Origin of the sequence: Oryzibacter oryziterrae (assembly GCF_021864535.1) — a bacterium.
GTDB lineage: Bacteria > Pseudomonadota > Alphaproteobacteria > Rhizobiales > Pleomorphomonadaceae > Pleomorphomonas > Pleomorphomonas oryziterrae.
This window is the reverse complement of sequence record NZ_JAKJIC010000012.1, coordinates 54,786-112,030: the sequence shown is the minus strand read 5'-3', so window position 1 is coordinate 112,030 and position 57,245 is coordinate 54,786. Positions and strand designations below refer to the sequence as shown.

Below are 57,245 nucleotides of genomic sequence, written 5' to 3'. Positions count from 1 at the left end.
CTCGGACTTGCCGCTCACGCCCTCGGCCAGCATCGTCTCGGCCGACACCGCGCCATCGGCGCCCACGTCGCCACCGGTCACAGTCAGCGTGGCAATCTTGGACTCATCCTTGTCCATCTTCAGCACCACGTCCTTGTAGACGATGGCACCGTCCTGCTCAGTCGGCGTGCCCAGGGTGATCGAGCCGCCCTTGGGGGCCGACTGGACCAGCTTGGTCAACGCAGCAGTGAACTCTTCCGGCGTCGCGGCATAGCCCGTCCCGGTCAGCCCGGCGAAGACGACGATTGCGGTGACCGACGTAGTCAAACGATAACGAAAACCCATTTCTTACTCCCAAGTGTAATCGAATCCCGAGCCTGACGGGCAATGGCTGCGCAACTGAAATAAGGCCCGCATTGTGGCCAAAAGTCGCTGCAAGCACAAGGTTTTTCTCGGTCGGTGCTCGTTTACGGGATGAAAACCATAGCCTCTCGCAATTTGCAGATCTTTCTAATTTTCACATTTGCAAACCCTTTCTTCATCGACCGCTAGCAACAGTCTTTGGCGATAGGAAATCAAGTCCCGATTGCCCTTGCGATGTCCAGAATGGAGGTCGTCGGCACGGACCTAGCCCAGAAGGGCGGCGTAGCGTGGGTCACAGGCTGGTCAAATGGATACGATTGATCGGGGTGACGGTTTTCGTGACCGGTGCTCCCATTGCGCTGTCCGAATACGTCCTGTCCCATCACGCCCTGTCCCTGGGGCGGCAAGAGGCGCGCTACATCGCGGCCCAGTATCTTGAGCGCGCCGAAGTCGCCACCGGCGAGGCGCTGTCCCTGCTCAGCGAAATTCGCACGTCCAATCACGAGGACTGCAGCGCGGAGAGCCGCCAGTTCTTCGGCCTGAAGGCCTTCGGCTCGAAATATGTCAGCCAGATCGGCATCGCCGACGAGACGGGTGCGCTGATGTGCAGCGAGCCCATGGGCGCGCTTGCCCAGCCGGCCAGGCTGCCGGCCACGGAGCAGGGCGATCCGACCGTCATGCTCGGCATCCTCTCAGACCGCAAGACGATGCGGCAGGCTATCGTCACCCTGCGCATCAACGATCACAACCGCCTGGTCGCGCGCCTGTCCATGCAGGCCCTCGATATCGAGGCCGGCGCGTCCTATTTCCAGGACAATGCGATTGTCGGCGTCTATCTTGAGGATGGTGCCGAATGGATGAAGCAGGTGGGCAACTGGCAGCCGACCAGCGAGTCCGACACCATCATCGAGAACGCCGTTTCCGAGCGCTATCCCATCAAGGTGATGGTCACGGCATCGACGGCCGCCGCGCTCTCCAACATCAACTCGCTGCGCACCATGACCATCGTCATGGCCACCATCGGCGGTGTGCTGGCCTTCGGCTTTGCTCTGTGGACCACGCTGCGTGCCTCTGAAGGCGATGCCTTCTCCCGTGCTGTCCGCAATCGCGAGTTCATTCCCTATTACCAGCCGGTCTTCGACCTCTTCACCGGTGAGATCCGCGGCTGCGAGGTTCTGGTTCGCTGGCTGCGGCCCGACGGCACCATGGTTCCGCCCGGCCAGTTCCTGCCCTATGCCGAGGCGACCGGCCTCATTCGCGACATCACCCGCCAGCTGATGACCCAGACCGTCAGCGATGTCGGCGAGCTCTACAACCGCAATCCCGGGTTCAAGCTGTCCATCAACCTCACCGCCATGCATTTCAACGACCTTGAGATCATGGAGGATATCAAGCAGATCTACGGCGACAGCCTCATCCGCTACGAGCAGCTCTGCTTCGAGGTCACCGAGCAGCATCCCCTCAAGGACATCGCGCTGTCGCGCGCCATCATCGGTCGCATCCAGGCGCTGGGATCGCAGGTCGCGATCGACGACTTCGGCACCGGCCACGGTGGTCTTGCCTATCTGCAGAAGCTCGGCGTGGACATCATCAAGATCGACAAGATGTTCATCGATCACATCGGCACCGACCATTCCTCGCAGACCATCGTCGATACGCTGGTGGATCTCGGCAATCAGCTCGGTCTCGGCATCATCGCCGAGGGTGTCGAGCGCACCGATCAGGTCGAGCATCTGAAATCCATCGGTGTCGCCACAGCACAGGGCTATATCTATTCGCCGCCGCTATCTGCCAAGGCCTTCCTGGAGTTCGCCCGCAAGGCGCAAGGCGACGTCGCCCCGGCCCGCACCGCGCCCGATGCCGAGGCTGAAGCCGAGGTCGGCGAGAGCTTCGCCGCGTTGACGGTGGACGAGGCCGATCCGGCTGCCGCGTCCGACGCGGACGCGTCACCGGACTTGGCCGAGGAACAGCGCCCCGCCGCCTGATGGCGGCGCAAGGCGGCATCGCAAGCCTCGTGCCCCGAGGCAGATGAGAAATTCGAAATATCCTGATAGCTCCAATGCGTCGGCATCCCGACGCATTGGTCTCACGTCTTGGGTCAGGGCAGGGCGCTTGCCCTTGCCTCAGAAGGACGACGCCGCGGCGTCGTTGGCCAGATCGTCGAACAGGTCGGCGTTGCGGCAGAACTTGGGTGCCTTCACCGCACCTCGGATCGAGGTGATGTCGAGCCAGACCTTGCAGGCATCGAGATCCGTGCAGGCGTGGCAGCGATCGGAGGCCAGCTTGCGTTCGATTCCGGCCAGCAGATGGTCGGTATCCAGCGTCTTTGCCATACGCTGCATCAGTTCGGCTTCCGGGCGTTCGTGCCCGCCGCAGCCGCATTCGGCTTTGCCTTCAGCTTTGGAGGACGGTTCAGTGGACATGTGTGACCCTCCATCAATGCACAATTTTCACGCTGATCAGGTTTGCAGCAAACACCGCCTGCTGCGATGATCTGGGTCAAAGCTTCAGGGAGGTGATCGTGTCCGACAGCAAGCCCCGCGTGTCCATTCAGTTTTGTACCCAATGCCAATGGCTGTTGCGCTCCGCCTGGATGGCTCAGGAGTTGCTGTCCACCTTCGGAACCGACCTCGGCGAAGTCGCCCTGATCCCCGGCACAGGCGGCGTGTTCGAGATCCGCGTCGGCGACGAAATCGTGTGGGAACGCAAGAAGGACGGCGGATTTCCCGGTCCCAAGGATCTCAAGCAGCGCGTGCGCGATGTCATCGCTCCGGAGCGTGATCTCGGCCATGTGGACAAGGATCATCGCGGCGAAAGTTGACCGGAAACTGCCGGATTTCCGGCTCAATCCTCGTCTCTAGGTTCGAATCCGATCGGGAACGTCACCGATCGCTGATTCGACAATCCGGCCAGGCCGGGCCGGCCTCCTGCGGCAAATGCGATCGGCGATCTCCTGCTCCGCTCTGCTTCGCTCCGGCCCTTGCAAGTCTTGCAACGGACTCCCCTGGCCAAACCGTAATCGGTGCTTCGGGCAGGCCGTTTTGCATTGCAATTTTGTGCGCCTGGACTGTGAAATATAACTATTTTATTGTCGCTTGTGCAGGGTGGTACGCTGCGCACCGTTGACGGATCGTCAGGTGCATCAATCCGATTTCCCTTTGAAAATCATCTATTTGCAGACACGCTGCCTGCAAAAGATTGCACTTCCTTAACCATGGCATGCGAAGTTGTTCCTTGATCGTAGCGGGTGATTTCGAGGATCAGATGTCGCTGTCCATTCGTGCACGCCTTTGGGCAATCGTTGCGCTGTTCATTGCGCCCCTGGCGCTGATGTGTGGTCTGTTCATTCAGCAAAGCTTCAAGGACATCAATTTCGCCGATGCCGAGCGCGAGGGCGTTGCCGAAATGGCGCTCCTGCGACCGATGGCTCTCGCCATTGGTGCCGCCACCGATCAGCTGCCCCAGCCCGATGCCGCCACCATCTCCACCTTGTCGACCGATGGAATGCCCTCCGACGTCAAGGCTGCCACCCAAGCCCTCGCGGCGCTGAAGGCGAACGATCCGCTCGACAAGCACACCGGTGCCCTGCGCGATCTCGCCACCGCCATCGGCAACAGTTCCAATCTCATCCTCGATCCCGATCTCGACAGTTACTATGTCATGGACATTTCCGTGATGCGCTTGCCCGACCTTGTCGGCCGTGTGCATCTCGTGAACGCCATGCTGGAGCTGGAAGCTGCCACCGCCGCGCCTGATGACGCGCAGAAGGCCGCGCTGATGGTCGAGCTCGGTCAGGTCACCGGCCTGCGGCTCGCCATCGAGGCCTCTTCAAAGGGCGCCATCGCCGGCAATCTCGACGGTACCGCCGAACCCGGCCTGTCCGGCCCCACCGCCTCGATGCTCGCCGCCGCCGACGCCTTCACCAAGGCCGTCAACGATGCGATCGTCGCCATCCGTGATCCCGCCCGCAAGGCCTCCGCCGATCTCGCCGGCGTCGGTGCCGCCCGCCAGGCCCTGATCAAGACTGCCGAGACCTATTGGACCAGCACCGACAAGCTGCTCGACCAGCTGCTCGTCTCCCGCATCGGGCGGTTCCAGACCCGCCTGTGGAGCATGCTCGGCCTGTCGATGCTGGTGACCGCTGCCGCCATCGCCTTTGCCGTCGTCATGAGCCAGTCGATCGTCCGCGCCATCAACGGCCTCGACACGCGCATCCGCAGCCTCGGCGATGGGGACATCGAGGGGCAGATCGACGGAATCGACGGCAAGGACGAAATCGCCAAGGTCGCCCGTGCCGTTGCCTATTTTCGCGACCGCGTCGTTGCCAAGGTGTCCGGAGCCGGCGCCGCCGAGCACCGCGCTGAAGTCGCCGCCAGCCAGAAGAAGGCGCTCGCAGGCGTCGCCGAGACCCTGAGCACTTCGGTCGGAGTCGTCGTGAAATCCATCCATTCGATGACCACCGAAATCGGCCAGGCCACCGGCGCCATGCAGATGAACGCATCGGAGACCCGCGCCTCTGTCGAGGACTCGCTCTCCCGCCTCAACACCTCCGTGCAGGACGTGGATGGCGTCATCGGGGCTGTCGGCCGGCTCGCCGATGCGATTGTCGCCATCTCCGATCAGACGGCGCGCTCCTCCAAGGACGCCGAGCGCACCCGCGTGCGCGCCGAGGCCGCCAAGGCGCTCGGCACCAAGCTTGCCGAAACCTCCGCCCGCATCGGCGAGATCTCCACTCTGATCTCCACCATCGCCCAGCAGACCAACCTGCTCGCCCTCAACGCCACCATCGAAGCCGCGCGCGCCGGCGAGGCGGGCAGGGGCTTTGCCGTCGTCGCGTCCGAAGTGAAGGCACTGGCCGGTCAGACCGCCAAGGCCACCGAGGAGATCGAGCGCCAGGTCGAGGATATCCGCACGGTCGCCAACGAGGTTGCCGGCGCCGTCTCCGAGATCACCGGTGCCATCGACGGCATGTCCTCGCTCTCGACCAGCATCGCCGGCATGGTGAACGAGCAGAGCCAGGCGATCCACGTCATCAACGACAACCTCGGCCAGTCCATCTCGCTCACCCGCCATGCCGTCGACAGTCTCAACGCGCTGCCGCAGCTGGCGAGCGCCACCGAACTGATGTCCGGCGATCTCTCCTCGCTGAGCGGCGACCTGAACAACCGCGTTGCCACGCTCGAACACGATGTCGGCAAGCTTCTGCACGAGCTGACCGATCGCCGCCTCTACATTCGCAAGGAAACCGACGTCCGCCTGGAAGTGCAACTGGACGATACGCGCTCGCAGGTCGACATCCTCGACTATTCCGCCAGCGGCATCCGTGCCCGCGCTGTCGATGCCAACTTCCGCACTCTGGTCGTGAAGGGCAAGCACATCGGCCTTCGCCTGCCGCTGGGACGGGTGATCGACACCGCCATCGTCTGGGTCCGCGACGACTCCTTCGGCTGCCAGTTCGTCGGCTCGCATCTCACCGACGCCGAGATGAAGGCCCTTGGCGGCGCTGCCGATGTAGCGGCCTGACCTGCGTCTCCGCCGGCCACGGGCAGTCCCAAACGCACGGCTTCGTGCCGCGGCTTGGCCATGCTTGCCCATCGCAATGATGCGCTTTGCCTACAATCAGGCCAGTTTCAGAGGCCTTTGAGCGGCCGTGACGGGGAGAGGGACTATCCTGAGCCGGCTTTCGCAGCAGGCATTTTGCCTAGCGCCTAATACGTAGGCATACTTAGGGCGATTGTATGCAATCGCTCTGACCGCCGGCCGCAACTTCCGGCCAGCCGCACGCGCCAAGTCAACGAGGGGCAGCCTAACACCTTGATCGGAAACAGCATAGGTAAATCTTAACACTCTCTTTCCGATTTGGCATAGGCATTGCGAATGAGTGTCCTGGCAACACCCGCCGCCTAGGGCGGGCCGTATTTCAGCCAGGGGGACTTCTTCGTCATGTTCGATCGCAGGATTGCTCGCCGCTCATTTCTCAAGGGGACCGGCGCCGGCTTCGTCGGCATCTCAACCGGTCTGTTGACCGCGCTTCCCGCCCGCGCCGAGGGCCTCACCGTCGGCATCCTCTATGTCGGCGCCAAGGACGATTTCGGCTGGAACCAGGCCCACGCCGTTGCCGCCGCCGCCCTGAAGCAAGTCCCGGGCGTCACCGTCGTCGAGGAAGAGAACGTCCCCGAGACCGTCGCCGTCGCCCAGTCCATGGAGTCGATGATCAACATCGACGGCGCCTCGCTGATCTTCGCCACCTCCTTCGGCTACTACAATCCCTTCGTTGTCGACACCGCCAAGAAGTACCCCGACGTCCAGTTCCGCCACGCCGCGCCGCTGTGGACCGACAAGGACCCCAAGAACGCCGGTTCCTATTTCGGCCAGCTCGACCAGGCCCATTATGTCGACGGCATCGCCGCCGGCCTGTCGACCAAGACGAACAAGCTCGGCTTCGTCGCTGCCAAGCCCATCGGCACCGTGCTGCGCAACATCAATTCCTTCATGCTCGGCGTGAAGAAGGTGAATCCCAAGGCCACGCTGCAGGTGATCTTCACCGGCGACTGGTCCATGCCCGTGCGTGAAGCCGAAGCCACTAACGCTCTGATCGACGCCGGTGCCGACGTCATCACCTGCCACGTGGACGGCCCCAAGGTGGTGATCGAGACGGCCGAGGGTCGTGGCGTCAAGACCTGCGGTCACAACGCCTCCCAGGCCCCGCTTGCGCCCAAGGGTTTCATCACCGGCGCCGAATACAAGTGGGAGACCATCTACAAGGATTACGCCGCCAAGATCACCGCCGGCACCGAACTGCCCAACTTCATCGGCGGCGGCTTCGATCTCGACTTCGTGCAGAACACGCCCTACGGCGCCGGCGCCACGCCTGAGGCCATCGCCGCCGCCGACGCCGCCCGCGCCGAGGTCAAGGTCGGCAAGCCGATCTTCGTCGGCCCCATCAACAAGCAGGACGGCACCCCGCTCGTCGCCGCCGGCGCCTCGCTCGACAACTACGCCCCGGAACTCAACGCCACCGACTACCTGATCGAAGGCGTCTCCGGCTCGATCACCTGATCCTGAGGGCAGGGCGGTGGGAATGCGCGTTCAGCCCCCGCCCTGCACCCCCCTCTCCAACTCTCCCCCCTTGAGGGGGAGAGTTGGAGAGGGGGGTAAACCCACGGGAAAAGGAAAAAGCTGGAGAGAGGGGTAAAACCCGCTGAATCCAGCAACCCGCGGAACCAAGCCACACCCTCTCTCCCCTTGCGGGAGAGAGTTGGAGAGAGGGGTAAACCCGCGGAACTCACCTTTCTGCGGAACCACACCGCACTCTCTCCCCCCTTGAGGGGGAGAGTTGGAGAGGGGGGTAACCCACTTCCAGGCCAGGACTACTAGACGCCCTCAAGATCACCGGACCGCCCATGACCGATGTGACCCTGACGACCCCGTCCCACCCGCTCGCCGATCTCGGTGACCGCCTCCGTCGCGGCTCTGAATATGTCGTCATTCCGCTCGCCGCCCTGCTGGCTTCGGCTCTCCTGTTCTCGCTCTTCCTGCTCGCCCTCGGCAAATCGCCGGTCACCTTCGTCGAACTGATCTGGAAAGGCGGCTTTGGTTCTGCCTTCGCCTTCCAGCAGACCCTGGTGCGGGCCTCGCCGCTCATCCTCACCGCGCTTTGCGTCGCCATTCCCGCCCGTTTGGGCATGGTGGTCATCGGCGGCGAGGGCGCGCTGGTGCTGGGCGGCTTCGCTGCCGCCGTCATCGCCATTCCCTTCGTCGGCCACGCCCCGGCGGTGCTGATCCTCCCGCTGATGGCGCTCGCCGCCGTGGCAGCCGGCGCCCTCTGGATCGGCGCCGTCGGCGTGCTGCGCCACTATCGCGGCATCAACGAGACCATCTCCTCGCTGCTGCTCTATTACATCGCCCGCTCGATCCTGAACTTCTTCGTCGAGGGCGCCCTGCGCGATCCCTCCGATCCCAACAAGCCCTCCACCATGCCCATCGGCGCCGACAACATGATCGGCGCCATCCCCGGCACCACGGTGCATTGGGGGCTCGCGGCCGGCATCGTCGCCTGCGTCCTCATCTGGATCCTGCTCAACCGCACCACCTTCGGCTTTGCCGCCCGCATCACCGGCGGCAACGTCCGCGCCGCCAAGGCGCAGGGCCTGCCGGTGGGCAAGCTGGTGCTGGTTTCCACCGCCATCGCCGGGGCCTGCGCCGGTCTTGCCGGCTTCTTCGAGGTGGCCGCGATCCAGGGCAAGGCCAATGCCTCGTTGCTGGCCGGTTACGGCTTCACCGGCATCCTGGTCTCCTTCCTCGCCCGCCACAATCCGCTCGCCATTGTGCCGGTCGCCATCTTCCTCGGCGCCATCAACTCCTCCGGCGGGTTGATCCAGCGCCGGCTCGACCTGCCGGATGCCACCGTCCTCGTGCTGCAGGGGCTGATGTTCGTCGTGCTCCTCATCTCCGACACCTTCTACGGCCGCTTTGCCGTCTTCAAGTCGAAGGGAGCCTGATCCATGGAGGATACCGGTCTCGTCACCGTGCTGCTCGCCATGCTGGCCGGCGCCATCCGCGTGTCCACGCCCTTCATGTTCGTGGCGCTCGGCGAATGCCTCACCGAGAAATCCGGCCGCATCAACCTCGGCCTCGAGGGCACCCTGGTCTTTGGCGCCATGGCCGCCTATGCCACCTCCTTCCTCACCGGCAGCCCCTGGCTCGGCGTCATCGTCGCCGGCCTTTCGGGCTCGCTGTTCGGCGCGTTGCACGGCGCCATCTGCCGCCTGAAGGGCGTCAACGACATCGCCATTGGCATCGCCATGATGCTGTTCGGCACCGGTCTCGCCTTCTTCTTCGGCAAGGCCTACATCCAGCCGGTCGCGCCGCATCTGCCGTCCATCGCACTCGGCTTCTGGACCGACAATCCCAATCTCGCCAAGGCGCTGGAGATCAACCCTCTGTTCCTCATCGGCATCGCGCTTGCGGTGTTGCTGTGGTGGGCGCTCGCCAACACGCGCATGGGCCTCATCCTGCGCACCACCGGCGACAGCGCGCCCGCCGCGCTCGCGCTCGGCATCAATGTCGATCTGGTGCGCTTCCTCGCCACGGCCTTCGGCGGCTTCCTCGCCGGCATCGGCGGCGCTTTCCTGTCGCTCTACTATCCCGGCTCCTGGACCGAGGGCCTCTCCTCCGGCCAGGGCCTGATGGCGGTTGCTCTCGTCATCTTCTCGCGCTGGAACCCGTTGGCCTGCGTCGGCGCGGCGCTGCTGTTCGGCGCCGCCGGCGCCCTCGGTCCGGCACTGCAATCCATCGGCATCTCGCGCGGCTATCACTTCTTCAACGCCGCGCCCTATCTGCTCACCCTCATCATCATGATCCTCACCACCTCGCCGACGCGCAGCCTGAAGGGCGCGCCGGGCGAACTGTCGATTACCAAGTGACGCCTTCCATCCACATTCAACGCTGACTGCAGGGAGTGATATCATGCACGGACTTGAAGCACTGATCGGCTGGCTGATCCGCCCGCGGAGCGATGAGGACGAAGCCGGCGCCACGCCGCCTCGGACCGACGCCGATCGTATGCCGAGCGACCCCGACGGCCGCGCCGTCGAGACCGTCATCATCCCGCTCGCCTATCCCCTGTCGCGCTGCCACATCTTCGGGGTCTGTCCATGAGCCTGACCAGTCCGGCGACGCTGGACGAGCGGGTGGGGGCCGTCCGCCTGCCCGCCGGTCGCACCATCGCCTCCACGCCCTACGCCTGGCCCTTCGACGGCGATCTGCGGCCCGACAACACCGCCCTCATCGTCATCGACATGCAGATCGACTTCTGCGGCCCCGGCGGCTATGTCGACTGCATGGGCTACGATATCTCGCTCACCCGCGCGCCCATCGAACCCATCGCCCGCCTGATGGCCGCCATGCGCGCCGGCGGCTACAGCATCATTCACACCCGCGAGGGGCATCGTCCCGATCTCTCCGATCTGCCCGCCAACAAGCGCTGGCGTTCTCAGGCCATCGGCGCCGGCATCGGTGATCAGGGGCCGCAGGGCCGCATCCTCGTGCGCGGCGAGCCGGGCTGGGAGATCATCCCAGAACTCGCCCCGCTGCCGGGCGAAACCATCATCGACAAGCCGGGCAAGGGCTCCTTCTGCGCCACCGATCTTGAAATGATCCTGCGCCTCAAGGGCATCCGCAACATCGTGCTTACCGGCATCACCACCGACGTCTGCGTCCACACCACCATGCGCGAAGCCAACGACCGCGGCTTCGAATGCCTGCTGGTGGAGGACTGCTGCGGCGCCACCAAATACGCCAACCACCTTGCCGCCATCGACATGGTCAAGATGCAGGGCGGCGTCTTCGGCGCCGTCGCCCCGTCGTCTGCACTGATCGAGGTGATCTGATGCAAGTGCGGCAGGCCTTCGTGCACCGTCTGCCCTGTGCGGCGCCCGACGACATGTCGGCGCTGCACCGCGCGCTGACCGATGCCACGATTGACCCTGCCGGCGTCGTCGCCGTCCTCGGCAAGACCGAGGGCAACGGCTGCGTCAACGATTTCACCCGCGCCTTTGCCGTGCGCGCCATTCGCGACACGCTCGCTGCCTTCCTGCCCGCTGGCGCCGTCGATGCCGTCTCCACCGTCATGTCCGGCGGCACCGAGGGCGGCCTGTCGCCCCACCTGCTGGTGCTGGAACGCCGCCCGACCGACAGGGTGCCGGACCAGCCGTCTCTGGCCATCGGTTCGGTTCACACAGCTGATCTGCCGTTCCACGCGCTCGGTAGGCGCGATCAGGTTCGCATGGTCGCCGACGGCGTCCGCGCCGCCATGGCCGACGCCGGCATCGTCGATCCGGCCGACGTGCATTTCGTCCAGATCAAGTGCCCGCTCCTCACCGCCGCGCGCATTGCCGAAGCCGAGGCCGCCAGCCAGTCCACAGCGACGCGCGACACCCTGAAGTCCATGGGCCTTTCCCGCGGCGCTTCCGCCCTCGGCGTTGCCGTTGCCCTCGGCGAGGTGGCCCTGGACGCCATCACCGACGCCGATATCGGCCGGAACTTTGCCCTCAGTTCCAGCCGCGCCAGCACGTCCGGCGGCGTCGAGCTCCTCAACCACGAAATCGTCGTCATCGGCATGAGCGCACTCTGGAGCGGCGATCTCGCCGTCGATCATGCCGTGATGGCTGACTCCATCGACATCCTGCCCGTGCGCGATTGCCTGCGCCGCCTCGGCTTTGCCGCCGATGGCCAGCTGACGGTCGCCGAGCAGACCCGCCTCGTTGCCCTTCTGGCAAAGGCCGAGGCTGGTACTTCCGGCAGCTTGCGCGGTCGTCGCCACACCATGCTGGACGACAGCGACATTTCCTCCACCCGCCACGCTCGCGCTTTCGTGGCCGGCGTCCTGTCGTCCCTGGTCGGACACGCCGAGATCTTCGTCTCCGGCGGCGCCGAACACCAGGGACCGGACGGCGGCGGCCCCGTTGCCATCATCGCCTCGAGATCCGGAGCCTGCCCATGACGGCCCTTGCCAGTCCCGCCCCGCGCGCCATCGGCCTTGAAACCGTCGGCATGACCAAGATCTTCGGCCCGCTCACTGCCCTCGACGATGTGTCGGTCAAGGTCGCGCCGGGTTCGTTCCACGCGCTGCTCGGCGAAAACGGCGCCGGCAAGTCCACGCTGGTCAAGTGCATCATGGGCTTCTACCAGCCCACCCGCGGCGCGGTGATGGTCGACGGGCGCGAGGTGCAGATCCCCAATCCCAAGGCGGCGCGCGATCTCGGCATCGGCATGGTCTACCAGCACTTCACCCTGGTACCCTCGCTCACCGCCACCGAAAACCTGGTCATCGCCCGCGCCGACGTCCCCTCGGTCATCGACTGGAAGAAGGAACGCGCCCGCCTCGACGAGCTGTTCGACCGCATGCCCTTCCGCGTGCCCCTCGATGTCCCCGTGTCCGCTCTGGCCGCCGGCGAGAAGCAGAAGCTGGAAATCCTCAAGCAGCTCTACCTCGACCAGCGTTTCCTCATCCTCGACGAGCCCACCTCTGTCCTCACCCCGCAGGAGGCCGACGAGATCCTCGGCCTCCTGCGCGGCATGACCGAGCGGGGCGACCTCACCATCCTCATGATCTCGCACAAGTTCCGCGAGGTCACCCAGTTTGCCGACGACGTCACGGTTCTGCGCAAGGGCGCCTTCGTCGGCTCGGCCCCCGCCAAATCGCTCACCGTCGGCGAGATGAGCCGCATGATGATCGGCGACATGAAGCTGCGCGAGCGCGCCGCCCGCCAGTCCTTCGAGGACAAGCCCGTGGTGCTGGAACTGGCCGGCGTCTTCGCCGATGACGACGAAGGCCTGAAGGCCGTCGAGGCGGTCAGCCTGAAGGTGCGCTCCGGCGAGATCGTCGGCATCGCCGGCGTCTCCGGCAACGGCCAGTCCGAGCTGATCGAGACCCTGTCCGGCCAGCGCCCGCTCGCCGACGGCCGCTTCTTCGTCAAGGGTGAGCCCTATGAGCCCGAGCGTGGCAAGATGGCCCGCTTCAAGGTCTTCGGCTTCCAGGAGGAGCCGCTGCGCAACGCCGCCGTCCCCCGCATGTCGGTCGCCGAGAACCTCGCCTTCCGCACCTTCGACCAGCCGCCCATCGCCAAGGGCTGGGGCTGGCTGTCGCCCGGTCCCATGCGGGCGAGGGCGCGCGAACTCATCGCCTCCTACCGCGTCAAGACCCCCGGTCCCGACGAACCGATCCAGAACCTCTCCGGCGGCAATGTCCAGCGCGCCATCCTCGCCCGCGAACTCTCCAGCGAGGTCGACGTGCTCGTCGTCGCCAATCCTTGCTTCGGTCTCGACTTCGCCTCCATCGCCGAGATCCGCGGCCAGATCATGGACCAGCGCAACCGGGGCGCCGCCGTCCTTCTTGTCTCCGAGGACCTCGACGAGATCCTCGAACTCTCCGACCGCATCGCGGTGATGAGCGAGGGCAAGATAACCTACGTCGCCAACGCCGCCGAGACCGACCGCACCACCATCGGCCAGTATATGGCCGGCCATCACTGAGGCTGCGACCGCCATGGCACGCTCTCGGAGCTTTTCACTAGGCCTAAACCGGAAACTCCGCGCTTCTCGCGGTTTCGTCGGCGGAGCCTTCTTCGTCTTGCCGCGCCAGGTGACATATCCGTGTCATGCACCCTGGGAGGATGTGACAATGCCCCCGGCCTTCTGCACGCAACCTGCGACATTTTGGGAATGACCGTGATGTTCACCGTTAAGGCCGCCCCCTTCGACTATTCCTTCCCGCCCGACAAGGTCGCCCTCATCGTCATCGACATGCAGCGCGACTTCGTCGAGCCCGGCGGCTTTGGCGAAACGCTTGGCAACGACGTGTCGCTTCTCACCCCGGTCATTCCCGTTGTAGCTGACCTTATCGCCTTGTTCCGGAAGAACAATTGGCCCGTGATCCACACGCGCGAAAACCACGCGCCTGACCTCTCCGACTGTCCGCCCGCCAAGCGTGACCGTGGCAATCCGGCGCTGCGCATCGGCGACGACGGCCCCATGGGGAGAATACTGATCCGTGGCGAACCGGGTGCCGACATCATCGACGCCCTCAAGCCGCTACCCGGTGAATATGTTGTGGACAAACCGGGGAAAGGCGCCTTCTACGCAACCGACTTATCCAGCATCCTCAAGGACTTGGACGTCACCCACCTCGTTTTTGCCGGCGTCACCACAGAAGTCTGTGTACAAACCACCATGCGGGAAGCCAACGATCGTGGCTTCACCAACTTGCTCATTGCAGATGCCACCGGAAGCTATTTTCCTGCCTTCAAGGAAGCTACCATCGCCATGATCGCCGCCCAGGGCGCCATCGTCGGTTGGGTGGCGCCGCTATCCGCGCTTGCGGAAGCCGTTTCGGGAGGGAAATCAGATGGTTGAGCGGAAGTTCGACGCGGCCGCCCATGTGGATCACATGGCTCCGGTGGTGGGAATCGAGATTGTCCCCGAGTGGCGCAACGGTGTTATTGTCAACCTTGAGACCGCCGCGCGCATGGCCGAACTGGTGCTGAACTTCCCGCTCGACGACCATGTGGAAATCGCCAACGTCTTCGAGGCCGGCAAATGACGCTCGATCCCATCAACGGAACGGCGTCCGAGATTGCCGATCTCGTCAACTCGCGCCAGATCACCGCGCGCGACATCGTCCGCCGCTCGCTCGATCGCATCTCCGCCATCGACGAGGCGGTCAACGCCTTCACCGACGTCACCGCCGATCGTGCCCTGGCCGAGGCCGACAAGGTGGACGCGCGCATTGCCGCCGGCGAGCAGCTGGCCCTGGCCGGCGTGCCCTACGGTGTCAAGAACCTATTTGATATCAATGGATTGTCGACTCGCGCCGGCTCGAAGATCAATCGCGATCATCCCCCCGCCACGGCCGACTCCCCCCTGATCACCCGCCTCTCCGAAGCCGGCGCCGTCTGCCTCGGTGCCCTCAACATGGGCGAATATGCCTATGACTTCACGGGTCGCAACGCCCATGATGGCGACGCCAAGAATCCCCATGATCTCAAGAGGATGACCGGTGGTTCCTCATCCGGTTCGGGAGCTGCCGTCGCCGCCGGTCTGGTCGCCCTGTCGCTTGGTTCGGACACCAACGGCTCGATCCGCGTTCCCTCGTCCTTCTGCGGCATCTTCGGCCTCAAACCCACCTATGGCCGTCTCAGTCGCTCCCATAGCTTCCCCTTCACCTGGAGCCTTGACCACCTCGGGCCTTTCGCCCGTTCCGTCAAGGACTTGAGCCTCGCCTTCGACGTGTTGCAAGGCCCGGACGCCTCAGATCCGCATCTCGCCTCCCGCCCGCCCGTCTATGCCTCCGAGGAGCTCGACTTCCTGCCGCGCGACCTCCGCGTCGCCCGCGCCGGCGGCTACTTCTGCAACCCCGGCTTCCCGCTGGCCAACAAGGCCGTGGATGTGGTTGCCGAAGCGCTGATCGGTTCGGGCGGCATCACCGTCAAGGGCGGCCATCTCATTGACGACATTGAGATTCCTGAGGCCGAACGCGCTCGCGCGGCCGCCTATCTCATCACCAACGCCGAGTCGTCCACGCTGCATCTTCAGCGCCTGCAGACCCGCGCCGCCGATTTCGACCCGGAAACGCGCGACCGCTTCCTCGCCGGTACCCTGCTGCCCGCCGGCTGGGTGATCGCCGCCCAGCGCTTCCGCTCCTGGTATCGTGCCGCCGTCAATCGCCTGTTCGAGGAGGTCGACGTGATCCTCGCGCCGGCGACGCCATTCCCGGCGCTTTACCGCGACCAGCTCACCATGTCCTTGAACGGACAGGAGGTTCCGGCGCGGCCCAACATCGGCCTGTTCACCCAGCCCATCTCCTTTGCCGGCCTGCCGGTCGCCGCCGTTCCCGTCTGGCTGGAGGGCGAGCGCATGCCGATCGCCGTTCAGGTGATCGCCGCGCCCTGGCGCGAGGATATCGCCCTCAAGGTGGCTCGCCGCCTCGAGTTGCTCGGCACCGCCAAGGCGCCCATCGCCATGATCACGGGGGACTGACACCGATGGCCGATAGCCCGCGCTGGACTGGACGCAACAACACCAAGGATGATCTCAGGGCGGAAATCTGGGAAAAACTGGTCGAGACCGGTGTCAATGTCGGCCCGGTCGCCGGTCGCATTCCCAATTTCGCCGGTGCCGATCTCGCCGCCCTGCACCTGTCGAGGGCGCCCGAATGGGCCGCCGCCCACATCGTCAAATGCAATCCGGACGCCGGACAAATCCCCGTCCGCCTCAGGGCGTTGTATGATGGCAAGGTGGTCTATGCGCCGGTTCCCGAGCTGACCAAGGGCTTTCCCTTTGTCCGTCTCGATCCGGCCAGACTGCGGGCTGACGGCATCCAGTTCGAGCTGGCCGCCACCAGTCAGGGCTTCCTCGCCCATGGCGAGCCGCTCGAGTTCTTTGACATGTCGCCCATCGATTTCGTCGTCGTCGGCTCCGTTGCCGTCACGCGCGCCGGCGGACGCACCGGCAAGGGGGGAGGCTTCGCCGATCTCGAACTCGGCATCTTCCGCGAACTTGGCCTCGTCGACGAAAAGACCCCGATCGCCACCACGGTGCATTCCGTGCAGCTGGTCGACGCTGATCGCCTGCCCATGCAAGCCCATGATTCCGCGCTGCATTATGTGGCGACCGAGCAGGGGCTCACTGTCACCGGCACCCGCCACGTCCAGCCCAGGGGCGTCTATTGGGATGCCGTCCAGCCGGACCAATACCGCGACATACCCTTCCTCACGGATCTTCGCTCCCGCATCGAGACGCGCTCATGATTTCTCCTGAAGACATCGATCTGCCCGAGGTGAAGGCCGAGCTCGAAGCCGTGTTCGCCGAATATGAAGCCGCTCTCGTCTCCAACGATGTTGTCGCACTCGATCGCTTGTTCCTTGTGGCACCGTCGACGATCCGCTACGGTATCGGGGAAAATCTCTATGGATACGACGAAGTTGCCGCGTTTCGCGCTGCCCGCTCGCCGGCAGGGCTGGCCCGCACCATCGACCGCACGGTGATCACCACCTACGGCCGGGATTTTGGCGTTGCAGCCACGCTGTTCCGGCGCGACAGCGCCCCTGGACGGGTCGGGCGGCAGATGCAGACGTGGGTGAGAACGTCCGACGGCTGGCGTGTCGCTGCGGCGCATGTGAGCGTGATCGACGAGTCGAAGTAACTTCCGCAGGCCGGAGTGCCGGCGTCCTGGCACGTTGGCCCAAAGATCGAGGGTGTGATGAAGTCGGCGGTGCGCAGCAAGGTAAAGTCCAGGCGGATCAGCATCTCGGCTCCCCGGCCCGACGGCCGGACGCGCACCGAGGGCTTGCGGCATGACCTTGCCGACGCCATCGTCAGCGGCGAGTTTGAGCCGGGCACCGCGCTGGATGAAGTGCGCCTTGCTTCCCGCTTCGGTGTGTCGCGCACCCCCGTTCGCGAAGCCTTGCGCCAGCTCAGCGCCAGCGGCCTCGTCGAGATCCGGCCCCACCGCGGCGCCATCGTCGCCAAGCTCGATGAGCGGCAGTTGCACGACATGTTCGTCACCATGGCCGAGCTTGAGGCCGCCTGCGCGGGTCTTGCGGCCCAGAACATGACGACACCGGAACGGCGGCAGCTTGAAGCCATCCACGATGAGCTGCGCGAGCTGGTCCGGATCGGTGAGCCTGAGAGCTACAATGTCGTCAACGAGTCGTTCCATTCGGCCATCTATGTCGGCGCGCACAATAGCTATCTATTTGAAATAACACAGCAAACACGAACGCGCATCCAACCTTTCCGCCGTGCGCAATTTCGCACCATCGGGCGTCTTCAGCGCTCCTTCGAAGAGCATGACCATGTGGTCGCGGCCATCCTGCGCGGCGATCGGGAGGCCGCCTATCTGGCCATGCGTCAGCATCTCATCTCCGTCGAGGAAGCCTACGACGCCTACGCCGAGGCACACTGACCGGCAGTTCCTGCTGCGGCAGGGGCGTGGACATCAACCGTTTTCGGTTGCGGCAGAGCGATCCTGCGGATAGGTACAAGGCCATAATCGCCTGACCCAGATCCTGGAGATTTCCATGTCCAACATCACCCGCATCGGCACCGGCAAGCGCATGAGCGACGCCGTCGTCTACAACAAGACCGTCTATCTCGCCGGCCAGGTCGGCAAGCCCGAGGGCGACGTCAAGAGCCAGGCCGCCTTCGCGCTGGCCGAGGTCGATCGCCTGCTGGCCGCCGCCGGCACCGACAAGACCCATATCCTGCAGACCATCATCTGGCTGGCCGACATCAATGATTTCGCCGCCATGAACGAGGTTTGGGAGTCCTGGGTCGTTCCCGGCCACACGCCTGCCCGCGCCACCGGCGAAGCCAAGCTGGCGGCCCCCGAGTACAAGGTCGAGTTCATCGTCACGGCCGCCCTGCCGGAATGAGAACTGGCTGATTGCAAATGAAAACGGCCCCGCGGAGATCATCCGTCCGGGGCCGTTTTCATGTCTGGTCGGTCGATCAGGCTGCCGCGAGTACCACGCGGTTCCGGCCCTCGTTCTTGGCGCGGTAGAGGGCGGTGTCGGCGCGCTTGAGCAGCGCTTCCACGCTGTCCCCGGACTCGTTGAGGCGTGACAGACCGATGGAAATCGTCACATCCACGAACTGCGATCCGCCAGCGATTGCAAAGGGTTCGCGGGCGATCTTCTGGCGCAGGCGCTCGGCCACCAGCGACGCCAGGTCATAGTCGGTATCCGGCATCACCACCACGAACTCCTCACCGCCATAGCGGCAGGCCAGGTCGATGCCGCGCAGGTTCTTGCGAATGCGAGCCGCGAACTCCCTCAGAATGTCGTCGCCGGCGTCGTGGCCGTGGGTGTCGTTGATGCGCTTGAAATGATCGATGTCGATGATCAGCAGCGACAGGTCGGCCCGCCGCTCTTGTGACTGCGCCACCACGGCCTTCAAGTGACCGTCGAGATACCGCCTGTTGTAAAGGTTGGTCAGACTGTCGGTGATCGCCATTTCCATGCTGCTGAGCACGTTGTCACGCAGTCGGTCGGTGTAGCGCTTGCGGCGGATCTGCGTCCTTGCGCGCGCCAGCAGTTCCTGCTTGTCGATCGGACGGATCAGATAGTCATTGACGCCGAGATCCAGACCGCGCTGCAGGCGCACGGTGTCTTCCATCTCGGTGATCAGCAGGATCGGCAGCATGCGCGTCCGCTCCAGTGACCGGATCTGCGAACACAAGCGCAGGGCATCGTGATCGGCCAGCGTGATGTTGACGATCAGCAGGTCGTAGGGATTCTCCGCCGCCCGGAACAGGGCCTCCTGCGGATTGGTTTCCACCTCGACTTCGCTCTCGCTCGCCAGCACCGTGGACAGACGCTCATAGGACGAACGGCGGTCGTCGACGATCAGGATACGGCTGGGATTGCCGCGCGTCAGATCGTCATAAGTCAGCGCCTTGTCCATGCCGATGTTGCCCTGATTGGCGCGTAGCGTCAGCTCATCGGTCAACAGCTTCAAGCGCACCAGGCTCTTCACGCGCGTGATCAGCTGCACGTCGGAAACGGGCTTTGTCAGGAAGTCATCGGCACCGGCTTCGAGGCCGTTCACGCGATCGGCGACCTGGTCGAGCGCGGTGACCATGATCACCGGCACGTGCGTGGTCTTGGGATTGGCACGGATGCGGCGGCAGACTTCAAAGCCGTCCATTCCTGGCATCATCACGTCCAGGAGGACGATGTCGAAGGGGGAGTGCTCCAGCATGTCGAGCGCTTCGGCGCCGGACGTGGCCGTGTGCACGTCAAAATATTCGGCCGTCAGTCTCGCCTCGAGGAGGCGTACGTTGGCTGCAATGTCATCGACCACAAGAATACGCGCAGTCATTGTACGAAGCCCGGCTATGAAGGTTCAGACGTCAAAGTCCTTGGCTGGTCCACGATTTGCTGCGCTATGCAACGCACTGCAGGCGGACATCCTTGGATACATTCAATGGTAGCGATGTAGCAACCTTACTCGCCAGCATAGGCGCGAACAGTTTCCACAAACTTTGCGACCGAGATAGGTTTTGAAATATAGGCCTCGCAACCACCCTGACGGATGCGCTCTTCATCGCCCTTCATGGCAAAGGCCGTCACCGCGACCACCGGGATCGAGCGGAGATCGTCGTCTTCCTTCAGCCACTTGGTGACTTCGAGACCGGAGACCTCAGGCAGCTGGATGTCCATCAGGATCAGGTCCGGCTTGTGGGTCCGAGCAAGATCGAGCGCCTCGATGCCGTTGCGGGTCTGGACGGTACGATAGCCGTGCGCCTCCAGCAGGTCGTGGAAGAGCTTCATGTTCAGTTCGTTGTCTTCGACGATGAGAACTGTCTTCGCCATACCGCTCACTTCCAGCTTCCGCCACTTGGTACTCGGAACACTCCGATCGACACTTTCTCTCGGAGTATTACGATCTCAGACACCTCACCGTTCCAGGGCCAAGCGGCCAAGGGATAACTTTCGGCTACGCGTCTACGCAAAACGGGGCGCGCTTTCTTCAATGGTTTTCAGAATATCAATATAGGATAGATTCCTTTAGCAATCACAAACAGGCTGCAACCATGATCCGAGATTCCAGGCTCAACGCCGAAAATGCCGAGAAAATCGCCATTCAGGGCCTCGCATTCCTGGCCGGAGACCCGGAATCACTCGGTCGTTTCCTGTCTTTGACCGGCATCGGACCGTCGGAGCTGCGCAAGGCGGCCAGCGAGCCGGGGTTTCTCGCCGGTGTGCTCGAGTTTTTCATGGCTGACGAGTCGCTGCTGCTAGCCTTTGCCGAGGCGGCTGCAATCCGCCCGACCATGATTGCCGCCGCCCGCTATGTGCTCGATGGCGATCATGAATGACTGCTGACTTCTACAGTCAGTAGACGTCAGCAATAAGGCGGGCAGGGGAGGTGTCCGATCATGACCGCGGGGGCATTTTGTCGGGACTGTCTGGCCGTGCAGGTCGATCCGGTGCGCCGTCGCTGCAGCACCTGCGGCAGTCCGCGCCTCCTGCGCCATCCCGACCAGCACGCTCTCACCATCGCCCATATCGATTGCGACGCCTTCTATGCGTCGGTCGAAAAGCGCGATGATCCTTCGCTGGCCGACCGGGCGGTGATCATCGGTGGTGGCAAGCGCGGTGTCGTCTCGACAGCCTGCTACATCGCCCGGCTGAGCGGCGTCCGCTCGGCCATGCCTATGTTCAAGGCGCTCGAACTCTGCCCCGAGGCGGTCGTCATTCGGCCGAACATGGAGAAATACGTCAAGGTCGGCCGGCAGGTCCGCGAGCGCATGCTGGCGCTGACCCCGCTGGTCGAGCCCCTGTCCATCGACGAGGCCTTCCTCGATCTCTCCGGCACCGAGCAGCTCCACCACGGCTCGCCGGCCCTGACGCTCGCCCGCTTTGCCATGGAGGTCGAGCGCGACCTCGGCATCACCGTCTCGGTCGGCCTTGCCCCCAACAAGTTCCTCGCCAAGATCGCCTCCGATCTCGACAAGCCGCGCGGCTTCTCGGTAATCGGTCCCGGTGAGGCCAAGGCCTTCTTGGCGCCGCGCCCGGTCACCACCATCTGGGGCGTCGGTAAGGCCTTTGCCGAGCGTCTCGCGGCCGATGGCATCCGCACCGTCGGCACCTTGCAGGAGACGGAGCCCGAGATCCTGATCCGCCGCTACGGCGCCATGGGCATCCGTCTTGCCAAACTTTGTCAGGGGGAGGACGACCGCCGCGTCGACCCGCACGGCAAGCGCAAGAGCTTCGGGGCCGAGACCACGTTCTTCGAGGATCTCGCCGATCTGCCAAGCCTGCGGCCGATCCTGCGCCGCCTTTCCGAAAAGGTCTCCGATCACCTCAAGAAGGCCGACAAGGCCGGTCAGACCGTCACGCTGAAGCTCAAGACCCACGATTTCAAGCTGTCCACCCGCGCCCGCCGTCTCGCTGATCCCACCCAGCTGGCCGACCGCATCTTCCAGGCCGCCGACGACCTGCTGGCCAAGGAGGCGCACGGTCTCAAATACCGGCTGATCGGCGTCACCGTCAGCGATCTGGGCGATCCCAAGCAGGCCGACCCCACCGATCTCATCGACATCACGTCGACCCGCAAGGCCGCCGCCGAGCGCGCCATGGACGCCATCCGCGCCAAGTTCGGCGCCAAATCCGTTGAAACCGGCCTGGTCTTCGACGATCGGGCCCGGCGGGATCGCAACAAGACCTGAGCCTCAGCTCGAGGCCCCGCGCTTCAGATCGCCCGCGATCCCCAGCTTCGCCCCATCCAGCCGCTCGCGGTAGACCTGGATGTTCTCCATCACCCGCTGCACATAGTTGCGCGTCTCGCCGAAGGGGATGCTCTCCACCCAGTCCACCGGGTCGACGCGCGGATCGCGCGGATCACCGAAGCGCTGTATCCACTCGCGCACCTTGTTCTTGCCGGCATTATAGGCGGCAAAGGTGAGGATATACGAGCCGCCGAACTCGTCGGTCAGCTCCTTGAGATGCGCCGAGCCCAGCACCGCATTGTAGCCGGGATCGGACGTCAGCTTGTCCTGCACGAATTTCACCCCGAGGCTGCGCGCCGTTGCCGCCGCCGTCGACGGGATCATCTGCAGCAGCCCGAGCGCCCCGGCCGCGCTGCGCGCCTTCGGGTTGAAACCGCTTTCCTGCCGCGCGATGGCATAGACCACCGCAGGCTCGACCACCGTCTGCTTGCGCGCCGCTTCCGGAATGGCGTCGAGCGGGAAGGCCAGGCGTTCCACGCCGAGATTGCGGTCGGCCGCCAGCTTGCCCACCTGGAGCGCCAGATTGTAATTGCCGCGGCTTGCCGCGAAATCCGCCAGCAGCGCCACCTGTCCGCCCGAGGGCAGCTGCTTGGCAAGCTCGGGATAGAGCAGGGCCGCGTCGCTTTCGTGGCCGGCCTGCAACAGCAGCACCAGGATGCGTGCAAGATCGTTTTGAGCGAAGGCCTGCCGGTCGGCCTCCGTCGGCTTGGGCACCGGCGGCAGTCCGAGCGACTGCGCCCCCAGCTTCACCCGCGCCAACTGGCCGTAATAGGTGAACTCGTCCGTCGCCGCCGTCTGATAGGCCTGCCGCGCATCATCGACGCGTCCCGCCTGCTCATAGGTGCGCCCGATCCAGTAGGCCGCGCGCGCCCGGCTGATCGGCTTGCCCGAGACCGTCTCCAACGCTTTGAACTGCTTCAACGCCGTCGCCGGATCGTTGAGGAAGCGCAGCGCGTACCAGCCCGCATGGAAGTGCGATTCCTGCTGTGCTTCGGAGTCGCCGCCCACCTGCGAAGCCGCCACCTTGTAGGCGAGCCGGGCGTTGCCCTTTTCCATCAGGTCGCGCGATACGATGCGTCGCTCCACCCACCAGGCATCGGCATGCGCCTCGGTCTTCTTGCCCTCGATGGAGAGAATGGCCTTGGCCGCTTCCGCCGGCCGGTCGTTGCGCCGGTGCCATTCGGCCACGGTGAAGGTGTAGATCGGATCGGCGCGCATGGATTTAGGCACCGCGTCCAGCAATTTCTGCACATTGCCCGCGCCGCGAAGCACCGCCGTCCGCGCCGCCGCCATGGCCGCGTGGCCTTCCGGCAGGAAGCGGGACAGCGAGTTGGCCTGCGTCACCCGGTCGGCATACATCAGCATGTCGTAACGCGCCTTGTGCTGCTCGCGCGTCAGGATCGGCCCGAACTCCTTGAGAATGGACGCATCCTGCTGCGGTGACAGCGTCTCAGTGCTCCACCACTTGCCGAGCAGCGCGCTCGCCGACTTGGTCTCGCCCACGGCGATCTTGGCGCGCACCAGCGACAGGATGCCGTCGTCGGAAATGGGGTCGGAACCGGCATAGGCCGCAACAATCTGCTGCGGCTTCAGTTGCATGTCCGCCATCGCCTGCTCGGCGCGACGACGCATCAGCTCCACCGACGGCCATGTGGGCCGCCGCCGGGCGAAATCGGTGATCTGCTGCGGCTGCAGCCCGTCGATGCCGCGCCGGATCGCCATCCAGGTGACCACGTCGCGCTCGAACTGCGGCAGACCGGACGCCATGCCGAGCGCGCCGTTCAGATCCTTGGAATCCAGCGCATCCAGCGCCCCCTTGAGCTTCGCCACCGTGGCATCGGAGACATTCGGCAGCGCACCTGTGGTCAGCGCAGCTGCCGCGTCGACCACCAGCCCCGTGCCCGGCGGAGGCGGCAGCACCCCCGGCGCAGCCATCACCGGGCTCGCCAGCAATGTGCCGATGAGCAACAGGGTGGTCAAACGCGGACGGCGAGGGGTGCCTTGCATGGGTCCTCCAGATGCCTGTGCCAGATCGACTGACCGATTTTTGCCCCATCGCGATAACGCGTAGCGGGCTTGCCTCAATCAATCCAAAATTAACTGCAATATGCGCCGGCGAGGTTGATGAAAGCTTGATGCCGGCTTCTGAGCCTCAAAGCAGATCAATGTGGCATTTTTTCAGAATTGGACGAACGGGAGTTGTCCTCAAGGACCGCTCGCACTATTGTCCCGCCTCTGCGAGGCTGGCGCAATCAGATTTCATCCAGCACGTCTATACGAGGGATCATGTTCAAGGGGTCTATCACCGCGCTTGTCACGCCTTTCCGCGATGGCGCCGTCGACTTCAAGGCTTTCGAAGCCTTTGTCGATTGGCAGATTTCGGAAGGCACTCACGGTCTGGTTCCGGTCGGGACCACGGGCGAGAGCCCGACGCTGAGCCACGACGAGCACAAACGGGTGGTGGAAACCTGCATTCGTGTGACCAATGGCCGCGTGCCCGTCATCGCCGGTGCCGGCTCGAACAACACCGCCGAGGCCATCGACCTCGCCCTGTTCGCCGAGAAGGCCGGTGCCAACGCGCTTCTGGTCGTCACGCCCTATTACAACAAGCCGAACCAGGAAGGGCTGTACCAGCACTTCAAGGCGATCAACGACGCCGTCGGCCTGCCCATCTTCATCTACAACATCCCCGGTCGTTCGGTGATCGACATGTCGGTGGAGACGATGGCGCGGCTCAACGAGCTGAAGAATATCGTCGGCGTCAAGGATGCCACCGGCAAGGTCGAGCGCGTCAGCGCTCAGCGTCAGGCCATGGGCCCCGGCTTCATCCAGCTGTCGGGTGAAGACGGCACCGCTCTGGCGTTCATGGCCCATGGCGGTCATGGCTGCATCTCGGTCGCTTCCAACGTGGCGCCGCGCCTCTGCGCGGAGTTCCAGGAAGCCTGCATGCGCGGCGACTTTGCCACCGCTCTCGACTATCAGGATCGGCTGTTCCCGCTCCACACCGCGCTCTTCGTCGAGCCGAACCCGCAGCCGGCCAAATACGCGCTGTCGCTGCTCGGCAAGATGAACAACGAGCTGCGCCTGCCCCTGGTCCCGGCCTCCGCCGCGACCGAGGCCACCATGCGCAAGGCTCTGGAGCACGCTGGCCTGATCAATTGAGGCCGACTTGACCAAGCAAGCGAACCTGAACGGGCTCGCTTGCCATATGTGGAGATACCCCCCTCTCCAACTCTCCCCCTCAGGGGGGAGAGAGTAGGGCGTGGCTCCGCCAAGAACCTTGATAGGTTTGGTTTGATGGCTCCTCCGGCACTCTCTCCCCCCCTGAGGGAGAGAGTTGGAGAGGGGGGTAATCGGAGGCAAAGCCTTTTATAGGTTCGACCAGGATAGCAATGGTTTGGTGATGGCACAGAAGAAGAAAAAGACCGATCCCAATACCAAGGTGGTGGCCGACAACCGCTCCGCCCGCTTCCACTATGCGCTCGGCGAGAAGATTGAGGCCGGCATCATGCTGCAGGGCACCGAGGTCAAGAGCTTGCGTCAGGGGCGCACCAACCTCAGCGACGCCTATGTCGGCCCCTATGGCGACGAGATCTTCCTCTACAACGCCCATATCCCCGAATATCTGCAGGCCAACCGCTTCAATCACGAAATGCGCCGGCCGCGCAAACTGCTGCTGCAGCGCAAGCAGATCAACCGCCTGATCGCCTCCATCCAGCGCCATGGCATGACCATCGTGCCGCTCAAGCTCTATTTCAACGAGCGCGGCATGGCCAAATGCGAGATCTCCGTCGCCGAAGGCAAGAAGCTCCACGACAAGCGCGAGGCGTCCAAGGAGCGCGACTGGAACCGCGAGAAGGCCCGCATCATGAAGAACGCCAGCCGGGATTGAGGACAGGGCACCTCACGCGAGTCTCGGTTGGGTTTCATTTACGATAAGTTGCGATTGCCTTCTCCGTAGGTTGTATCTCCGGAGACTGCTTCCAATATCTTGTGTCTTGCGACCAAGAGGAATGCGGAGGGCAACGTGAAGCTTGCTGTCTTGATTGATGCGGAGAACATTTCCGCCTCGCTCGCAGATGATCTGTTCAAGAGTGTCGGCGAGCTGGGCGAAGCTCCCATTCGGCGTGCCTACGGCGACTTTTCCAGACCGGGTCTGAGTAACTGGGGTGTCGTTTGCGCCCAACATGCACTCCTGCCCATACAGCAATTTGCCAATGCTTCCGGCAAGAACGCGGCCGACATCGCCTTGGTGATCGACGCCATGGATCTGCTGCATGCGCAGACGGTTGAAGGCATTTGTCTTGTCACATCGGATAGTGATTTCACGCGGTTGGCCATGCGCATTCGGGAGGGCGGGCTAGCTGTGTTCGGCTTCGGCAGCCCCAAGACGCTGCCAGCCTTCCGCCATGCCTGTACCCGCCACTTTCCGTTGGAAGTCCTCAAGTGCCCAACGGAATCGGTGCTGAGCGCCGTCAAGGACACGGCCGATAAAGGCGTCAAACCGGCGCCTCAGACGACCGCACCCAAAAAGACGCCCAAAGCCAACAAGGTATGGGACGTGCATCCCACCAACTCCTTTGCCGCCTTGGCGATCAAGGCCATGTCCGAACTCGTCCATACCGAAGGCTGGATTGATCTTGCCGCCATTGGCTCGCGCCTCAGGATTGTCGATCCAAAGTTCGATTGTCGCGCTTTTGGGAGACCGAAGCTGTCGAGCTTGTTTCAAGCGTGCGAGGCCTTCGACGTTGATGCGCCCGCTTCTGGCCACATGCGCATCCGCCTCAAGCCGGTCTCTTTGCCCCCGCAATAACCACCCTCACGGGCTCTCCATCGGCAAGCTCTCTTGCACCCAGGCGTTCATGCCGCCCTTGACGTCGGCGAGTCCTGGCAGTCCCGCGTGCTCCAGCTGGTCCGTCAACATCCCCGAGCTATGGCCGGAGCGGCAGATGAAGGTCAGCTTCTTGCCGGGGTTGCTGTCGATGACCTGCTTGAGATCCGTGAGGAAGCTGGCGCTGGTCATGTCCAGCGGCGTGGCGCCGCGGGCAAGACCGGTGTCGGCCCATTCCTCGGGCGTGCGGATGTCGATCAGAACCGTCTGGCCGGCGCTCACCGCAGCATCAACGACGGCCGGATCGAGATGGTCGACAGCCAGGGCAGGCGTTGCGGCAAGCAGGAAGGCGGCGAGAAGGAGAGGGCGCATCTTGTGGGTCCATTTCAATGTTCTGACCATCCTTGGACCGCGACTCTACCGCCGGCAACCCCATCCAAAGGCTAGATCAGGCCGCCGTCTCCACCGTCAGATGCACGATCTCGTGCACCGGTTTCAGCCGTCCGCGCGCCGTCGCGCCGTCGATGCCTGAGACGGAAACGATTGCCGCATGCGCGCCAGGCCCGACGCGCCACAGGTGCAGGTCGGAAATGGCAGCGTCTCCCGGCCCTTCGATCACCTCGCGGATTTCCGCCTCGATGTGATCGTCCGTCATGTCCAGAAGGACGCCGGCCGTGTCGCGTAACAGGCTGTAGGCCCAACTCAGGATCACTACTGCACCGACAATCCCCATCAGCGGATCGAGCCAGACCCAGCCGCTGTACTTGCCGCCGACCAGCGCCGCGATCGCCAGCACCGACGTCAGGGCATCCGCGAGAACATGCAGATAGGCCGAGCGCAGGTTGTTGTCGTGATGGTGCCCGTGGCCGTGGTGATGGTCGTGCCCATGGGGGTGATCGTGAGCGTGTTCATGCCCATGGTGGTGACCATGGGTCCCATGCGCATGCCCGCCTCCCAGCATGGCAGCGCTCAGAAGGTTGACGATCAGCCCGACAACCGCCACCACCGTCGCCTGCGTGAACGCCACCGGCTGCGGTGCCATCAGACGCAAGGCCGAATCGAAGGCAATCACCAGCGCCACGGCCGCCAGCAACAGCGCTGAGGCAAAGCCCGCCAGATCGCCTGCCTTGCCCGTGCCGAAGGTAAAGCGGCGATCCTGGGCATGCCGGCGCGCGAACACATAGGCCCCCGCCGCGATCGCCAGAGCGCCGGCATGGGTGGCCATGTGGATTCCGTCGGCCAGAAGCGCCATGGAGTTGAACCACAGTCCGGCAATGATCTCGCCCACCATCATCACCGCGGTCAATGCCACCACGGACAGGGTGCGGCGCGTGTTGGCGTCATGGCTTTGGCCGAGGAACACATGGGCGTGTGGCACGCCGGCAGCTGAGGGCAGGGCGGTCATCTGAGGTCACTTTCCGTAGCGTCGGATGGCTTCGATCAACTCGTCGGCACCTTTGGCGCGCGCGGCGTCGTCGAGCCCCGGATGGGCCACATGCTCGCGCACATGCCCCTCTATGAGTTCGTCCATCAGCCCGAGGATGGCCCCGCGCGCGCCGGCCACCTGATGCAGCACCGTCGTGCAGTCGACTTCCTCGTCGAGCGCCTTCTCGATGGCCGCCATCTGACCGGCAATGCGCCGGACGCGGGCGATGAGCTGTTGCTTGTTGTGAACCGTATGCATGATAGGATACCCCCCTATCCTATATTTACGGAGTCTGCAACGCTTCCGTTGTCGCTCACCTGGTCGGGGCTTGGCTCCAGCCTTGTCTCGGTCGGCAAACTCCTGTTCACTGCAGGGCTCAGGAGATCCACGGTGCCGCATTCGCCCATCACCACCCTCGGCCTCGATGCCGACGATACGCTCTGGCACAACGAGCGCTTCTTCAAGCTCACCGAAGCCCGCTTTCGCGAGCTTCTGGCCGACCACGCCGACCCCGATCATCTCGGCGAACGGCTTCTGGCCGCCGAGAAGCGCAACCTTGCCTTCTACGGCTTCGGCATCAAGGGCTTCATGCTGTCCATGATCGAGACCGCGCTCGACATCACCGAGCGCCGTGTGGACCAGTCGGTGATCGCCGAGATCCTCGACATGGGCCGCGAGATGCTGCGCCACCCGGTCGAGACGCTTCCCGGCGTGCGCGAGACCCTGCCGCTGCTGGCCGAGCGCTTCCGCCTGATCCTGATCACCAAGGGCGATTTGTTCGATCAGGAGCGCAAGCTGGCCCAGTCTGGTCTCGGCGATCTGTTCGAGGGGGTGGAGATCGTCTCCGACAAGACCGCAGCCACCTATGCCCGCGTCTTCACCTCACACGGCACCGGCCCGGAACACGCCGCCATGGTCGGCAACTCCCTGAAGTCCGACATCATCCCGGCCCTCGAAGCCGGCGCCTGGGCCGTGCATATCCCGCACGAACTCACCTGGGACTATGAAAAAGCCCTGCCGCCCGTCGATCATCCGCGCTTCTACGCCGTCGAATCCTTGCGCGAACTGGTCACCCTGTTCGACTGAGAGCCAGCGGAAGCGCCCCCGACCTCTGCCTTTTTTGCAAGGCTGCCAGCCGATGCCAGTTTTTGCACACGGCGCCTTTCCCTTCCGACACGCCCGTGTTAAAGACCGCCGCCAATCTCTTCGGTGACCCAGACTTGGACCGAGTCGCGCAGCCAGCGATTTCGGACAGGTCTTTTCATATTCGTCACCCGGACCCACGAGCAGGAGTTGGCAATGGCCGCATTCTTCAATCCCCTCCACGGCGGTGAGCTCGCGCTCACGTTCGACGACGTGCTGCTGAAGCCCGGTCACTCGGAAGTCATGCCGTCGGAAACCGACGTGAAGACCCGCCTCACCAAGTCCATCGAACTCAATATCCCGCTGCTCTCCTCGGCCATGGATACGGTCACCGAAGGCCGTCTGGCCATCGCCATGGCCCAGGCCGGCGGCATCGGCGTCATCCACCGCAATCTCACTCCCGAGATCCAGGCCGAGCACGTTCGCCAGGTCAAGAAGTTCGAGAGCGGCATGGTGGTCAACCCGGTCGTCATCGGCCCGGAAGCCACCCTCAAGGACGCGCTGGACCTGATGAAGGCCCACAACATCTCCGGCATTCCCGTGGTCGAGAACGCCGGTGACGGCGGCCGCGTGCACGGCCGTCTGGTCGGCATCCTCACCAACCGCGACGTCCGCTTCGCGTCCGACCCGTCGCAGCGCGTCTATGAGCTGATGACGCGCGAGAACCTCATCACCGTCCGCGAGGGCGTCAGCCACGAGGAGGCCAAGCGCCTCCTGCACCAGCACCGCATCGAGAAGCTGGTTGTCGTCGACGCCTCTTATCACTGCGTCGGCCTGATCACCGTCAAGGACATCGAGAAGGCTCGCCTCAATCCCAACGCCGCCAAGGACGAGCAAGGCCGCCTGCGCGTTGCCGCCGCCACCACCGTCGGCGACCAGGGCTTCGAGCGTTCGCAGATGCTGATCGACGCCGGCGTCGATCTTCTCGTGGTCGACACCGCCCACGGCCATTCCGAGCGCGTGCTGCAGGCCGTCACCAAGGTCAAGAAGCTGTCCAACAAGGTGCAGATCATCGCCGGCAACGTCGCCACCGGTGACGGCACCAAGGCGCTGATCGACGCCGGCGCTGACGCCGTCAAGGTCGGTATCGGCCCGGGCTCCATCTGCACCACCCGCATCGTCGCCGGTGTCGGCGTGCCCCAGCTCACCGCCATCATGGAAAGCGTCGCTGCAGCCCATGAGGCCGGCGTCCCCATCATCGCCGATGGCGGCATCCGCTATTCGGGCGATCTCGCCAAGGCGCTGGCCGCCGGCGCGTCGGCCTGCATGATCGGCTCGCTCTTTGCCGGTACCGACGAGAGCCCCGGCGAGGTCTACCTGTACCAGGGCCGCAGCTACAAGTCCTACCGCGGCATGGGCTCGGTGGGCGCCATGGCCCGCGGCTCGGCCGACCGCTATTTCCAGGCCGAAGTGCGCGACGCGCTCAAGCTGGTGCCGGAAGGCATCGAGGGCCAGGTGCCCTACAAGGGTCCGATCGGTTCGGTGGTGCACCAGCTCGTCGGCGGCATCCGCGCCGCCATGGGCTATGTCGGCGCCCACACCATTCCCGAGCTGCAGGAGAAGGCCCGCTTCGTGCGCATCTCCAACGCCGGCATGCGCGAAAGCCACGCTCACGACGTGACCATCACCCGCGAAAGCCCGAACTATCCGGGCGCCGTGTGATTTCAGTCATCCTGGACTGTTAGAAGCAACCCTGCCGGGGCATATCCCGTTCCGGCAGGGTTCTTTGTTTTCGCGCTGGCGGTTGGCAAGGCCAGGGCCTAGCATGTATGACGGAACGAACGGGTCATCCGAACTCCGGGCAACCGAGGAAATCGATATGAAAGACGGCGGCAGGATCGCGGCAGCGATCGAAGTTTTGACCGATGTGGAGCGTACGCGCCGACCGGTGCAGGATTGCCTCAAGGATTGGGGCGTGATGCATCGCTTCGCCGGCTCCAAGGACCGCAGCGCCATCGGCAATCTTGTGTTCGACGTGCTGCGCAAGCGTGCCTCGCTGGCCGCCATCATGGGCGCCGAGACGCCGCGCGCCCTCGCACTCGCCGCCGCCGTCCACATCTGGGGCCGCTCCGTCGACGCACTTGTCGCCGGCTTTGCCGACGATCGCTTCGCCCCTGAACCGCTCACCGCTGACGAGATCGCCAGCCTGTCCAGAGGCTCGGTCCCCGACGACGCCCCCCTCTGGATCAAGGGCGATTTCCCCGAGTGGCTGACCGCCTCCTTCGAACGCGCCTTTGGCGACCGCGCCGCGCTTGAAGGCGCCGCCCTTGCCGGCCGCGCCGACGTCGACGTCCGCGTCAACTCGCTGAAATCGGACCGCGCCCAGATCCTCGAGGGCCTCGCACCCTTCAACGCCGAGCCTTGCCGCTGGGCGCCGCTCGGCATCCGCGTCCCGACCGGTGCCGCCGACGCCAAGCCGGTGCACGTGCTGTCCGAACTCGCCTACAAGAAGGGCCTGTTCGAGGTGCAGGACGAAGGCAGCCAGCTTGCGGCGGCCATCGCCGGTCACGTCGGCGGCACGCAGGTGGTCGACCTCTGCGCTGGCGGCGGCGGCAAGACGCTCGCCCTCGCAGCGGCGCTGCAGAATCGCGGCCAGATCTACGCTTACGACAGCGACAAGCGCCGCTTTGGTGACATTCTCGATCGCATCGATCGTGCCGGTGCACACAACATCCAGATCCGCGAGCCACGCAAGGGCACGGACGCTCTGGCCGATCTCAAGGGCAAGGCCGACCTCGTGCTGGTCGACGCCCCGTGCACCGGTACCGGCACCTGGCGCCGTCGTCCGGACGCCAAGTGGCGCCTCGCGCCCGGCGCTCTGGACCTGCGCCTCAAGGAACAGGCCGAGGTGCTCGATCGCGGCGCCGCGCTGGTGAAGGCCGGCGGTCGCCTCGTCTACATCACCTGCTCGGTGCTGCCGGAAGAAAACGAGGACCAGATCGCCGCCTTCCTCAGTCGCTCGCCCACCTACCGCCTCGCCGACGCCGGCGCCGCCTGGCAAGCCGTCACCGGCCAGCCGGTGGTGGAGGGCACGGCGATTACCCTCGAAGGTCAATCCGGCATGGCCCTCCGCCTCACCCCGGCGCTCACCGGCACCGACGGCTTCTTCATCGCCGTACTGGAACGTGCGGTCTAGCAACAGGCCCGCAAAGGCAATCGCATACCGAGAGGGTGACTGTTTCCCCAAGAGCGGGAACTGTCACCATCTCGCAGCGAGAAAGCCAAGCCTCGCGTACCGCCGGAAGAGAGGGGGGGCGGGAAACGCCGGCCTTGCCGGCTCTATCCAGTCACCGCCCCAATCCGTCATTCTTCCCCGCCGCCGATCTCGCCTGCCAGCCAGGTGCGGAAGGCGTCGAGCGGGGGATAGTTGGCGCGCGTCAGCGGCCAGACCAGCCAATAGGCGCCGGTACCGCTGACCGATTGTCTGAGGATCGGCTGCAAGCGCCCGTCGGCGATTTCCGGTGCGGCCAGGTAGTCGGGCAGCAGCGCCACGCCGAGGCCGGCGATCGCCGCCTGCGTCATGGTGGCGAACTGGTCGAACAGCATGCCCCGCACCTCCGGCGCCGCGGCGTCGCCGTCCGCCCGGTTGGCGCGGAACCAGGCGTCCCACGCGGTCTGGCGTGTCTCCAGCTGCAACAGCGGCAGTCCCCGTAGATCCTCGGCCGTCACCACCGGATGTGCGGCCAGAAAGCCCGGTGCCGCACAGGCCGTGAGGCGTTCGTCGAACAGCTTCATATGCCCCGCGTCGCGCCAGTCATCAACACCGAAATGAATAGCGGCATCAAAGCCTTCCGTCGCAAAGTTGAAGCGCCTCAACCGCGTCGCCAGATTGACCGTCACCCCCGGATGCGCGCCGAGAAAGGCACCGAGCCGTGGGGCCAGCCAGCGCGTGCCGAAGGCGGGCAGGATCGCCAGCGACAAGGCGCCGCCCGAGGGATTGGCCACGAACTCCATGCTGCCGCGCTGGATGAGGTCGAGCGCCCGGGTAATGTCGCGCCCGTAGACAAGCGCCGCCTCGGTGGGAATGAGGCGTTGCCGGTGCCGCTCGAACAGCGGACGCCCCAACTGGTCTTCCAGGGATTGGATCAGCCGGCTCACCGTGCCCTGCGTCAGGTCCAGTTCGCGGGCGGCGCTGGCGGTCGATCCCGTCCTGAGCACCGCTTCGAAGGCGGAGAGCAGGCTGATCGACGGCAGAAAGCGGCGTTGGCGGTTCAAGATTATGCATTCCATGCATGAACTCACCTGCAAATAGGGTTTTCCGCGTAGGAAGGCAATGATTAAATAGGAGCGGGAGTTGGCAATCGAGTCCCGCTGCGGTCTCTGCTTTTCTTAAGACGCTGCGCCGGTGCTCCGATTGACCAGAGGAATAGCCGAGGAAGCCATGTCCGACATCAAGTCCGCCGCGCACAAGGGTGAAGCTTTTGCCTGGGAAGATCCCTTCCTGATCGACGATCAGCTGACCGAAGACGAGCGGATGATCCGGGAGGCCGCCGCCGCCTTCGCCGCCGACAAGCTGCTGCCGCGCGTCGAGGATGCCTATCTCAACGAGACCACCGATCCGGACATCTTCCGCGAAATGGGCGCGGCCGGGCTGCTCGGCGTGCCGATCCCCGAGGAGTTCGGCGGCGTCGGTGCCTCCTATGTGGCCTATGGCCTGGTGGCCCGCGAAGTCGAGCGCATCGACAGCGGCTATCGCTCGATGATGAGCGTGCAGTCGTCGCTGGTCATGTATCCCATCTATGCCTATGGCTCGGATGCCCAGAAGCACAAGTATCTGCCCAAGCTCGCCTCCGGCGAGTTCATCGGCTGCTTCGGCCTCACCGAGCCGGATGCCGGCTCCGACCCCGGCGGCATGAAGACCCGCGCCGAGAAGATCGACGGCGGCTACCGCCTCAACGGTTCGAAGATGTGGATCTCCAACGCGCCGATCGCCGACGTCTTCATCGTCTGGGCCAAGTCGGCGGCTCATGGCAACAAGGTGCGCGGCTTCGTGCTCGACAAGGGCACGAAGGGCCTCAGCGCCCCCAAGATCGGCGGCAAGCTGTCGCTTCGGGCCTCCATCACCGGTGAGATCGTGCTCGACAATGTCGAGGTGGGAGAGGACGCGCTGCTGCCGGGTGTCGAGGGCATGAGCGGTCCGTTCGGCTGCCTCAACCGCGCCCGCTTCGGCATCTCCTGGGGCGTCATCGGCGCCGCCGAGGATTGCTGGTTCCGCTCGCGCCAATATGGCCTTGACCGCAAGCAGTTTGGCAAGCCGCTGGCCGGCACTCAGCTCTACCAGAAGAAGCTCGCCGACATGCAGACCGAGATCGCCCTGGCCCTGCAGGCTTCGCTGCGCGTCGGTCGCCTGATGGACGCGGGGCGTTTCGCGCCGGAGATGATCTCGCTGGTCAAGCGCAACAACTGCGGCAAGGCCCTCGACATCGCCCGCGCCGCCCGCGACATGCATGGCGGCAACGGCATCCAGATCGGCTACCACGTCATGCGCCACGCCCAGAATCTGGAAACGGTCAACACCTACGAGGGCACCCATGATGTGCATGCGCTGATCCTCGGTCGTGCCCAGACCGGCCTTCAGGCCTTCTTTTGAGCCTGTCACCCAGCGAGGAGGGCCGTCATTTGCGTGAAGCCAACCTGCCGCCGCTCCAAGGCCTCAAGGTCGTGGAGCTGGCCCGCATCCTCGCCGGCCCCTGGATCGGCCAGACGCTGGCCGATCTCGGTGCCGAGGTGATCAAGGTGGAAAGCCCCGAGGGCGACGACACCCGCACCTGGGGGCCGCCCTTCATCGATCGTCCCGATGGCAAGGGCGGCACCGAAAAGGTCGCCGCCTATTTCCACGCCGCCAACCGCGGCAAGACCTCCGTGTGTTGCGATTTCTCCGACCCTGACGACCTTGCCCGCGTCAAGGCGCTGGTGGCAGAAGCCGACGTGGTCATCGAGAATTTCAAGGTCGGCGGCCTCGCCAAATACGGTCTCGACTATGCAAGCGTCACCGCCGCCAATCCGGGCGTCGTCTATGCGTCCATCACCGGCTTCGGCCAGGATGGACCGCGTGCCGCCAATCCCGGCTATGACTTCCTGATCCAGGGCATGTGCGGCATCATGGATCTCACCGGCGATCCAGAGGGCGAACCGCAGAAGGTCGGTGTCGCCTGGATCGACATCTTCACCGGCCTCTATGGCGTCATCGGCATTCAGGCGGCGCTGGCCGAGCGCGCCCGGTCAGGGCGGGGGCAGCATGTGGACCTGTCGCTGTTCGACTGCGGCGTCGGCGTCCTCGCCAACCAGGCCATGAACTTTCTCCTCGGCGGCAAGGTGCCCCATCGCCTCGGCAACGCCCACCCCAATATTGTCCCCTATCAGGTCTTCCCGGTCGCCGATGGTCACGTGATCATTGCCTGCGGCAACGATCGTCAGTTCGCCGCCCTGGCGAAAGTGCTGGGGATATCCGAGCTGGCAACCGACGCTGATTACGCCACCAACCCCGCCCGCGTCCGCAATCGCGAGCGCCTGTGTTCCATCATTTCCGATCGAACGAAAATGCGACTAAAGGGTGACATCATCGCCGCCTTTGAGGGCGCCGGTGTTCCATGTGGGCCCATCAATTCCGTCGACGAAGCGCTTGCCGATCCGCAGATCGCGGCACGTGGAATGGTGGTTGCCCCCGAGGGCATTTCCGGGATACGCAGCCCTGTCAGGTTCTCCCGCAGTCCCTTGGTGTTCGATCGTGCCGGCCCGGCACTGGGATCGGGCCATTGGGGCTTCGGCGAAGCTGACGGGGAGGGAAGTCTTTGAATCAAGGCGATTTTCGCCTTCCGTGGAAAGGTCTGGACATGCAGAACAAGCACCACAATCTGATCGCCGGCGAATGGCATCAGGCGCAGAATTATCAAGCAAATACAAACCCTTCCGACGTCAGTGACGTGATCGGCCTCTATGCCAGCGGTGAAGCCGCCGACGTTGCCGTCGCCGCTGCCGCCGCCGCCGAAGCCCAGCGCATTTACGCCCGCGCCGCCCTGCAGGACCGCGTCGACCTTCTCAACCGCATCGCCGCCGCCATCGAAGCTCGTACAACCGAGATCGGCACCATGCTCGCCCGCGAGGAGGGCAAGGTCCTTCCCGAAGCCATCGGCGAAACCAAGCGAGCAGCCCAAATCTTCCGGTTTTTCGCGGCGGAAGCCATCCGCATCCCCGGCGACGCCCTCGGCTCGGTCCGCAAGGACGTAGACGTAGAAGTTGTGCGTGATCCCATCGGCGTGGTCGGAATCATCACGCCCTGGAACTTCCCGATCGCCATTCCCGCCTGGAAGATCGCCCCGGCGCTCGCCTACGGCAACGGCGTCGTCTTCAAGCCCGCCGAGCTCACCCCCGGCTGCGCCCATCTCCTCGCCGAGATCATCCACGACGCCGGCTGCCCCAAGGGCCTCGTCAACATGGTGATGGGCCGCGGCTCCGTCATCGGCCCCGCCATGGTGGCCGATCCCAACATTGCCGCCATTTCCTTCACCGGATCGGTCCCAACCGGCCGCAATCTGGCCTTGTCCTGCGCCGCGCAGATGAAGAAGGTCCAGCTGGAAATGGGCGGCCGCAATCCCATGGTGGTGCTCGACGACGCCGATCTCAACATCGCCGTCGAAGCCTGCCTCAACGGCGCGTTTTTCTCGACAGGTCAACGCTGTACCGCTTCGTCTCGTTTCATCGTCCAGGACGGCATCCATGATCGCTTCGTCGAGGAACTGACCAAGCGCATGGCCACGCTGCGCGTTGGCCCGGCCCTCGAAGCTACAACCCAGATCGGCCCGGTGGCCTCCGCCGGCCAGCTCGACGGCAACCTCGGCTATGTTGCTCTGGCCGCCAAGGAAGGCTGTGAGGTCGTCGGTGGCGAGCGGATCAACGGCCCGACCGAAGGCTATTTCCAGCGTCCCGCACTGTTCGTCGGCGCCAAGGCCGGCATGACCAGCGCCCGCGAGGAAATCTTCGGGCCCTGCGCCAGCCTGATCAAGGTCGGTTCGTTCGAGGAGGCCGTCGCAGTGGCCAACGATACGGAATTCGGTTTGTCTTCAGGCATTTGCACGCAAAGCCTCAAGTATTCGCGCGAGTTCCGCCGCCAGGCCCAGGCCGGCATGGTTATGGTCAACCTGGCCACAGCCGGCGTCGACTATCACGTGCCCTTCGGCGGCCGCAAGGCCAGCTCCTACGGCCCGCGCGAACAGGGCCGTTATGCCGCCGAGTTCTACACCACGGTCAAGACCAGCTACGTCTACGCCGGTTGATCGGAGCGACAGCAAAGACCGGATCAGACGGTGATCCGGTCTTTAACGCTTTGAGCCAGAACGTGAATTTCGGTGGGATCGGCGTGGCCGATCAGCATGATCGCGTGCTGAGGACCGGACCAGAAGGCAATGTTCATCGCCGAACGCCGCTCGTCCGAAATGTCGCGAACACCGCCATCCGACAGGGTAATGCACAGCGCCATCGGTCCCGTCGCCGGGTCGAGATAGGTGAGCTGCGCCAAGGGCTGCTTGTCATAGGCGAGGATCTGCGCGCGTCGGAACTCCTTGCCCGAAAGCGCCACGTCCTCAGGCGTAAGCGCAAGGCCAAGATGACTGTTCACGGTGGCAAGCTGCGCCAGTTGCACGTCGCGGCTCGGTGAGGTTCCGGCCAAGGTATCCGACGTATAGAGCGCCATATACTGCGCAACGGCTGCTCGCCATTCGCCACCCTGTTCTTTGGCTCCCATCCGTCCGGCCACGATGATCGAGCGATCGATTGCGATACCTGCGACGATCGAGGCCGCAAGAGCCGTGAAGACTTGCCTGCGGCTGTATCCGGTTGCCGCTGCCTTGCCACGAACCTCAGGCACAGCATCGAGCATGGCTTCAAGCCGATCGATGGGCGCGGCCTCCAGCAGCGGCGCGAAAGCATCGGCAAAAGGCAGATCGGCCCTGGAAAGGAAGGCGATGCGGTCGGCAACGTCCTGGCTTTTCTCGGCAAGGTCAGCAATCCGGGTCATGTCCTCGGCGGGCAGTTCGCCGTCGAGGAAGGCGGTCAGGTCTTCGTCGGAGGGGAGTGAGGATCGGTCGGTCATGTCATTCTCCCCCATCCGTGTCGGCAGCCAGCTTGGCGCGAGCGGCAGCAAGGCGGCTCATCACGGTTCCAATCGGTATATCAAGCACTTCGGCCACTTCACGGTAGGACATGCCCTCCACATAGGCCAGAAACACCGCCGCCCGTTGGGCTTCCGGCAGTGCATTCACCCGGTTCATCACGTCCGCTGCCGCAAGGCGCATCTCCATCTCGTGCTGCCCGTCATGAACCAGAATATCCTCAGCTGGAACAAGGCCCTGGCCCAGGCGAACGCGACGCGAGCGAACCTCGTTCAGCCAGATGGAATGCAGTATCGTCAATAGCCAGCGATCAAGGCGGGTGCCTTCGACAAACTGGTCGGCGCGTTCAAGCGCCCGAACGCAGGTTTGCTGCACCAGATCGTCGGCGGCATCGCGTGCCCTGGAGAGAACAAAGCCGTAGCGCCAGAGCCGTTGCAGGTTCTCCCTCAGGCCCGACCGGACGGTGGAATGACTGGCGATGTTCGCCTCCCTGGCAATGGCTTGGCGCGGCACGGTCGCGCGTCGAACCGTGCCCTCGCTGCCGAGAGCATAATCCGACCAGGGTTGAGAGCTTGTAACCATGGGGTGCGATACGCAACAGGGATGACGCCACGAGTGGGCCCGCCATCCCTGTTGCCTTTTCAGTCAGGAGAGGAACTGTCAGATGGCCGACGGGTTGCGGATGACCGCGTCAAGGTCCTGATATTCCTCGCAATCGGTGCCGCAGAGCGACTTGATCGTCGACAGCTGCTCCTTGGCGAGATCGATGCGGCCCTTGATGACATAGGCTTCGCCCAGGTATTCGCGCACCTTCACGTAGGTCGGATCGGCAGCAACGGACTTGAGGTAATAGGAAATGCCCTCGTCGGTGCGGCCGAGCTTGCGCGTGGCATAGCCGCGATAGTTGAGCACTTCCCGTGTGTTCTGGTCCTTGACCGTATCCAGCATGGCCAGGGCTTCCTGGTAGCGCCCGGCCTTGGCAAGCGAATAGGCATAGTCGGTGCGATTTTCGTCGGTGATGTTGGCACCGGACTGCTGCACGCACTTGCCTGACTGCTGGTCGTAGACTTCGCCCTGCTTGCAGGTGGGCGTGGTGGAGTTGTCTTCGCCGGCGGCAAACGCGGCAGGCGCCTGGGCCAGAGTGGCGAGGCCGGCGGCGACGATCAGAGTGGCAATGGTCTTGTTGAAAGTCATCGGAAAAGTCCTTTGCAAGAGGGTTGCGTGAGATGAACACGCGTGCCCCAAGGACTATTCGGTGGTCGCAACAAAAAAGTTCGTCGGTGCGACTCTCTGGAAAATGACCACGGCCGCAGCGAAAGACTCACCACGGCCGTGTTCTTGTTCGCTTTCAGTTCAGAGGGCAGCCCGGAACAGGGCGAGCACCTGCTCGTCCGTCATCGGTGCCGGATTGCCTGGCGCGCAGGGGTCTTGCTGCGCCTTCTTGACGAAGGTCGGCAAGTCCGCCTCGGTTACGCCAAGCTGCGCAAAGCCCGAGGGAATGCCCACTTCCCTGGACAGATCCTTGATCGCCTGGATGGCCGCCTTCGAGGCAGCTTCATCGTCCATTCCCGTGGTGTCGACGCCCATGGCCGCGGCCACCTTGGCAAAGCGCTTGACCGCATGCGGGCGGTTGAACTCCTCGACTACCGGCAGCAGGATGGCGTTGCAGACACCATGCGGCAGATCCTTCACCGCGCCGGGCTGGTGCGCCATGGCGTGCACATAGCCAAGGCCGGCGGAGTTGAAGGCGAGGCCGGCGATGAACTGGCCATAGGCCATCATCTCGCGTGCCTCGAGATCGCTGCCGTCCTTCACCGCGCGCGGCAGATAGGTGGCGATCAGGCGGATCGCTTCCAGCGCCGAGAAGTCGGTGAGCACATGCGCGCCCTTGGAGACATAGGCCTCGACGGCGTGGGTCAGGGCGTCCATGCCGGTGGCGGCGGTCACAGGGGCCGGGATCTTGGTCATCATCGTCGCATCGTTGACCGACACATCCGGGATGATGTTGGCGTCGATGATCACCATCTTCACGGCATTGGCCGGGTCGGTGATCACGGCGTTGGACGTTACCTCGGCGGCTGTGCCGGCCGTGGTGTTGACGGCCACGAGGAAAGCGCCCGCCTTGGCCACCTTGCCGACGCCGTTGTAGAGCGTGATCGGCCCCGGATTGGCCGAGAGGATGCGCACGGCCTTGGCAGTGTCGATCGGCGATCCGCCACCCACGGCGATGATGGCGTCGCAACCATCGGCCTTGAACTGGGCAAAGGCGGCGTCAACCTGAACAACGGTTGGGTTCGGCACCACACCGTCGTAGACGGAGGCTGCAAGGCCTGCGGCCTTCAGGGCGTCCAGGAGCGGTTGTACGACGCCAAGACGGGTCAGCGTCGCATCGGTGACGATCAGCGGCTTCTTGAGATTGCGGCTGACAAGCTCGGCCGGCACGTCGGCGAGCGCACCGGTGCCGGAAAGGTTGATCTTGGGGAAGCAAAGGCGAAAGGTCATGGCTGTGGTCTCCTGAGGAGTGTCGGAAGCGGCGGCCATGACTTCGGATTGGGAAGGACGGTCGTCGCGATTTCGGGCCCCGAGCCATCGGCTTCCTGGGTCCGTCATGCCGGGAGCAAACTCCCGGGCCGCCTGCGCCGTCTCCGCAGGAAAGCTTTGAAAGTCTTGCAGTCTTGGGCTTTGGGGTGCGGCTGAACCTGGATCCTTTCCGTCTCGGACCGTCTCAATGCAACTGGGCGAAGTGTTCGCGAACCTCGGTGGGAACCGTGCTCTTCGGCGCGACCTCCGTCACGGCGAAGGACTGCCTGACGATCTCGCGGGCTTCCTCCAGCGAACCGATGGCCCCCAGCGCCATCATCTGAAGACAGGCATTGCCGAGGGCGGAGGTCTCAATCGGCCCGGCACTCACCGTGACGCCGCAGGCGTCCGCGGTCAGCTGGTTCAGAAGCTGGTTCTGCGAACCGCCACCGATGATGCGGACCTTGGTGATCGGCCGCCCGGTCAGCGCCTCCAACTCCGCCTTCACCCGCGCGTAGTCGAGGGCAAGGCTGTCAAAGATGGCACGGGCGATGACGCCGATGTCCTCGGGCAAGGCTTGCCCTTGCTCGGCGATGATGGTGTGGATCGCACCTAGCATGCTGTCGGGATTGAGCAGGCGCTGGTCGTCGGGGTTGAAGATGAAGCCCCAGGCGGGTGCAGCCTCGGCCGCCTTCACCACCTCGGCAAAGGACGCTGCGCCCATCTCCTTGCGCACGCCCATGATCAGCCAGAGCCCCATCAGGTTTTTCAGCACCCGATAGCGGCCGCAGACCCCGCCTTCGTTGGAAACGTTGAACTGACGCGCCAGGGCGCCTGCATAGGGTGTTTCGCTCTCGATGCCCATGAGCGACCAGGTGCCGGAACTCACGAAAGCCTCATCAGCGCCGGTCAGTGGGGCAGCGGCAACGGCGGAGGCGGTGTCATGGCCTCCCGGTGCAATGACCTTGATGATCCGGCCGGAGGTCTCAAGACGCATCTCCCCGACCACGCTGCCGGGCTGGATCGGCGTCTTCATGAGCGGATGCGGCAGACCGGCGAGCTTGATGAGATCAGGATCCCAATCCCGAGTCTTGAGGTTCAGGAGCTGAGAGGTGGTGGCGATGGTGTACTCGTTGGACACCACGCCCGACAGTGCGAAATGCAGATAGTCGGGGGTGAAGAGGAGATGGCGGGCTCGCTTCAACCAGTCGGGATGCTGCTTGGCGATCGCCGCCAGCTGGTAGATGGAGTTGTAGGGGGCAAACTGGATGCCGGTCCGGGCATAGATCTCATCCGCCGGCATGGTGGCCGTCACGGCCTCGATCATGCCGTCGGTGCGGTGGTCGCGATAGGCCACCGCCGGCCCTACCTGCTGCAGGTCTTCATCCAGCAGCACGAAGTCGACGCCCCAGGTGTCGCATCCCACGCTGTCGATGGGCGCAACGGCTTCCGCCTTTTCAAGGCCTTCGCGGATGTTGGCGACGGCCTTGGCGTGATCCCAGGCCTCGTGTCCAGTCACCTGATCGACCACATGCGGCGTCTCGAAGCGGTGAACCTCGGTCAGTGACAGATGGCCATCCGAGAGTTCGGCCACCATCACGCGCCCGCTGCCGGCGCCCATGTCCACGGCGGCGACGCGGGTAGGTTTGCTGGGCGAAGTCTCTTGCATCCGATCCTCCCGAATGTCGTGTCAGGCGCCGATGACGCCCTTCTTGAGGATGATGTTGCCGTACTTGGCGGTCTCCCCGGTCATCACCACGGCAAAGGCTGAACGGGTGCGATCGTAGAAATCGAAACGGGGGATGTAGGTGGTCGCGGGTGTGTTGGGATGATGGGCTTCGATGGCAGCGCGATAGCTTGCCACGACGGTGTGGTCGAGGCTGTCGCCGGCAACCGGCGCCATCATCATCACCGGTGCGTCCACATACTGGTCAAGCATCCACAGCGGCAGAATGGCGTCGAGCAGCGGCGCGATGCGCAAGCCGTCGGCCCGGATTACTCGGCCATTGAAACTCTCGCCGGGGAAGTGCGCGTCGGCCAGCACCAGTTCGTCGCCATGGCCCATGCGGTAGAGCACGGCCAGAAGGTCAGGGGAGAGCAAGGGGGAAATGCCGCGCAGCATGGTTCATCTCATCTGTTGGTGCAGGAGCTTGAAGGAGTGGAATGGAACAGGACGCAAAGCATCGTCCGGCGCAGGGGCGGATCTTGTCAACGTGAGGGGGAAGGGCGCACGGTCGGGTCCGTGCGCCCTCAACCTTGCCCTGCCGACTGGAGGAGGAGCGCGGCGGGCAGTCACTCTGCGGCAAGTGGAGGCGGTCAGCCGTAGAGCGGTCCGAAGGTCTGGCAGGCGCGATAGTCGGCTCCTTCCGCATCCATGCCGAACATGGACCAGGAACTCGGCCGGAAGATCTGCGTCTTGTCCACATTGTGCATGGCCACGGGGATTCGCAGCATGGAGGCGAGGGTGATCAGGTCGGCGCCAATATGGCCATAGGAGATCGAGCCATGGTTGGCGCCCCAGGCCGCCATCACCTTGTAGACGGAGGCGAATGGTCCCTGACCGGTCAGGCGCGGCGCAAACCAGGTGGTCGGCCAGGTCGGGCTGGTCCGTTGGTCAAGCACGTCATGTACCGGATCGGGCAGCGACACGGTCTCGCCTTCGGCAATCTGCAGCACCGGGCCGAGGCCCGCCACCAGATTGAGCCGGCTCATGGTGACCGGCATGCCGCCGCGCGTGGCAAAATCGGTGGACCAGCCACCACCACGGAAGTAGCCGTGGTCGCCCTGGCAGAAGCGCGTTGCCTCGAGGCAGCGCTTCTGGTCTTCCTCGGTGACGTCCCAGAAGGGCTTGATGCCCGGCTTGTTGTCGACCGACATCTCGCCGCTGCCGTCAAGGCACGTGGCGCCGGAGTTGATCAGGTGGATCAGGCCGCCAGCCGCTGCGCCATCGACGGTGTGGCCCGACACGCGCTTGATGGCATCCGGGCTCCAGTAGGTTCGCACGTCGGAGAAGATCTGCGCACGGGCGGTCAGGAGATTGCCGAACAGCATGCCGACGCCGTTGAGACAATCGTTCTCGGTGGCGAGGATCAGCGGCTGACGGGCGCCATTCCAATCGAATGACGTGTTCAGCATGGTCTCCATGAAGTCGCCGTTCGGCATGAAGTCGGTCCAGTGGCGCTGGCCCTGGAAACCGGCGGCAATGGCGTGATGGCCTTCGGCCTCTTCCGCGTAGCCCAGTTCCGCCAGCTCCGGATTGCCGATCATCAGATCGCGGGCGATCAGGCACATCTTGACCGAGGTTTCCCACTCATAACGCTTGCGGGCGGCATCCGAGGGGCTGCGGGTGTTGACGTCAGCGCCTTCCTTGCAGTTGGCCTGCGTCCAGGCCAGTGCCTTTTCGTATTCCTTGGGGTCGTAGATGTTCAGCGTCAGCCGGCGCTGGAACTCGCTCATGTCGACATACTCATTGCGCATGCCGAGATAGCTCTGGAAGAAGGTGGGATCGACGATCGAACCGGCGATGCCCATGGAGACGCCGCCCATGGAGAGATAGGACTTGCCACGCATGGTCGCGACCGCAAGACCGGACCGTACGAAGCGCAGGATCTTGTCCTTGACGTCGTCGGGAATGGTGCGGTCGTCGGCGTCCTGCACTTCCGAGCCATAGATGCCGAAGGCCGGCAGCCCCTTCTGGGTATGGGCAGCGAGCACGGCGGCCAGATAGACCGCGCCCGGCCGTTCGGTGCCATTGAAGCCCCAGACGGCCTTGGGAATGGAGGGATCCATGTCCATGGTCTCGGAGCCGTAGCACCAGCAGGGCGTTACGGTCAGCGACACGCCGACATTGCGATGGGCGAACTTCTCGGCGCAGGCCGCCGCTTCCCGGACGCCGCCGATGGTGGTGTCGGCAATCACGCATTCGACCGGCGCGCCGTTGTGATGCTTCAACGTGGAACTGATGAGTTCGGCCACGGCATAGGCCATGCCGAGCGTCTGCGCCTCGAGCCCCTCGCGCACACCGCCCCGCCGGCCGTCGATGGCCGGGCGAATGCCGACCCGCGGCATTTCCTTGAGAACACTGGTCATTTCTGATCTCCCTAAGATCCAATTTTGTTATTTTGCATGCGTCGCAATCAGCCGCGGGCCGGACCGCCATGTGGCGGCGGCTCAACGCGTTCGGTGATGGACGGATCCATATCCTTGAGCTGCTTGCCGTAGGTCTTGAAGCGCTGGAGCACCACGTCCATCTGCGTCTCGGTCAACAGCACACCGCCGCCGAGCGCACGGGTCCCAATGTAGATCCGCGCCAGATTTTCCACTTCCTCCAGCACCTTGAAGGCGCTTTCGGTCGTCTTGCCGAGCGTGATGACGCCATGATTGCCGAGCAGGCACGCCATGCGGGGGCCGAGCGCCTCAAGGGCATGCACCGACAGCTCCTTGGTGCCGAAGGGCGCATAGTCCGAGCACTTGATGATCGAACCGCCGCCGACACCGATCATGTAGTGGATCGGCGGAATGTCCATGCGGCAGCAGGCGAGGATCGAGCAACTGGTGGCATGGCTGTGCAGCACCACATTGACGTCCGGTCGTGCTTTCAGAATGTCATAGTGAAAGCGCCATTCGGACGAGGGGATATAGTCGCCGAAATAGCGGCCGTCGTCGTCCATCTCGACGATCATTTCGGGCGTCATCTTGTCGTAGGCGATGCCCGAGGGGGTGAGCAGCAGGCCGCCGGGAATGCGCACCGACAGATTGCCCGCCGATCCGATGTTGAGGCCTGCCGCGTTCATGCGCTTGCAGGTCGCGATGATGTCTTCGCGAATGTCGAGATTGGGCAGCATGTCCTGGGCTTCCTCCTGTCATGACCGTCTAGGGCACGGCCAATGAAATCCCGTTGTCGCTCCGCAATGAGCAACAGTTTCCTTCGGCCGTTCGCTTGGACGAGCGGCCTTCGATTGTCGGTCTGTCCTCTTTGGCGCGCCGAGGCTGGTGCAGCTGCGCGCCTGATCTCAAACGCTCCGGTCCACGATCGGAGACACAGCATTCAGGTCCCGATTGGCGATCACGACCTTCGATCCTGCCGCTTCGATCATCTGTACGGCATGCTCGGAGATCCCATCGTCGGTGACGAAGATGTCCACCTCGTTCAGCGGGAAGATGACAAGGCTGCGGCTCGCCGAGAATTTGCTGCTGTCCGCCAGAACCACAATGCGCTGAGCCTGCCGGCGAAGCGTGCGCGCGACGCGCAAGGGCAGGGGATCGTCTTCCAGCACGCCGGCTTCCGTCACCGCGTGGCAGCCCATGAAGAAGGTACTCGCCGCAAAATGGAACAGAGGCGCGTCGTCGAACGGACTGAGCACGATGCCCTGCTGGGCAAACACTTCGCCGCCGGTCATGAACACCCGGTTCTCGGTGTTGTAGGCGAGATGGTTGGCGACAGGAATGGAGTCTGTCAGGACCGTGAGGCCGTGTGTCGGCAATCGCTCTGCAAAGCGGGCGACCGTGCTGCCGCCGAACAGGATCAGCGAATCCGGGCTCTGTACCAGACCGAGCGCCGCCCGCGCGATGGCATCCTTTGCCGCGCTGTGCAGCTTGGTCTCGTCCTTGAAATAGTAGCCACTCAGCGGCCGGGCGGAAGCAACGGCGATCGGCGCTATGCCGCCCCGAAGCTTGCGCAACTGCCCGCTGTCGCAAAGCTGATCCACGTCGCGGCGAATGGTGGCCGAGGAGGCGTCGACAAGGCTGAGCAGTTCCTCATAGGAAACCGCTTCCCGGCCTTCGACGGCCTTCAGGATCAGGTTATGGCGTTCTTCTCTAAGCATGAGCATTTTATAGAGCGCTTCGTCGCCGGAGGCAAACCAAGTTCTCAAAAAATGTCAAAAATTCGCATTCTTACGCATCGGGTTTGACCGGTTGGAACTGTCTCGCCGGTAGAGGCTGGCCCATTTAGCAAACAAGCCACTAGGAAATTGATTTTTCTGTCATTTATGGCTTCTGGCCGTTGTGGCTGCCTGAGAGGTAATGAGGCTGCTTTGCCGCACCACGAGATCTGTCATCAGTTTGCAAAACTTGTCAGGATTTGGGGCGAATACGCCTGAGGGGGACGAGTCGCCGCATTTGCGCACTACGTCTGATGTAAGTCTCCCCTCAGCGAGATCACCCTATCTGGAGCCACGGCATCCTCACATCCCGGCGCCTTCGCCGATCACAATGCACGATTTGGTCGACGGGCAAAGGCTCCAGCTTCAAGTCTTTGTGCCGCCGCCTCGGTTCAATCCGATCGCTGAGTGCTCTGGACGAAGGGGGCAACGGTGAGCCCGCTTTGCTCGATCGCCTTGCGCAAGGCACGCGCCATGTCCAGCGCACCAGGGGTATCGCTGTGTACGCAGATGGAAGCAGCCTCCACCGGCAGCTTGTGGCCGCCGAGCGTCGGGATGACGCCGTCGCAGACCACCGACAGCACTTGCGCGATGCTTCTGTCCGGATCGTGGATCACGGCGCCGTCTCGCTGGCGTGGCGCCAGCATGCCGTTGTCGTCATAGGCCCGATCGGCAAACACTTCGCAGGCGACTTTCAGACCGGCCTTTTCCGCCGCCTTCATGGTCTCCGAGAAGGGGAGAGTGAGGAAGACAAGACCGGGATCTACCGCCTTGACCGCCCGGACGCAGACTTCCGCCAACTCGCAGTTCTCCGCCGCCATGTTGCTGAGCGCGCCATGCGGTTTGACATGGGTGACCGGCCAGCCATAGGCCGCACCCATGCCGCACAAGGCCGATATCTGATAGATGAGCTGCGCTTCCAGATCTTCCGGACGCTCACCCGACATCTGCCTCCGGCCGAATCCGTAGAGATCCATGAAGGACGGGTGCGCACCCACCGCAACCCCGCGGCCCTTGGCGGCAAGAAGGGTCCGGCGCATCACCGATGGATCGCCGGCGTGAAAGCCACAGGCGACATTGGCGCTGGACACCACGTCCAGCATGGCCTCGTCGTCGCCCATGCGCCAGGCGCCGAAGCTCTCACCCATGTCGCAGTTCAGGTCGATGGTGGCCAAGGAAGAGACCTCGTCGGAGCGTGCCGGTTCTATTGATAACGCGCGGGCGTCACCATAGTCTTTGGGGCAGCAATACGGAATCCGGTTGCGGAATCAAGGTCGCAACCGGAATAGGATGCAGACAGGATGACTGAAGTATTTCCGCGCATTCTTGCCTGTGGCGACAAGGCCTTGTCTGTTGAGTTTGCTGACAGGATTGACGAAGGCGTGAACGCTTCGGTCATCGCGTTGGCCGAAGATTTGTGTGCGGATGCCATCGAGGGTGTAACCGAGGTTGTTCCCACCTACCGCTCGCTGATGGTGACCTACGACCCGTTGTTGGCGCGGGGCAGGGTGCTCGCCGCTGAGATTGAGCGGCGGCTGGCCTCGATCAGCGCTGTCGTACCTGAGGGATGCCTGTTTGACGTGCCGGTGGTCTATGGCGGTGGCGCCGGGTTGGACTTCGAGGAACTGGCTGCGCTGAAAGGGCTCACGTCAGATGAACTGATCGCGTTGCACGCGTCGGTGGAGTACCGGGTCTACATGATCGGCTTTGCGCCGGGCTTCGCCTATCTGGGCGGCTTGCCACAAGCGCTTCACACCCCCCGCCTCGCCACACCGCGCCAGCGCGTCGAGGCCGGCTCGATCGGCATTGGCGGGCAGCAGGCCAGCATCAACTCGTTGGCCGGCCCGAGCGGCTGGCGCTACATCGGCCGCACGCCACTCCGGCTGTTCGATCCCGCACGTGCTGCCCCCTGTCTCCTGCGTGCCGGCGATCGCATCCGCTTCCGCGCCATAGACGCCGCCGAGGCCCGGGCGATCGACGGATCTCCCGAGCAGTCAAAGCGGGAGAGTTGGCTATCGTGAGTACCGTGGACATTCTCAGTGCCGGTCCCATGCTGACAGTCCAGGATCTCGGACGTCCCGGCTTCCTGGCGTCCGGCGTTTCCGCAGCCGGTCCAATGGATCCGCCGTCTCTGCGCATTGCCAACGCACTCGTTGGCAACGAGGCAGGCGCTGCCGCGCTTGAGTTTGCCCATGTCGGGGGACGGTTCCAGTTCGGCGACAAATGCCGGATCGCCGTGACCGGCGGCGATGTCGACATACGCCGCGACGGTGTGCGCCTCTACCCATGGGAAAGTCACGAGATCCTGCCGGGCCAGATGCTGGTCGTCGGTGGTTTGCGATCGGCCGTCTGGGGCTACCTCGCCATATCCGGGGGCATAGACGTCCCACCGGTTCTCGGCTCGCGCTCCACCCACCTGCGCACGGGTCTTGGTGGTCACGAGGGACGCCGCCTGCAGGCGGGCGATCGTTTGCCTTTGGGGCAAGCCACGGACGCCCCGCTCCTGTGCCCGTCGTTGCCCTGGCTGCCCATTTCCGGCCCGGTCCGCGTGGTTGCCGGACCTCAGGCAGACTATTTCGCCGACGAGGTGCTCCAGCTTTTCACCCGATCGCGCTTTACCGTTTCGAGCCAGCGCGACCGCATGGCGCAAGTCCTTGAGGGACCGGCGCTTTCAGCCCAACGCGGCCACGACATTGTCTCGGACGGCACCTGCATGGGCTCCATCCAGGTTCCGGCTTCGGGGCGACCGATCGTCCTGATGGCCGAGCGACAGACGACTGGCGGCTATCCCAAGATCGCCACCGTCATCTCCGCCGACGTGCCGCGCCTCGCCCAGATGCCCAGCGGCCAACGATTGCGCTTCGTCACAATCGAGCAAGACGCTGCGGAAGATGTGCTGATAGCCAACGAAGCCGCTCTGCAAGACTTACTCGGCACCCTCGTCGAGAGTGCCAAATAGGCTTGGGCAGCTGAATATGGGGCCGTAGCTAGGCGAGGCGCCTCACTCCCACTCGATTATCTCCTGACGCCACACCTAATTGATTTTACTCGTTAAAAAAATTCTGACGCGACACTATACCGTCAGCCACACCGTCAAAAAACAGCACTTCTGAAAACATTGGATTTTTTCGTTCAATCGCCAAGAACGTGGTTTCGCCATCTATCGCCCAGCGCGGCCGATCTCGTCGGCTCTGCGGATGTTCTTCGCAGCGTCAGCACCTACGCAGCGCACGAGGTGATGCTCAGTCTTATCCCAGGCCCCACGGGCGATCCAGGCGTTCTGATCGAGATAGAGGATCTTTGGTCGGCGAGCCACAGCGTCCCTTTCTGAAATCTCATTCTGCGGCTGAGGGCCTTGCTCGGTCGCCGCGCTCAGGCGCGCAGCCCATCCTTCCGGGGCGACAGCTGGTCGCGTGATCTCGGACACTGCCAAGAATCTCTCCCCCCGTCGAAGAGCCGCCTAGTTGTCCAAGGCTCTGGCCAATCCGATCGCGTCGTACGGATTAGTGTCCCACGTTTCGATCATGCGGCTGATGAACAAGCATCGCGACCGCCCCGGCTGAGCGAGCACGTGTTGGACAAGCCTTCGAACAGTGTCGTCCCTGCTCGCCCGCTCCGCCCGAAGGAAGACGTGGAAAACAATGGCGAGGTCAGGCGCATCGTCCGGCATCGCGACAAGCACGTTCAGATGATCGGGATCCGCCGGGGTGTGTGAAGCACTCCACCGCAACGCTTCGAGGGATTCAACGCAGGCTGCTTGGCCGTCGATGTCTCCAATGCTGAGAAGGTCCCGCGCCATCGTAGTCCACCCCCGGGGCCGGCGTGTCTCGAGCTGGTCGAGGAGCGCCTTGAAAAAGGGATCAAGCCGTGGAGCGGGTTTGTCGCTCGGATGCCCGATTTCGATGTTCTGATAATAGAGATCGACGTCCCGAGACATCTCGCTGATGACGATATGACGATGTCCGCTGGCGGCCGGCAGGCTGAAATTGGTGGCGAGATAGAGCCCGAGGAAGTCCAGCTCGAAGCCGATGACGTCAGCGGACCTCTGCACCTGCGTGCGACGGCTGAAGTAATGCAAAAACTGCGACGGGCGGGTCAGGATGTCGTAGACGCACGTGAGGTCGGCTATATTGAGCGTCGCTGCCAGCTCAAGCTCCTCGGGAACCCAGCCGGCGGCCTTAAGCTCCCTTTCGGCCGAGGCCAGCACGGTTAGATCGTCCAACGTAACCGAAATCCGGATGACTTTGTCGACCTCGGCCGGGTCAAAGCCAAGACTGCGGGTGATGGCGAGCGCGCCTTGGTCACCGCCGCGCGCTCGAGTGATCACGCTCTCCAGACGTGCCGATTGGATGGCAGGATCGGCGATCAGATCGGCGACGTGACGGCGCACGCGTTCTGGTGCGCCCCGCAACCCTTGCGGCGTCAGAGAGGCTGACTTGCACTCTACGATCAGGACCGTTCGATCCAGCACCGCAAGCACATCGGTTTCGAACTTTCCGCTCTGCCATGTCCACTCGGCAGAGGGTTTTATCAAGGCCCCTGGTAGGGCCCGACTGACGATGCGGAGCGTCTCTTGTTCGAGAAAAATCGACCGTCGTTGTTCCAAAGCGGCCTTCAGGCCGGCTTCCTCGCACAGCAGGCGGAGAATTTGATGCAGGAAGCTGACCGTCGTCTGCGGGAAGGCGAAGAAATATTGGTCTCCCGACTTGATGCCCGGCCTCGTCCATACCGGGTTAGCAAGGAAAAGATGATCGGGGTTTTCCCCTGCCAGGTCCCCCGGCCTCAAGCTGAGGCGATCCAAAACCGCCCGAGTTTGGGTTTCGGAAAGGCCGCTGGCCGCAGCGATGGACGCAACAGGCACGATCGAATTGACCACCAGCCAGCGATCGGCGTGCGAAAGCAGGCGCGCGCGAACCGACTCCAGAGGCTCATCAGGATCGAGCGCGGAGAGAAACGCCGCCGGATCGCCGGCGACGCCTGGAAAGCGGCCGAAGAAATCGTAGATGAGTTCGGGGATCGCGCGGGCTTTGAAAATGTCTTTCAATAGCCTGAAGCGCTCGTTCACCTGGGCTTCGATGGCCGCCACGGTGTGCTCGGCCACCGCAATGACATCGAGCCCGCCGAAACCATGGTGCTCGCGCATCGCCACGTTGAGCGGCTCGTAAAGGTCGCACAGGATCTGGAGCATCATCCTGTAGGGACCCCAGTTGCGCACCATCTGGGTATGCTGGCGCAGGCGTTCCTGCAACGACAGCTTCGTGGCGGCCAAGGGGTCGGTGACGGCCGCCGCGGCAACCATGCGCTTTGCTACGAAAGCCTTGGCAAGTCCGAGTGTTACGTCGATCGTTTTTTGGATGTCCTCCATCTCCGCTGGCTCTTGCCCCCATTCGGCGGCCGGCAGCGCCAAGGCGATGACCTGAAGGAGCTCGGCATGATGCTGAGACACACCTTTGATCATCGATTCGCGCCCGACGCCCTGAGGCCCTGAGGCGGTGCGAAGCCCCCAACCCGCAAACACCGCGATAAGGTGGGGCGGATAGTAGGTTCGGAGCAAAGTCCTCAAGCTCTCCAGGAGTTCGGGAAACGCCGCGGCGTCGCGATGGGCATTCTGGCGTTGTTCGGCCCTAATGGCTTGAACCGTCTCGACGTCGAGCACACGGAAGACGGCGGATCCCTCAGTGATCGTCCCGTCCTCAAACGCGCTCTCTTCGCCCCGCATGCCTTCATCTACCTTCTCTTCCGACTTGAACACTCCGAGGTCACTTCTAATACTATTGCGCGCTACTCGTAGTAGGCCATGCTGCTCCCATGCCATCGGAAACTCTAATCTCCGATCTTCCAGCGCCACGTTTTTCTACGCGAACCTGCACGGCGATCCGCTCGATCATGGCAGCGACGTGCGTGATGACGCCAACCTTCTGACCTCTACCTTGTAAGGTCTCCAGCGCATCTACTGCCAGGTCGAGCGTCTCCGCATCGAGCGATCCGAAGCCTTCATCGATAAACAGTGTGTCGACAAAGGACGATCGTCCTTCGAGACCTGACAAAGCGAGCGCCAGCGAAAGGGAGACCAGGAAACGTTCACCGCCTGACAGGCTTCGCGTCCCGCGGACCTCGTCGCCCATGTCGCGATCAATGATATGCAGAGTGAGATCGGACGCTGCCCCCCGCGCGAGCCTATAGCGGGGGGTCAATGCGTGGAGGTGATCATTCGCCAATTGCACCATGTGGTCGAGTGTGATGCCCTGCACAAAGCGGCGGAAACGATCACCGCTGGCCGAGCCGACAGCATCGTCGACTGCCTGCCAGATTGCGAGTTCCGCTTTCGCGGTGTCGATTTCCGCAGATAGATTTGCGGCGGCGCGGCGTGCCTCGTCGTCTCGCGCGAGCGTAGCAGCAAGCACACCTGTCCGTTGTTGCAAGTCTCCGATTTCTGTTGCCAACGCCGCGACGACTGCGGCCAACGCCTCTGCATCGGTGGTCTCGTCGAAACCTTCCAACGCCCGGTGTAAGTCACTCTGGCGCGTAAGCACTGCGGTGCCGGCATCGTTCACGCCTCGGTCGATCTCCTGAATTCGGACCCGCAACGCTCTGCTCAAAGCTGGGTCGGCTGCGATCAGCGCGGCAACCTGGTCTGACGAGCGAGCAATATCCAGGCACGCAGCGTTGAATGCCTCTTCGGCTAAAGCACTGCGGCCTTTGGCGGTCTCCAATCCAGCGGCGGCCTCGTCGCAACGAGCGCCGGCCGCCTGGAACGCTGCATCGGTGGCGGATTTCGTCTCGCGCGCGAGCGCGAGCGCCTCACGGGTGGTCCGGCAAGCCTCATTGATCCGAGTCCGGTGGCTTGCTGTCGCCTCGCCATCGAGAAGTTGAGCTCTGGCGCGCGCCTTCTCTCCCTCGGCCATGCGACGTTGATCAAGAAGAAGTGCCGTCGTCGTCACCTGCACCTGCGCGTGCTCAAGCGAGGCGCCCGCGGCTGCACGCTCGGGCGCCAAACGCTGGAGCGTCATTTCAAGTTGGCCAACCTGTTCGCGCAGGGCAGCATACTCCGTCGCGATTGTTGACAGCGTAACGCTAACACCGGTGGGATCGACATCGAGGTCATCGACGGCCAGACCTGCTGCAGCGAGAAACGGCGTGATTTCACGGCGAATGGAAATGAGGCGCTCAGCAAGGCCCGCCGCCTGAACCGTGTACTCAGTTGCCTTCAATTGCGCGGCGTGGAAATCAGAACGTCTTTGGTCGATGGACCGCGCGGTCGTCTCGATCGCCTCGCCGAGCGCGTCATGCTCCCGTTGCAAACCGTCGATCTCAGTCCGAAGACGGCGCGCGTTTGCGAGTGGAGATGCAATGGCTGATCGTTCTGCGATCGCGACTGAGATATGGGCCGCCAGTTTCGACGCAGCCTGGTCATCGAGAACGGGAGGTACACCCTCCTCGATCCCAGCCTTCGTGCAGAGATCGTTCAAGGACGACAACTGTTCGCCATAAGCGCTGTTGGCAGCCAGAATTTGTCCGCGCGCCACATCGATTCCGCGGTTTGTCTCCGTCTGGCGAGCTTCTCCAGCGGAGAGCGCGCGCGTTGCAGCGTCCAAACGCTGGCCCGTCGTGGTCAACGCGGCATCGAGTTCTTCGCGTCGGCGGCGAAGCCTAGCAGCAATTTCATTCAGCGCGCTGGGATGCGCAAGATGCGGATGGTCGGTGCTGCCGCACACCGGACAGGCCAAATTTGGGGCCAGCAGGCTGCGCAGATGAATGGCCTCAGATGAGACAGCCTCGTCGGCGAGCTCTGCGATTGGAACAATTTCCGCACGTGCGGTCCGATCGCGGAGCTGGTCCGCTTCGGCTTCAACAATTTGGCTTTTCGCTGTGCTTACCTCTTGCGCCGCCAGCGTGTGTTCCGATTCTCGCCGTGTTAGATCTGCCGATGCTCGAGTATGCCGGTCGCAGACGGTACTTGCCTCGCGCAGAGCCTCGAGCGCGCGCTGCAGATCGATGTCTCGTTCGTGGAGCGTCGCCTCGTCGATGCCGGCAAGACCGGCTCTACGATCAGCGATTTCACGACTTAGGCCATTCTTTCGCTCACGATCCTCGGTGAGCTTTTCCAACAGGGTGATTATTTCACTTTGCAATCGCGTCGCTGTTTCTTCCGCTCCAATGGCCGCCACCGTGGCTGTAGCGTGTTCCTGCTGGAGCGCTCCCCGCTTCGCCAACAAGTCCATCGCATCGCCAAGACGATCAGCAAGAAGAACGCGATCCGATTGATTGCTTAATTGCGCCGCGGTTGTGCGGTACGATTCTGATGTCTGACCGAGAGCCTGATCAATCGTGGCCAGCGCATTGGCCTTATCGCGCAGTGTAGCTTCCGCTTGCTGCGATTTTTCCACCGCATCATTAAACTCCGTCCGAGCTGTCGTCAGCTCGGCGTCGAGCCTCTCGGCGTCGCTCCAAAGGGGACCGAAGTTCTTGAGGACGTCTTCTGCCGCTACGTTGGCGGTTACAGCGTCCGCCAGTTGCGTTGTAGACGCTGCATCCAGCGTCCGCGCTTCCTCGCGCGCAATGAGCAAGCCGTCGAGACGGGTCTTGGCCTCCGCTGCCGTCCGTCGTGCATTTTGTATATCACCCGCTAGCGGACGAAGCGGCTCGACGAGATCGAACTCGGCAAGAGATTGATACTCATTGGCGGCTGCTTCGCGTGCGGCGCGCGCTGCGACCGCCTGGGCCTCAGCCCGTGCGAGATCGCCGCGAGCAGCAGCGACGCGCTTGAAATGATCCAATCGCTCGCTGTGTTGATCGCGCTCAGCACCTTTTTGAGCAATGGTCGAAGCAAGCTGGCTTTGCTCCTCCAGCAGCGCCTGCATGGCTTCGTCATCAAGAAGTCCAATGTCGTTCCGACGCTGCTCCAATTGCTCGACAATTCTTCGTCGTGCGTCGGTGCCATCATGAACGCGGACCGAGATCGCTGCGTAGATTTCGGTGCCTGTGATCTTCTCGAGCAATTCCGCGCGCTCGCTCTCGGCGGCGAGCAGGAAGGCATCGAACTCGCCCTGCGCGAGGAGCACCGTTCGCCGGAACTGATCGAATGTGAGGTCAGTTCTCGTCTCCACCGCCTCGCGGACCTGAGTCTTGCCGGTCGCCACCGCACTGCCGTCGTCAAGTCGATACAGCGAGCGCTGCTCATTCTGCAGCCGCCCATTTGCTCGCCCCCGCGCCCGATTGGCCTCCCAGCGAACGCGGTAGCGTTCGCCATCCTGCCCGACGAAATCCACCTCGGCATATCCGCTCCCAGCGCCGCGACGCAGGATCGCCCGGCCATCATGAATTGAAATCGCCTCTCCGCTGGGATCGGGGGTATTTTCACGACGGCTAACAGAGACGCGCGGATACTCGCCATAGAGCGCGAGGCAGAGCGCGTCGAGGATAGTCGATTTCCCGGCGCCGGTCTCGCCAGTGATGGCAAAGAGGCCGGAACCTGCAAGAGGCTCTGCGGCAAGATCGATCTCGAAGGGAGCGCCAAGACTTGCCAGATTCTCGCCGCGGATAGCCAAGATCCGCATGGCTATATCTCCGCCCGTGCTCGATGGAAGACATCCAGGTGAGCAGCATCCGGGGCGACGCCGAGGGTGCGTTCAAATGCAAGCTTGAACAGATCCTCCGGATCTCTTTCCGCCAGCCGCATCATAGGATCGGCGATGATCACGTCATTCAACGCCCCGGGTATTGCTGCAACACGGGTATCGACGATGCGCACCGGGAAGCTCTCCGCGATGCGGTCGACCTCCTCTCTGAACCCGGGAGACAACCCTTCGCGGGCAAGCCTGACCTGGACGAATGGCCGCTCATGAAGCGGTAGGTCCGATGAGAGGTCCATTGCTTTCAGATGATCACCAAATTCGCTCAACCGCATATCGCCCGCTTCAGGAAGGCGGATGAAGGGAACTGGCCGGTCAATCGAGATGTGCTCAGATAGAACCGCTGTACCGTCGAGGCTCACAAGAGTGACCCCATGCGCGTAGGACAGCTCCGTCGCGGACAAAGGGATCAGTGAACCGGAATAGCGGACGGTATCGCGGCCAATAGCCTGAGCCTTATGCAAGTGGCCAAGCGCCACGTAGCTCGCTTCTGCCGGGAACACGTCATGCGGCACGGCATGCTGGCCACCGACCAGAATTCGCCGCTCTGCGCCTTCCGATTCGATACC

52 protein-coding genes (2 of these 52 cut by a window edge) are annotated in these 57,245 nt (G+C 63.7%); 30 read left to right on the top strand and 22 right to left on the bottom strand.

The genetic code is table 11. The features are described from left to right. On the bottom strand, positions 1-324 hold the beginning of the coding sequence (locus tag L2I41_RS14115; protein WP_237154213.1) for an aq_1923 C-terminal domain. Its footprint begins 891 nt before the window's first position; only the first 324 of its 1,215 coding nucleotides appear in the window; its start codon is at positions 322-324; its stop codon lies beyond the left edge, outside the window. Between the two features lie 356 nt (positions 325-680). Here L2I41_RS14115 and L2I41_RS14110 point away from each other — a divergent pair, with 356 nt between their 5' ends. Next, a complete protein-coding gene (locus tag L2I41_RS14110) occupies positions 681-2,327 on the top strand; it encodes an EAL domain-containing protein (protein ID WP_237154212.1) in 1,647 nt (548 codons plus the stop codon). A gap of 138 nt (positions 2,328-2,465) precedes the next feature. Here L2I41_RS14110 and L2I41_RS14105 read toward each other — a convergent pair whose 3' ends face one another. Beyond that, on the bottom strand, positions 2,466-2,765 hold the full coding sequence (locus L2I41_RS14105; protein ID WP_237154211.1) for a DUF6455 family protein: 300 nt from the start codon (positions 2,763-2,765) through the stop codon (positions 2,466-2,468). A gap of 98 nt (positions 2,766-2,863) precedes the next feature. On the opposite strand from L2I41_RS14105, the gene L2I41_RS14100 reads away from it, so the two are divergent. The 16 genes from L2I41_RS14100 (at position 2,864) to L2I41_RS14025 (ending at position 18,275) form a co-directional block, all read left to right on the top strand. Next, positions 2,864-3,163, top strand: a complete 300-nt coding sequence (locus L2I41_RS14100) for an Rdx family protein (RefSeq protein WP_237154210.1) — start codon at positions 2,864-2,866, stop codon at positions 3,161-3,163. A 443-nt stretch (positions 3,164-3,606) separates the two neighbouring features. Beyond that, positions 3,607-5,865: a methyl-accepting chemotaxis protein gene (locus L2I41_RS14095; RefSeq protein WP_237154209.1), complete on the top strand. Its 2,259-nt coding sequence runs from the start codon at positions 3,607-3,609 to the stop codon at positions 5,863-5,865. Between the two features lie 420 nt (positions 5,866-6,285). Next, positions 6,286-7,401 carry a BMP family ABC transporter substrate-binding protein gene (locus tag L2I41_RS14090; RefSeq protein ID WP_237154208.1) on the top strand — a complete coding sequence of 372 codons (1,116 nt, stop codon included), beginning with the start codon at positions 6,286-6,288 and terminating at the stop codon, positions 7,399-7,401. Positions 7,402-7,745: 344 nt separating this feature from the next. Beyond that, positions 7,746-8,843: an ABC transporter permease gene (locus tag L2I41_RS14085; protein ID WP_237154207.1), complete on the top strand. Its 1,098-nt coding sequence runs from the start codon at positions 7,746-7,748 to the stop codon at positions 8,841-8,843. A 3-nt stretch (positions 8,844-8,846) separates the two neighbouring features. After that, entirely contained in the window at positions 8,847-9,767 is a 921-nt protein-coding gene (locus tag L2I41_RS14080) for an ABC transporter permease (RefSeq protein ID WP_237154206.1), read from the top strand. Positions 9,768-9,810: 43 nt separating this feature from the next. Beyond that, positions 9,811-10,002, top strand: coding sequence for a hypothetical protein (locus tag L2I41_RS14075; protein WP_237154205.1), 192 nt, complete (start codon positions 9,811-9,813; stop codon positions 10,000-10,002). After that, positions 9,999-10,733, top strand: a complete 735-nt coding sequence (gene biuH / locus L2I41_RS14070; protein WP_237154204.1) for a biuret amidohydrolase — start codon at positions 9,999-10,001, stop codon at positions 10,731-10,733. Before L2I41_RS14075 ends, biuH begins: the two co-directional genes overlap by 4 nt. After that, entirely contained in the window at positions 10,733-11,845 is a 1,113-nt protein-coding gene (atzD, locus tag L2I41_RS14065) for a cyanuric acid amidohydrolase (protein ID WP_237154203.1), read from the top strand. Before biuH ends, atzD begins: the two co-directional genes overlap by 1 nt. After that, positions 11,842-13,377: an ABC transporter ATP-binding protein gene (locus tag L2I41_RS14060; protein ID WP_237154202.1), complete on the top strand. Its 1,536-nt coding sequence runs from the start codon at positions 11,842-11,844 to the stop codon at positions 13,375-13,377. The genes atzD and L2I41_RS14060 overlap by 4 nt, the downstream gene beginning before the upstream one ends. Positions 13,378-13,575: 198 nt before the next feature. Next, positions 13,576-14,256 carry a cysteine hydrolase family protein gene (locus L2I41_RS14055; RefSeq protein WP_237154257.1) on the top strand — a complete coding sequence of 227 codons (681 nt, stop codon included), beginning with the start codon at positions 13,576-13,578 and terminating at the stop codon, positions 14,254-14,256. Beyond that, positions 14,249-14,443, top strand: coding sequence for a DUF4089 domain-containing protein (locus L2I41_RS14050; RefSeq protein WP_237154201.1), 195 nt, complete (start codon positions 14,249-14,251; stop codon positions 14,441-14,443). Before L2I41_RS14055 ends, L2I41_RS14050 begins: the two co-directional genes overlap by 8 nt. After that, positions 14,440-15,879, top strand: a complete 1,440-nt coding sequence (locus L2I41_RS14045) for an AtzE family amidohydrolase (protein WP_237154200.1) — start codon at positions 14,440-14,442, stop codon at positions 15,877-15,879. The genes L2I41_RS14050 and L2I41_RS14045 overlap by 4 nt, the downstream gene beginning before the upstream one ends. Positions 15,880-15,884: 5 nt before the next feature. Continuing rightward, positions 15,885-16,649 carry a 5-formyltetrahydrofolate cyclo-ligase gene (locus L2I41_RS14040; protein WP_237154199.1) on the top strand — a complete coding sequence of 255 codons (765 nt, stop codon included), beginning with the start codon at positions 15,885-15,887 and terminating at the stop codon, positions 16,647-16,649. Further along, positions 16,646-17,044, top strand: a complete 399-nt coding sequence (gene hpxZ, locus L2I41_RS14035; protein ID WP_237154198.1) for an oxalurate catabolism protein HpxZ — start codon at positions 16,646-16,648, stop codon at positions 17,042-17,044. The genes L2I41_RS14040 and hpxZ overlap by 4 nt, the downstream gene beginning before the upstream one ends. A 57-nt stretch (positions 17,045-17,101) precedes the next feature. Next, positions 17,102-17,806 carry a GntR family transcriptional regulator gene (locus L2I41_RS14030; protein ID WP_237154197.1) on the top strand — a complete coding sequence of 235 codons (705 nt, stop codon included), beginning with the start codon at positions 17,102-17,104 and terminating at the stop codon, positions 17,804-17,806. Between the two features lie 115 nt (positions 17,807-17,921). After that, the gene (locus L2I41_RS14025; protein WP_237154196.1) at positions 17,922-18,275 is read left to right on the top strand and encodes a RidA family protein; all 354 of its coding nucleotides are present in this window, start codon (positions 17,922-17,924) and stop codon (positions 18,273-18,275) included. Positions 18,276-18,351: 76 nt separating this feature from the next. Here the strand turns inward: L2I41_RS14025 and L2I41_RS14020 are convergent, their stop codons facing one another. Together L2I41_RS14020 and L2I41_RS14015 are read right to left on the bottom strand one after the other, a co-directional pair. Continuing rightward, the gene (locus L2I41_RS14020; protein WP_237154195.1) at positions 18,352-19,722 is read right to left on the bottom strand and encodes a PleD family two-component system response regulator; all 1,371 of its coding nucleotides are present in this window, start codon (positions 19,720-19,722) and stop codon (positions 18,352-18,354) included. A gap of 125 nt (positions 19,723-19,847) precedes the next feature. Next, complete coding sequence (locus L2I41_RS14015) at positions 19,848-20,216, bottom strand: response regulator (protein WP_237154194.1); 369 nt, start codon at positions 20,214-20,216, stop codon at positions 19,848-19,850. Between the two features lie 221 nt (positions 20,217-20,437). Here L2I41_RS14015 and L2I41_RS14010 point away from each other — a divergent pair, with 221 nt between their 5' ends. Both L2I41_RS14010 and L2I41_RS14005 read left to right on the top strand, forming a co-directional pair. Then, positions 20,438-20,722 (top strand): DUF3572 domain-containing protein, encoded by a 285-nt coding sequence (locus L2I41_RS14010; protein WP_237154193.1) that lies wholly within the window; start codon positions 20,438-20,440, stop codon positions 20,720-20,722. A 60-nt stretch (positions 20,723-20,782) separates the two neighbouring features. Further along, positions 20,783-22,075: a DNA polymerase IV gene (locus L2I41_RS14005; protein WP_237154192.1), complete on the top strand. Its 1,293-nt coding sequence runs from the start codon at positions 20,783-20,785 to the stop codon at positions 22,073-22,075. 3 nt (positions 22,076-22,078) lie between these two features. Here the strand turns inward: L2I41_RS14005 and L2I41_RS14000 are convergent, their stop codons facing one another. Beyond that, positions 22,079-24,142, bottom strand: a complete 2,064-nt coding sequence (locus L2I41_RS14000) for a lytic transglycosylase domain-containing protein (protein WP_237154191.1) — start codon at positions 24,140-24,142, stop codon at positions 22,079-22,081. A gap of 279 nt (positions 24,143-24,421) precedes the next feature. Here L2I41_RS14000 and dapA point away from each other — a divergent pair, with 279 nt between their 5' ends. From dapA to L2I41_RS13985, 3 genes are all read left to right on the top strand, one after another. Then, positions 24,422-25,297 (top strand): 4-hydroxy-tetrahydrodipicolinate synthase, encoded by an 876-nt coding sequence (gene dapA, locus L2I41_RS13995; protein WP_237154190.1) that lies wholly within the window; start codon positions 24,422-24,424, stop codon positions 25,295-25,297. Between the two features lie 241 nt (positions 25,298-25,538). Then, positions 25,539-26,027, top strand: coding sequence for an SsrA-binding protein SmpB (gene smpB / locus L2I41_RS13990; RefSeq protein WP_237154189.1), 489 nt, complete (start codon positions 25,539-25,541; stop codon positions 26,025-26,027). 135 nt (positions 26,028-26,162) lie between these two features. Continuing rightward, the gene (locus L2I41_RS13985; RefSeq protein ID WP_237154188.1) at positions 26,163-26,948 is read left to right on the top strand and encodes an NYN domain-containing protein; all 786 of its coding nucleotides are present in this window, start codon (positions 26,163-26,165) and stop codon (positions 26,946-26,948) included. Between the two features lie 6 nt (positions 26,949-26,954). On the opposite strand, the gene L2I41_RS13980 is transcribed toward L2I41_RS13985, so the two are convergent. The 3 genes from L2I41_RS13980 to L2I41_RS13970 form a co-directional block, all read right to left on the bottom strand. Next, positions 26,955-27,338, bottom strand: coding sequence for a rhodanese-like domain-containing protein (locus L2I41_RS13980; RefSeq protein WP_237154187.1), 384 nt, complete (start codon positions 27,336-27,338; stop codon positions 26,955-26,957). 76 nt (positions 27,339-27,414) lie between these two features. Then, complete coding sequence (gene dmeF / locus L2I41_RS13975; protein ID WP_237154186.1) at positions 27,415-28,371, bottom strand: CDF family Co(II)/Ni(II) efflux transporter DmeF; 957 nt, start codon at positions 28,369-28,371, stop codon at positions 27,415-27,417. Between the two features lie 6 nt (positions 28,372-28,377). Continuing rightward, complete coding sequence (locus L2I41_RS13970) at positions 28,378-28,650, bottom strand: metal/formaldehyde-sensitive transcriptional repressor (protein ID WP_313791139.1); 273 nt, start codon at positions 28,648-28,650, stop codon at positions 28,378-28,380. A 132-nt stretch (positions 28,651-28,782) separates the two neighbouring features. Between L2I41_RS13970 and L2I41_RS13965 the strand changes: the two genes are divergently transcribed. The 3 genes from L2I41_RS13965 to L2I41_RS13955 all read left to right on the top strand — a co-directional run bounded on the left by L2I41_RS13965 (position 28,783) and on the right by L2I41_RS13955 (position 32,671). Next, positions 28,783-29,478, top strand: a complete 696-nt coding sequence (locus L2I41_RS13965; protein WP_237154185.1) for an HAD family hydrolase — start codon at positions 28,783-28,785, stop codon at positions 29,476-29,478. Positions 29,479-29,691: 213 nt separating this feature from the next. After that, positions 29,692-31,197, top strand: coding sequence for an IMP dehydrogenase (gene guaB / locus L2I41_RS13960; RefSeq protein ID WP_237154184.1), 1,506 nt, complete (start codon positions 29,692-29,694; stop codon positions 31,195-31,197). Positions 31,198-31,354: 157 nt separating this feature from the next. Continuing rightward, positions 31,355-32,671 (top strand): RsmB/NOP family class I SAM-dependent RNA methyltransferase, encoded by a 1,317-nt coding sequence (locus tag L2I41_RS13955; RefSeq protein ID WP_237154183.1) that lies wholly within the window; start codon positions 31,355-31,357, stop codon positions 32,669-32,671. A 167-nt stretch (positions 32,672-32,838) separates the two neighbouring features. Here L2I41_RS13955 and L2I41_RS13950 read toward each other — a convergent pair whose 3' ends face one another. Next, positions 32,839-33,765 (bottom strand): LysR family transcriptional regulator, encoded by a 927-nt coding sequence (locus L2I41_RS13950; protein ID WP_237154182.1) that lies wholly within the window; start codon positions 33,763-33,765, stop codon positions 32,839-32,841. Positions 33,766-33,916: 151 nt separating this feature from the next. On the opposite strand from L2I41_RS13950, the gene L2I41_RS13945 reads away from it, so the two are divergent. The 3 genes from L2I41_RS13945 to L2I41_RS13935 are packed head-to-tail and all read left to right on the top strand — an operon-like array spanning position 33,917 to position 37,808. Further along, positions 33,917-35,125: an acyl-CoA dehydrogenase gene (locus L2I41_RS13945; protein ID WP_237154181.1), complete on the top strand. Its 1,209-nt coding sequence runs from the start codon at positions 33,917-33,919 to the stop codon at positions 35,123-35,125. 29 nt (positions 35,126-35,154) lie between these two features. Next, the gene (locus L2I41_RS13940) at positions 35,155-36,330 is read left to right on the top strand and encodes a CaiB/BaiF CoA transferase family protein (protein WP_237154180.1); all 1,176 of its coding nucleotides are present in this window, start codon (positions 35,155-35,157) and stop codon (positions 36,328-36,330) included. A gap of 38 nt (positions 36,331-36,368) precedes the next feature. Then, entirely contained in the window at positions 36,369-37,808 is a 1,440-nt protein-coding gene (locus L2I41_RS13935; RefSeq protein ID WP_237154179.1) for an aldehyde dehydrogenase family protein, read from the top strand. Positions 37,809-37,831: 23 nt separating this feature from the next. Here the strand turns inward: L2I41_RS13935 and L2I41_RS13930 are convergent, their stop codons facing one another. The 10 genes from L2I41_RS13930 to L2I41_RS13885 all read right to left on the bottom strand — a co-directional run bounded on the left by L2I41_RS13930 (position 37,832) and on the right by L2I41_RS13885 (position 48,219). Further along, the gene (locus tag L2I41_RS13930) at positions 37,832-38,674 is read right to left on the bottom strand and encodes an anti-sigma factor (protein ID WP_313791138.1); all 843 of its coding nucleotides are present in this window, start codon (positions 38,672-38,674) and stop codon (positions 37,832-37,834) included. Next, on the bottom strand, positions 38,625-39,155 hold the full coding sequence (locus L2I41_RS13925) for an RNA polymerase sigma factor (RefSeq protein WP_313791137.1): 531 nt from the start codon (positions 39,153-39,155) through the stop codon (positions 38,625-38,627). Before L2I41_RS13925 ends, L2I41_RS13930 begins: the two co-directional genes overlap by 50 nt. 147 nt (positions 39,156-39,302) lie before the next feature. After that, positions 39,303-39,836: a tetratricopeptide repeat protein gene (locus L2I41_RS13920; RefSeq protein ID WP_313791136.1), complete on the bottom strand. Its 534-nt coding sequence runs from the start codon at positions 39,834-39,836 to the stop codon at positions 39,303-39,305. 159 nt (positions 39,837-39,995) lie between these two features. Next, the gene (locus tag L2I41_RS13915) at positions 39,996-41,144 is read right to left on the bottom strand and encodes an iron-containing alcohol dehydrogenase (RefSeq protein ID WP_237154177.1); all 1,149 of its coding nucleotides are present in this window, start codon (positions 41,142-41,144) and stop codon (positions 39,996-39,998) included. A gap of 223 nt (positions 41,145-41,367) precedes the next feature. After that, complete coding sequence (gene rhaB, locus L2I41_RS13910) at positions 41,368-42,831, bottom strand: rhamnulokinase (protein WP_237154176.1); 1,464 nt, start codon at positions 42,829-42,831, stop codon at positions 41,368-41,370. Positions 42,832-42,852: 21 nt separating this feature from the next. Then, a complete protein-coding gene (gene fucU, locus L2I41_RS13905) occupies positions 42,853-43,284 on the bottom strand; it encodes an L-fucose mutarotase (protein ID WP_237154175.1) in 432 nt (143 codons plus the stop codon). A 194-nt stretch (positions 43,285-43,478) separates the two neighbouring features. Further along, entirely contained in the window at positions 43,479-45,251 is a 1,773-nt protein-coding gene (locus L2I41_RS13900; RefSeq protein ID WP_237154174.1) for an L-fucose isomerase, read from the bottom strand. A gap of 47 nt (positions 45,252-45,298) precedes the next feature. Continuing rightward, positions 45,299-46,006: a class II aldolase/adducin family protein gene (locus tag L2I41_RS13895; RefSeq protein WP_237154173.1), complete on the bottom strand. Its 708-nt coding sequence runs from the start codon at positions 46,004-46,006 to the stop codon at positions 45,299-45,301. 168 nt (positions 46,007-46,174) lie between these two features. Next, a complete protein-coding gene (locus L2I41_RS13890) occupies positions 46,175-46,987 on the bottom strand; it encodes a DeoR/GlpR family DNA-binding transcription regulator (protein ID WP_237154172.1) in 813 nt (270 codons plus the stop codon). A gap of 449 nt (positions 46,988-47,436) precedes the next feature. Further along, positions 47,437-48,219 carry a LamB/YcsF family protein gene (locus L2I41_RS13885; RefSeq protein ID WP_237154171.1) on the bottom strand — a complete coding sequence of 261 codons (783 nt, stop codon included), beginning with the start codon at positions 48,217-48,219 and terminating at the stop codon, positions 47,437-47,439. Between the two features lie 126 nt (positions 48,220-48,345). Between L2I41_RS13885 and pxpB the strand changes: the two genes are divergently transcribed. Both pxpB and L2I41_RS13875 read left to right on the top strand, forming a co-directional pair. After that, positions 48,346-49,065, top strand: coding sequence for a 5-oxoprolinase subunit PxpB (pxpB, locus tag L2I41_RS13880; protein ID WP_237154170.1), 720 nt, complete (start codon positions 48,346-48,348; stop codon positions 49,063-49,065). After that, on the top strand, positions 49,062-50,003 hold the full coding sequence (locus L2I41_RS13875) for a 5-oxoprolinase subunit C family protein (RefSeq protein ID WP_237154169.1): 942 nt from the start codon (positions 49,062-49,064) through the stop codon (positions 50,001-50,003). Before pxpB ends, L2I41_RS13875 begins: the two co-directional genes overlap by 4 nt. A gap of 501 nt (positions 50,004-50,504) precedes the next feature. Here the strand turns inward: L2I41_RS13875 and L2I41_RS13870 are convergent. The 3 genes in view from L2I41_RS13870 to L2I41_RS13860 are tightly spaced (at most 19 nt apart) and all read right to left on the bottom strand, a layout consistent with a single transcriptional unit that may run on beyond the window. Next, complete coding sequence (locus L2I41_RS13870; RefSeq protein WP_237154168.1) at positions 50,505-52,796, bottom strand: hypothetical protein; 2,292 nt, start codon at positions 52,794-52,796, stop codon at positions 50,505-50,507. 19 nt (positions 52,797-52,815) lie between these two features. Beyond that, a complete protein-coding gene (locus L2I41_RS13865; RefSeq protein WP_237154167.1) occupies positions 52,816-56,601 on the bottom strand; it encodes an AAA family ATPase in 3,786 nt (1,261 codons plus the stop codon). A 2-nt stretch (positions 56,602-56,603) separates the two neighbouring features. Next, positions 56,604-57,245: the 3' portion of an exonuclease SbcCD subunit D gene (locus tag L2I41_RS13860; protein ID WP_237154166.1), read on the bottom strand. 591 nt of this gene lie beyond the right edge of the window; only the last 642 of its 1,233 coding nucleotides appear in the window; its start codon lies off the right edge, out of view; the stop codon is at positions 56,604-56,606.

Bases quoted from the DNA above. Each gene is read 5' to 3' on its own strand.
- L2I41_RS14105 (WP_237154211.1), bottom strand. From the start codon at position 2,765: ATGTCCACTGAACCGTCCTCCAAAGCTGAAGGCAAAGCCGAATGCGGC.
- L2I41_RS14095 (WP_237154209.1), top strand. From the start codon at position 3,607: ATGTCGCTGTCCATTCGTGCACGCCTTTGGGCAATCGTTGCGCTGTTC.
- L2I41_RS14090 (WP_237154208.1), top strand. From the start codon at position 6,286: ATGTTCGATCGCAGGATTGCTCGCCGCTCATTTCTCAAGGGGACCGGC.
- L2I41_RS14085 (WP_237154207.1), top strand. From the start codon at position 7,746: ATGACCGATGTGACCCTGACGACCCCGTCCCACCCGCTCGCCGATCTC.
- L2I41_RS14080 (WP_237154206.1), top strand. From the start codon at position 8,847: ATGGAGGATACCGGTCTCGTCACCGTGCTGCTCGCCATGCTGGCCGGC.
- L2I41_RS14075 (WP_237154205.1), top strand. From the start codon at position 9,811: ATGCACGGACTTGAAGCACTGATCGGCTGGCTGATCCGCCCGCGGAGC.
- biuH (WP_237154204.1), top strand. From the start codon at position 9,999: ATGAGCCTGACCAGTCCGGCGACGCTGGACGAGCGGGTGGGGGCCGTC.
- atzD (WP_237154203.1), top strand. From the start codon at position 10,733: ATGCAAGTGCGGCAGGCCTTCGTGCACCGTCTGCCCTGTGCGGCGCCC.
- L2I41_RS14060 (WP_237154202.1), top strand. From the start codon at position 11,842: ATGACGGCCCTTGCCAGTCCCGCCCCGCGCGCCATCGGCCTTGAAACC.
- L2I41_RS14055 (WP_237154257.1), top strand. From the start codon at position 13,576: ATGTTCACCGTTAAGGCCGCCCCCTTCGACTATTCCTTCCCGCCCGAC.
- L2I41_RS14050 (WP_237154201.1), top strand. From the start codon at position 14,249: ATGGTTGAGCGGAAGTTCGACGCGGCCGCCCATGTGGATCACATGGCT.
- L2I41_RS14045 (WP_237154200.1), top strand. From the start codon at position 14,440: ATGACGCTCGATCCCATCAACGGAACGGCGTCCGAGATTGCCGATCTC.
- L2I41_RS14040 (WP_237154199.1), top strand. From the start codon at position 15,885: ATGGCCGATAGCCCGCGCTGGACTGGACGCAACAACACCAAGGATGAT.
- hpxZ (WP_237154198.1), top strand. From the start codon at position 16,646: ATGATTTCTCCTGAAGACATCGATCTGCCCGAGGTGAAGGCCGAGCTC.
- L2I41_RS14030 (WP_237154197.1), top strand. From the start codon at position 17,102: ATGAAGTCGGCGGTGCGCAGCAAGGTAAAGTCCAGGCGGATCAGCATC.
- L2I41_RS14025 (WP_237154196.1), top strand. From the start codon at position 17,922: ATGTCCAACATCACCCGCATCGGCACCGGCAAGCGCATGAGCGACGCC.
- L2I41_RS14020 (WP_237154195.1), bottom strand. From the start codon at position 19,722: ATGACTGCGCGTATTCTTGTGGTCGATGACATTGCAGCCAACGTACGC.
- L2I41_RS14015 (WP_237154194.1), bottom strand. From the start codon at position 20,216: ATGGCGAAGACAGTTCTCATCGTCGAAGACAACGAACTGAACATGAAG.
- L2I41_RS14010 (WP_237154193.1), top strand. From the start codon at position 20,438: ATGATCCGAGATTCCAGGCTCAACGCCGAAAATGCCGAGAAAATCGCC.
- L2I41_RS14005 (WP_237154192.1), top strand. From the start codon at position 20,783: ATGACCGCGGGGGCATTTTGTCGGGACTGTCTGGCCGTGCAGGTCGAT.
- L2I41_RS14000 (WP_237154191.1), bottom strand. From the start codon at position 24,142: ATGCAAGGCACCCCTCGCCGTCCGCGTTTGACCACCCTGTTGCTCATC.
- dapA (WP_237154190.1), top strand. From the start codon at position 24,422: ATGTTCAAGGGGTCTATCACCGCGCTTGTCACGCCTTTCCGCGATGGC.
- smpB (WP_237154189.1), top strand. From the start codon at position 25,539: ATGGCACAGAAGAAGAAAAAGACCGATCCCAATACCAAGGTGGTGGCC.
- L2I41_RS13980 (WP_237154187.1), bottom strand. From the start codon at position 27,338: ATGCGCCCTCTCCTTCTCGCCGCCTTCCTGCTTGCCGCAACGCCTGCC.
- dmeF (WP_237154186.1), bottom strand. From the start codon at position 28,371: ATGACCGCCCTGCCCTCAGCTGCCGGCGTGCCACACGCCCATGTGTTC.
- L2I41_RS13970 (WP_313791139.1), bottom strand. From the start codon at position 28,650: ATGCATACGGTTCACAACAAGCAACAGCTCATCGCCCGCGTCCGGCGC.
- guaB (WP_237154184.1), top strand. From the start codon at position 29,692: ATGGCCGCATTCTTCAATCCCCTCCACGGCGGTGAGCTCGCGCTCACG.
- L2I41_RS13955 (WP_237154183.1), top strand. From the start codon at position 31,355: ATGAAAGACGGCGGCAGGATCGCGGCAGCGATCGAAGTTTTGACCGAT.
- L2I41_RS13950 (WP_237154182.1), bottom strand. From the start codon at position 33,765: ATGGAATGCATAATCTTGAACCGCCAACGCCGCTTTCTGCCGTCGATC.
- L2I41_RS13945 (WP_237154181.1), top strand. From the start codon at position 33,917: ATGTCCGACATCAAGTCCGCCGCGCACAAGGGTGAAGCTTTTGCCTGG.
- L2I41_RS13935 (WP_237154179.1), top strand. From the start codon at position 36,369: ATGCAGAACAAGCACCACAATCTGATCGCCGGCGAATGGCATCAGGCG.
- L2I41_RS13920 (WP_313791136.1), bottom strand. From the start codon at position 39,836: ATGACTTTCAACAAGACCATTGCCACTCTGATCGTCGCCGCCGGCCTC.
- L2I41_RS13915 (WP_237154177.1), bottom strand. From the start codon at position 41,144: ATGACCTTTCGCCTTTGCTTCCCCAAGATCAACCTTTCCGGCACCGGT.
- rhaB (WP_237154176.1), bottom strand. From the start codon at position 42,831: ATGCAAGAGACTTCGCCCAGCAAACCTACCCGCGTCGCCGCCGTGGAC.
- fucU (WP_237154175.1), bottom strand. From the start codon at position 43,284: ATGCTGCGCGGCATTTCCCCCTTGCTCTCCCCTGACCTTCTGGCCGTG.
- L2I41_RS13900 (WP_237154174.1), bottom strand. From the start codon at position 45,251: ATGACCAGTGTTCTCAAGGAAATGCCGCGGGTCGGCATTCGCCCGGCC.
- L2I41_RS13895 (WP_237154173.1), bottom strand. From the start codon at position 46,006: ATGCTGCCCAATCTCGACATTCGCGAAGACATCATCGCGACCTGCAAG.
- L2I41_RS13890 (WP_237154172.1), bottom strand. From the start codon at position 46,987: ATGCTTAGAGAAGAACGCCATAACCTGATCCTGAAGGCCGTCGAAGGC.
- pxpB (WP_237154170.1), top strand. From the start codon at position 48,346: ATGACTGAAGTATTTCCGCGCATTCTTGCCTGTGGCGACAAGGCCTTG.
- L2I41_RS13865 (WP_237154167.1), bottom strand. From the start codon at position 56,601: ATGCGGATCTTGGCTATCCGCGGCGAGAATCTGGCAAGTCTTGGCGCT.